The sequence below is a fragment of the Acinetobacter sp. YH12200 genome, from assembly GCF_013418175.1.
GTDB lineage: Bacteria > Pseudomonadota > Gammaproteobacteria > Pseudomonadales > Moraxellaceae > Acinetobacter > Acinetobacter pseudolwoffii.
Window position 1 is genome coordinate 1 of sequence record NZ_VPCO01000023.1, and the last position, 47077, is coordinate 47077.

A 47077-nucleotide genomic window follows, 5' to 3' on the forward strand; every position below is an offset into this window, starting at 1 on the left:
GTACATAGTGCACTAGGTTATGTATCACCTTTTGATTTTGAAGCAATGTACTATGATAAGATTAACCCGTTAGGTCAGGTGGCCTAACTTAAATAAAAAACTCTCCGACAAACCCGGTACGGTTCAAACTGAATAAACACACTGTCACTGTGCCCCTAAAACTGATATTGAATCAGGTCTTTAAAGAGCATCATTACTCCTTTCACTCTTTTCGTCACACGGCAGCGAATCATTTATCGCTTTTACTGAACTGTGAATATGCACCACTTGTGCAAGAGCTGACTGACTATAGTGAAAACGAATATGAAAAAATTCGAGCTGAACTTCTTCAAAATCAACATGGACAAAACCATTGGTTTGTTATTGCACATCTTTTAGGGCATATAGAACCCGTTGAAACTTTCAAAAGTTATATTCACTTTAGTTATCTCATTGCTGGTCAAAAACTACTGAAACATCATCCAGATATGCCAAATGAACTGGCTAAAAAAATCATGGGCTACAATGCAACGTTTAAAAATTTGAAAATAACAACGGATGAAAAAGACTTTAATTTTGAAAAAAATCAGGCAGTTCTAGCAACTATATTATTGAACGATCAAACAAACTGGCTCCAAAGTAATGCTACTGACATTCTTAACGAACTGTCAGTACAAACAAATCAACCCCATGACTTTTTTGCTTTTTTCGCCGGCACAGAGGATTCTAAAATTTCACTTCAACGCTTTTATGAAACACTCAACTTATTAGAGACTACTCACGATCCTAAAAGTGCAGCTCAACGTATATGCTTACCAGAAGAGCTCGTAAATTATTGGTATGAAAATGCCCTAAATTTAGCAGACATTAAATCAAAAAAAGGGAATCCTCGTTTATTTAGTATTGATAGCTCAACCCTTTTAAAGCCAGCGATGCTTGATACCGCTGAAGAGCTTCACGCTGTGACTTATTTTTTTGAACATCTACAGAAAATAACTCGCAAAAATCCAATACAAATTGAATTCATTTTGAATGTATTTTTGAGTCGAGTGACCGCATCACACACAGGTATCCATTATCGCTGGAAGGATATCAATCATCTCGAACATTTTTATTCCCAGGTTAAGGCTTTATTTCCTGCCAAATTTTGGCACTTATTTGGACAAGATTTGCAAACAAAGTTAGATGCTAAACAACAGCCTCAACTTTTCAAATTAGCAAAAGCATCAACAGATAAACATCCATCAACTCAAGAGGAATTTCCTCGTCTACAACTCTACTCAGTAAAAGATGGTCATGCTCTTGCTGCATTTAAATTTTGCTTACATCTAGCCTGTATCGGTAGACCACGATCTCTTGAACTTAAAGCTGAAAGTCTAAAAATAACTACATGCTGTTAAATAATTTAACCGTTGCTTCCTTATCTAAAGCCAAATTTAATATATCTTTAGTAAAAATTGGATGTCTGATCAACGATAATTAAATAGTATAAACTCTATGAATTAGCAGCGTCTGAAACAGGGATCGGTCATGCGTACAACATCAGAAAAAACTGCAAAACAGAAAATGATATTAGCTAAGGCAGTTTTAGCTGCTGCTGAACGACTTGGTCTTGCACACGATCAACTAGCCTTAATACTGAATATAGATTCAGTGAAAAATTTAACCTCTCTTGAATTAGATCCCACTTCAAAACAGGGAGAAATCGCCCTCACTTTAATCCGTATTACCACATCACTAGATGCTCTGACAGGTGGGGATACAGCCTGGATGCAGCATTTTATAAAATCACCCAATAAATTGTTGAGTGGTATTCCAATAGAACAGATTCAGAACCCTCAGGGATTGGCCTCTGTTTTACAATTGGTGGAAGGTCTTCGGGCTAAACTTTAAGATAAGCAAAGTATTACAGAAAAATTTGAAAGTGATAGTCCTCTCCAATAATTCAAATGCGAGGTATAAGAATCCCCTCTTCTTCTCAAGATGTATATGTCTGGCCTAATTCCGTCAATTAATTGCGAACTGCTGCTATATATTGGATTTTATTAACCTGATGCGAGGCAAATCCTCCTTATAAACTCAATAGCTATTCAAGAACCATTATAAAAAGTTTGCTATATAGCGAACATTCACCATAATTAGTTAAAAGTTTGCTATATGGCTAACAAATTTCGGGAGAAAAAAATGGCTACACGAGGTGAAATAGGTAAAGAAATACGTTTGGCAAGAAAAGGGTTAGGCTATACACAGAAAAGCCTTGCAGAAAAAACTCAAGTCAATAAAACAACAATTTCAGAGATGGAAAATGGCCATTTTACAGGTTCATTTGATATATTTGAACGTGTGCTTGATGGTGTTGGTTTACAATTCGAAGTGAATAAAAAAAAGCATAAATTGCCGCAGTGGGATGAAATTGAAGCAATATTTTCGGAAGATGATGAATGAAATTATTTACAGGCTCTATCATTTGGTATTTACGTCCAACAATGCAAAATCAACAACAACTTGAACACCCATTTCTCATACAAGTAGGGCTATTTTACAGATCGAAATGATAAATTCATAAATTGCTTTTCAAAAAAAAAGAAACTAATATGTTTCTTATATGACCTAAAAGCAATAAATGTATCTACAATGAATAAGTCTTTACTTCAGCAAATCAAAAAAAGACGAACCCAATTGGGCTTAAAGCAAGTTGATATGCAATCCCGTACAGGCATTTCAAGACAGCAATACCAAAAGTTGGAAAGTCAGGGTAACCCTCGATTAGAGACCTTAGAAATTATCGCGGCAGGATTAAATGCTCAACTGATGCTCATCCCTGATGATAAGGTTCATTTGATTAGACAATTATTGAATGATGAAATTAAAGTCACTATTGAAGATCAGGATGACTTAATGACTAACCCATGGAAGGGTCTTCTCGGAGGAGAGGAACCATGAATACTGTTGCCGTCCTGAAATTAACATTACATCACGCTGTCGTTGGATACTTGGCAGGATTTCAGAGCGGAAAAAATATTCTGGTTTTTACAGATTCTTTCCGCTTTGATCAGCAACGTCCGACCTTGAGCCTGCTAACTTCCCCCTTGTATCCTCAAGCGGATAAAATTTTAGAAAAGACCTATGTTACACATCAGCGCTTACACCCCTTGCTATCAAACTTGCTACCAGAAGGGGCATTACGTGAACTGATTGCACAAAGCCTCAAAGTACATATAGACAATGAATTTCAGTTATTGGCAGATTTAGGTCATGATTTACCTGGAGCACTCATTGCGACTCCATTAGATCCAGAAGAAATTCCAGATGAAATAAAATTCAAACTGCAGATCTCGAATCCAGATCAAATTTTAAAGCAAGAGATTCGAACAGATAATAAGTTTTCCTTGGCCGGCGTCCAAATGAAGTTTTCCATGAAAGCCAAAGATGGGCGTTTTACACTAGCACAGGCAACGGAAACGACTCTACTCGGGGACTGGATTATCAAAACTCCTTCTTCCAGACATGCTTTTGTTCCGCTAAATGAATATTCTATGATGACCCTTGCCAAAACGGTCGGAATAGATGTCCCTGAGATTCGCTTGGTGGATATGGCCCTTTTACAAGACCTTCCACCATTAAATTTACCCCAAGAGCAATATGCTTTCGCAATCAAAAGATTTGATAGACAGAGTACTGCTGATACTACAGACCTTATTCACATCGAAGATTTTGCTCAGATCTTCGGCGCATATCCACATCAGAAATACAGCACCACAAATTATGAGCAGATAGGAAAGATCATTTATCAATTTTCAGATAACAAAATTTTTGATATTCAGCAATTTGCTAGCCGTTTACTCATAAATATTTTACTCGCCAATGGAGATGCACACTTAAAGAACTGGAGTATGATTTATCACGATAAAAGAATCCCAAGATTATCTCCCGCATACGATATATTAATGACCAGTGTATATATTGAAAATGAGCGTCATTTCGCATTAAATCTTGCCAAAAATAAAGATTGGTATCTAGCTGAGATGAAGCATTTTAAGCAATGGGCAGAAAAAGTCGGCGTTCCATGGCGTGTTATTGAAAAACAACTTCACGCGATCATGGACAAAGCACGGTCAGTATGGCCAGTGCTATTACTAGACTTACCTATGATTCCTGCTCATAAAGAAAAATTAAGACAACATTGGAAAAAATTGCATCCGCACTTTCAGATACTTACAAATGATTAGGGTAATCTGAAACCAAACTAAAATTTCTCAAACAAGTTCATCACGTCATTTTCCGTCAGTTTCGCTTCGCCCTCATGATCTGTACTTAGAATAGAGTGTGCCAGTTCTGCTTTATTTTGCTGTAAGGCAAGAATTTTTTCTTCTATGCTTTTATTGGTAATCAGCTTATACACAAATACCGGCTTGTCCTGTCCAATCCGCCATGCACGATCTGAAGCTTGATCTTCAGCAGCAGGGTTCCACCATGGATCATAGTGAATGACTGTATCTGCGGCGGTTAAATTCAGACCGACCCCTCCTGCTTTCAGACTGATTAAAAATACCGGCACTTGTCCAGACTGGAATGTAGTAATAGCTTCATCCCGTTTCTTGGTCTTTCCAGTCAGTTTCACATAGCCAATTTCTGCGTGATGGAGCTGCTGCTCAATCAGTTCCAACATTGAGGTAAACTGAGAGAAGATAAGAATTTTTCGCCCCTCTTCCACCATTGGAACGACCATATCCATCAACTGTTCAAGTTTGGCAGAGTGTGCCTGCCCGGTTTTCACTGAATCCAGCTTTAGTAAGCTAGGATGGCAGCACACCTGACGTAGCTTCAGTAAGGCATCTAAAATTTGAATTTGACTACGTTTAAAGCCTTTTTCTGCCACAATTTTCTGAATGCTGGCTTGCATCGTGGCACGAACAGCCTCGTATAGCTTGGATTGCTGTTCATTCATATCAATATTGACTTCAATCGTGGTTTTTTCTGGCAATTCTTTGGCAACGTCAGTTTTCAAGCGACGTAAAATAAAGGGTTTAATGCGGTTTACCAACTTTTGCCTTAACTGCTGATCACCGCGTTTTTCAATCGGATAGCGGTATTTTTTATTAAAGATTTCTTGTGAATATAAAAATCCTGGCATCAGAAAATAAAATAGTGCCCACAGCTCACCCAAATGATTTTCCATAGGTGTACCGGTTAGACATAGGCGATGTCGTGCTTTTAATTGCCGTACCACCTGTGCAGCTTTGGCACGCGGATTTTTGATATTCTGCGCTTCATCCAAAATGAGTTGATGATATTCATATTGCTTCAGTTGCTCTTCATCTCTCGCCAAGAGCGGATAGGTGGTTAACACAATGTCATATTGTGAAATCTGCTCAAAATACTGATGGCGGTCGGGGCCCTGTAGCAGCAGTACCTTGAGCTCAGGTGTAAATTTTTCCGCTTCTTTGAACCAGTTATGCATCAGCGATGTGGGTGCAACAATTAAGGCGGGGCTGTCCTGCAAATGACCAGCCTGCTTTTCCATGAGTAAATGCGCTAAAGTTTGTGCTGTTTTGCCCAAGCCCATATCATCTGCCAGAACCCCGCCATGCTGGGTTTCCCTTAAAAACTGTAACCAGCCTAAGCCCTGCTGCTGATATGGGCGCAATTCCCCCTGAAAACCTTGTGGTGTCGGCAGTTGTTGCTGATAGCCTTGTTTGAATTTCTGTACAAATTGCTGCAGCTGGTCACTGACCTGCCATGTCATCCCAAGATTATGCTGTAATTCTAATAGTTGACTCGCATCATAGCGATCGATACTGCGCTCTTCTTGCTGTAAAATGCTCTGCAGATGCAACAATACCGGCTTAATGTCCCTGGCGGATAGAGCCAAATCAGGTTGATCCACTGCAGTTTTCAGGGTGAAAATTTGGCTGTCATTCAGATAACTAAAAGTCCGTGGATCAAGTAAATCAGGATTTTTTTGCACCAAAGCTACGATTGCATCGAGCAAATCATAACAATTGCCTGCACTGTCCTGAACCGTCGCCCCGATATCGAACCAGTCCTGCTGGCTTTCAGATTCAGTGATGGAAATATTTAAATTTTCAACATATTGCAGCTTAAATGGGCTGTGTTCCAGATGCTCTATCTGCCATCCCATCAATTCAATTTGATTGATGGGCATCAGCTGCTTGATCCAGTCTCCATAGAAAGCAAAAACCATAGAATCGAGACGTTGTTTATCCAGTTTTAATTGCTGGTAATAGCTAAGATCTTTCACCCACTCCAGTGATTCGACCAACAATTGTAAACGCTGGATTGCCTGTTGTTCCTGAACAAAATCCCGAAGCTGTCGCACCATTTTGCCATGCTGCTCACCAATAAAACTGTCACCTGATGTACCTGCTTTTATTCGCCCACCTGCATAGGAGAATTCAATTTCAGCACAAACAGACTCCTCTAATTTCCAATCAAATTTATCTAAAACACCAAAGCGTAAAATTGGCTGGGGGCTACCCTCAAGGACCTCAACATGCTGAATAGACTCGGGCTGAGGCAGATTTTTCACGTCTGAATATTGATGAGTCAGTTGCTCAAACTCTGGCAAGAGCGTAGCTGGAAGATCAGGCATCTGTAAAAAATGGTAGAGCAGATTTGCCGTATATTCACCATATAACTGGCCCACCGTGTTCTGTTGAATATCCACATAACATGGTGGCTGGCTCGCGAGAATCTGGATATGTGGATTTGATTTTAAATCGAGTCGAATATCGCCATTGACCAATTCAATGTTTAAATGCTCCGTCTGTTTGTTGACACCTTGTTCCCAGATCAATTCGATGTGATAGCCTTGTTCTGACCATTGAAGTGCAGCATAGCTCTTTTTTTGCCAGTACACATCGCCACTTTGAATAAAAGATTTAAAGTGCTCCAATGAAATTCCGGAGATATCAAGATTGCTTTGATAAAAACGCTCGTCGCTGTTTATTTTGGCGTAATAATAAATCTGGTTAAATAATTGTCGTTTTTGTTCCGGTAAAGTCAGATGCTTTCTGGTGATATTTTCATAGTGCGTATAATCACTTTCACCGGCAATCGAGCCATTTTTATTGCGTCTGGCCTTCTGCACCACAAGGGTCAATTTCTTTGAGCTGACAGACTGATTTAACAGGTAAATTAAACATGTGTTTGTTTTGGCAGGCTGCTCAGGTTCAGTCTGTTGTAAATACCGTTTAAAATCATTCAACCAGCGTTGCGCCTGATCATACCCCTGTTTGCGTTTTGCGATTCCCTGTGGGGATTGAGAGTCAGCATAACGCTGCTGAAATTCCTGGCGATATTCCTGAAAGAATAACCGCGCTAAAGCCGCAGCATGTTTACAGTTATATCCAACCGGACAAGTGCAGTCGTCATCAATTAAACGGTCTTTTTGGGGATTATAGGTAATCGCAGTATCATAATAATCTGTCCCTTCAATTTGGGCATACATCGTGACACCGTCTTTTTCCTCAAAGAACTCAATCGTTTCCCTATCAATGTGTTTAGCATAGCTAAGGCTGCGCTGAATAGTTGCAGTACTAAAGCGAGATAGAAAATTGATCAATGAGGACATAATTACCAGACACTAAAAATGTTTATACAATTATAACGGACAAAGCTGTCATTTCAGAACAGTAGCCGAACTGCTCAACCTGAGCACAGATTCGACTCACTCAATAGGAATATTGTGAATAAAGACAATCAAATTCGAGAAGTTAAACAGTTCATTGAGATCGAAAATATCCTGATAGAAAGTGATCATTTCTTCACAACAGTTAATTTTAAACCAAATGGGGTCAAAAGTTTTAGCATTGTTTCTATGTGTGATTCATAGAGATCATTTCAATTTAGCGATCTCTAGATCCGTCTTGTAATTGGCATGTTGAATCCGTTCATTTGAGGGGTTGTATTGCTTCTGGACTTCATCTGAGAAAGGAGTTTCTTCACATAATTCAAAGTACCTCTCCATCGGTGTTTTACCTTTCAACGCTGAATGTGGTCTCATCCAGTTATAGTAATGCTGCCATTCGGCTAGCTTGTCTTGGATATCCTCAGAATCGATATCTACAGTAGCGTAGAACTCAGATTTATCAGTTTTTTGCGAATGCTCTACCTTGCCATTCAGATGAGGTGAACCTGGTTTATTTGGCCTAAATTTGATTCCATGCTGCATCATTTTTTTCTGTACTTTTTCAGCAAAGAATTCCCACCCACGATCGGTCTGTATTCGCTGTATGGGAAAAGGCATTTCTTCAATTACGCAGTCTAAAAAGTCGAGAGTATTCGCTGCTGTTCGGCGTTTATATATCCTTAAAACGCGATATCGTGTGCAGTCATCGATAGATGTGTACTGATATAGTCCTGGACCCAGTTTACAGGTATCCATTTGAATTCTATCGCCTGATAATGGGCGTTCATAACGAATGAAATCTGCTTTACGACGGAATTTTTTAATCGGTTTGACTTGATGGGTGGATAGTACTTTATGGATAGTCGCTAAGGACAACGAGACTCCGTGCAGCCTCATCAATTCTGTTTGCAAACGTCGAGCACCAAAATTTCTAGCTGAGCGCATTTCTAATATTAAGGCTTCTAGCTCAGCATTGATTTTAGTATTTGGCGATTTTAAGGGACGTCTACTCTGGCTACTTAATCCATCAATACCTTGCTCAGAATATCGTTTCCACCACTTGCGTAACGTTGGTCTAGAAATGCCACATCTCCGACAAACCCGGTACGGTTCAGAAATAAATCCATGCTCAAAAAACTTAATGTTTACTACAATGAATGGGGTGAATATTGGCTTTAGGGTACACTGGTCTCCTCAACAGCAATCACAGGTCGACCATTAATTGCCTTTGAATACAGTGCTGAAGCGATCCGTAAAGGTTTAGAGCTTTCCTCTTACCTACTTCCATTAAAAGGTGACCCATTAAGAAAAAACTTTCCTACACAGCAAATGGGATTACCAAGTCATATATATGATGCATCACCCGATGGCTGGGTGTGCTCCAGAATTTTGGTGGCTATTCAGTCCATCATTACTTACATTCCAACTCTCTAGTTTTCCAACTAGCCCAGGTTATAATAATGGCCACCCAAAATACGATTGATCTATTATGAACACCTCCAATGACCCTTTACACGGCAAAAAACTTGCTGACATTTTGGATGAATTATTGGATTACTACGGTGGCTTTGAAGGTTTAAGTCGTAAAATTGAAATTAGATGTTTTTGCATAGACCCAAGTGTTAAATCATCATTGCGATTCTTGCGTACCACACCATGGGCACGTGAAAAAGTAGAAAGCTTATATTTGTACGTCTTACGCCAAAAGGCAAAACAGAAACCGTAGCCCCAGGCAACACCCCTCTCATTATAAAATTATACCAGTCAGTAAAACACCTTTAGATTAAGCATGTGTATGTTGGTTATTATTGTTGATTATCACAATAAATTAGTGACCAAAAATCAAAGTACCCCACCCTACCTTAAATTACACCACACAAAATAAAAACTCTATACAACTGTTATATATAGAGTTTATTAAAATACCAATTATGTTATTTAGTGTATTTTATGTCGGTGACTCTTGCCAAGGTTGGGGTCATTACCATTTTAGGGGTAGGTCTGGCAGCACTTCCTGCGGGTATTCTGGCCAATGGCCTGGCCAATGAGCTGAGACAACGCAAACACAAGCTGGAATTAAGATTTCGTGAACTGCTTGATGACGCAGAAATTGACTTGATTGAAGATCAAGAAAAAATTGAAACTTTACGTAAAGAAGTCGGGCTGAGCACAGAGCAAATGCAGGATATCCTGTTAGAGCTTATTCATGAGCGCAAGAAAGAACAACTCGAGCAGGAAAAAAACAAGTATTTCTTCTGCCCGCATTGTGGGCATAAGTTACCTGATTAAAAGGTAGCCAGATCATCGCGAGCATCAGACCATAGGATATGATACTTGTTGCAGGCAGATGCTATTCACTCAATTTTTTCGTTTGAAGCAGGATCAAGTCATTTCAATCTAAAAACGCAGCGATTTCATCGGCCACTGCCCTGGATGTCCGGGAAACTCCGACCAGCGTCGCCGAAGCAGCACCGGTCCATTCCCCATAACCGACCAGCCATAAATTCGGCAGCTGAACCGAGCGGCCATCCTTCACTGCGATGGTCTGGTCCTGCTGGATAATCCCGAGGCTGCTAAGATGATTCAGCGCCGCCTTAAATCCGGTACACCAGATCACTGCATCCACTTGCGCGGTGCTGCCATCTTCCCACATCACGCCATGTTCGGTAAAAGCCGAAAATGGACGCTTGCTCTGTAAAACGCCTCGCTCACGTGCCTCTTTGACTGAATCAATCATGACAATATCGCCCAGACCACCAATGGGCTGCTCGATCTTTCTACCTTGCTGCTGGGCTTTCAAACGCTCGGTCGCCCTTAAGAACAGGACACGGCCATCGACATCATCTGCCAGAAATTGCGGCGGTGTCTGGGTGATCCAAAGCGTTTCAGCTACCTGGGAAACCTCGGCCAGGATTTGCGCACCGGAGTTGCCACTACCCACGATCATGACTTTCTTGTTTTTAAATAACTCAGCATTTTTATAATCTGCTGAATGAAGTTGTATACCCTGAAAATGCTCACGACCTGCATACTCGGGAATAAATGGTTGGCTCCATGTCCCTGTAGCGCTTACCACCGCTTTGGCTTTCCAGGATTGTTCCCCGGCATAGACCTCTAAATATGTCCCTTTGTTTTCCACGCGCTCCACATGCACCGGACGAACTACAGGAAAGTGATAGCGCTGCTCATAGGCGGTCAAATAATCGATCACCTCATTGCGGGTCGGATAGGTCTGTTCGGTCGCCGGCATCATCCAGCCCGACAGCGAACTCCAGCTATTGGGGGAGAAAAGACGCAAGGACTCCCAGGCATGCTGCCAGGCACCTCCAGGCTGAGGCTGATCATCCAGGATGATAAACGGAATATTCTTGCGCTTTAAGAAATAAGCCGTGGACAAACCGGCCTGTCCAGCACCGATGATGATCACATCTGTTTCGATCTGTTTTATGTCCAAAGCCTTTTCCCCTTGCATTTTTCTGTCGTTCTTGATGCAGCATCCCGCTTTTTCAGCGGGTTTCTGCTGATTTCTCTGATTGACCGGACAGCCTGATCAAGCAAATTCAGTCTTACAAACTGCGCTGATTTACCCGTTTGGAAAGCTCTTCAGCCGATTCCTTGCGTTCTGAATAACGATCTGTCAGGTATTTGCTTTGACCACGAGTCAGCAAGGTAAATTTATACAGTTCTTCCATCACATCCACAATCCGGTCATAGAATGCTGATGGCTTCATTCGTCCATCTTCTTCAAATTCCAGGAATGCTTTTGGAATTGAAGACTGATTTGGAATCGTGATCATCCGCATCCAACGCCCCAAAACACGCATCTGGTTCAGACTGTTAAAGGACTGTGATCCCCCACTGACTTGCATCAAGGCAAGGGTTTTTCCTTGAGTGGCACGAATTGCGCCCCCTGCCAGTGGAATCCAGTCAATCTGGGATTTAAAGATGGAACTCATAGAACCATGTCGTTCCGGTGAACACCACACCATGCCTTCTGACCATGCTAAAAGTTCATGCAACTCTTTTACTTTTGGATGCTCAGTATCCGCATCTTCAGGTAAAGGAAGCCCTTTAGGATGAAAGATTTTTACTTCTGCCCCAAAATATTCAAGGATTCGACCAGCTTCAAGAACTGCAAGGCGACTGTAAGAACGTTCCCGATTAGACCCATAGAGCAGTAAAATCCGAGGAGGATGAGCTAGTTCTTTGGCTTGGACTTTTTCAAAGGTGGGTTGTTCAATAAGATTTGGATCTACGTTAGGCAGGTTCATCATATCAAGCCTCTTTAAAATATTTCTTTCTTAGCCACAGTGAAACACTCACTAAAGCAATTAACACAGGTACTTCAACCAATGGCCCAATAATCGTGGTAAAAGCAACCGGCGAAGCAATACCAAAAGTTGCAATGGCGACTGCAAGTGATAATTCAAAATTATTTCCAGCCGCAGTAAATGAGATTGCAGCAGTTTTTGGATAATCATTGCCCATCCATTTACTCATAAAGAAGCTAATAAAGAACATGGCCACAAAGTAAATGATTAAAGGAATCGCGATGCGTAAAACTTCCAGTGGAAGACTCACAACATCACCCCCTTTTAAGCTAAACATGGCCAAAATCGTAAACAGCAAAGCCATTAAACTCAGCGGGCTGATTTTTGGAATGAACCTGGTTTGATACCATTCCACGCCTTTTTGTTTCACCAAAATTAAGCGCGTTAAGAAACCCAATAAGAACGGAATTCCAAGATAAATCAGAACAGCATGGGTAATGGTCCAGAAGCTAACATTGATCACTTGAGCTTCAATACCAAAATATGGCGGAAGGAAGGTCAGGAATAACCAGGCGTAGGTACTGAAGAATAAAATCTGGAAAATACTGTTAAACGCCACCAATGCTGCAACATATTGGTTATCACCACAGGCCAGACCATTCCACACCAGTACCATGGCGATACATCGAGCTAAACCAATCAGGATCACGCCTGTCATATACTCTGGATAGCTATGCAAAAAAATCACAGCCAACGCAAACATCAGTACCGGAGCAATCAACCAGTTTTGAATTAAAGATAGCGTCAGGGTTTTTTTATCCTTAAACACTTGTGGCAAGGTCGCATAATCCACTTTTGCCAGGGGTGGATACATCATCAGAATCAGACCAATCGCGATTGGAATATTGACTGAATTAATACTGAATTGATCCAGAGCAACCGATGCTTGAGGAAAAAAGTTTCCTATTGCGATGCCTAACGCCATGGCAATAAAAATCCACAGCGTCAGGTTGCGATCTAAAAAGGACATGCGTTTTTCAGACATGTGACTTACTCAACATTCGAAATTTGATTAATCGCTGCAATCAATTGTGAGCGAGAAAGTTCATCTACGTTAAGTTTAAACAAAGTATCCAGGCGACGATTGATATGTTCAACAGTGTTCATAAAGGCTTGCATTTTTTCTTCTTTATCCACCTCTAAATGTGACGGATCAGACAGGCCCCAGTGCGCCTTGATCGCTCCGCCAAGATAAAGAGGACACGCTTCCTGTGCAGCCGCATCACAGACGGTAATCACCACGTCTGGCTGATACTGTTCACAGGCATCAATCGTCTTGCTGGATAAGCCTTTAGTCGACAAGCCCAGATTGTGCAGGGTTTCAAGCGTCAAGGGATGCACCTGACCGGAAGGTTTGCTGCCAGCACTGTAAGCGACCCAGCCTTCTGGCGCACGGCTATTGAACAACACTTCAGATAGAATGCTGCGGCAACTGTTCCCCGTGCATAAAAACAAAAATTTCATGAAAACTTACTCGCAATGGCTCTGAATCGATAGAGCGGAAGAATCAAATAAAACCGGAACGTCACTACGTTTCAGTACGTCCAGAATTTCAAAGCACCAGGCCGGTAATTGCGGATTGAGGCTGTAGTACACCCACTGGCTTTGCCGACGATCGTTGAGCAGACCGCAAGACCGCAACAAGGCCAAATGCCGTGAAATTTTTGGTTGGCTTAACTGCAGTTTATCGGTCAGATCACAGACGCATTGCTCTTTATTTTCCGCAATCAGCAGGACAATACTGAGACGTGTTTCATCAGATAAACATTTAAAAAACTGAACGTGGTCCATAGCTGCTCCCCTTCTATTATGCAAATATATACATATCCATATATATAGTAAATAGTACAAGTGAAAAATTATATCTGGATCAGGATATCACAGCCAGAAAGCGCTGGATTTAACAGTTTCCCTCTTCTTCCAATATAGAAAAACCAGCGACTTGAACCACTGGTTTTCTTCGCTACAACTTTAATTTTGAAGTTATTTATTTTTCTCGATCAGTTCCGCGATAGCCTGAGCTTCCAGAATTTTACCACTCGATACGATTTTACTGTCAATCATCAGACCCGGTGTGCTTAACAGTCCGGTTTCGGCAATCTGCATCATATCCGTGACATACTCAATGTCCGCTTTGACACCGGTGCTTTTCACTGCTTCTTCAGTTGCAGCCAACAGGGCCTTACATTTACGGCAGCCTGTACCCAAAACTTTAATTTTCATCTTTTATTCTCCATACATTTTATAAAAACCAGTCACCCAAAGTATTCAGGCTATAGCCAATAATCAAGATTCCCACAAAAACGATCCCTATAAACAGGCTCAATAAGCGGGTTTTCACCACCTGTTTTAACAGGATCAGGGATGGCAGGGAAAGTGCTGTTACCGCCATCATAAAGGCCAATACCGTCCCCAACCCCACACCTTTCACCACCAAAGCTTCTGCAATCGGCAAAGTGCCAAAAATATCTGCATACATCGGTATGCCTATGATTGTAGCAATCAGTACGGAATACCAGTGATCCTGACCAAGCAAGGCGGTAATCCACTGTTCAGGAATCCAGTTATGAATTGCCGCGCCAATCCCTACGCCAATCAACACATACATCCAGACCTTGCTAAAGATTTCCACCACCTGTTCCCAGGCAAATTCCCGGCACTCTTTCGCAGACATTTTAAAATCTTCATCACCCTGAGCTGTACTATTTTGCGTAACAAATTTAGCGACATACTTTTCCATTTTGAAAAAGCTGATGAGTGATCCACCAATAACTGCCAAAATCAGACCAAGAACCACATAGATCATGGCAATTTTCCAGTTAAAAATACTGGCCAATAAAATAATCGAAGCCAGATCGACTAAGGGAGATGAAATCAGAAAGGAAAAGGTCACCCCCACAGGCAGTCCGGCACGGGTAAAACCGATAAACAGCGGAATGGAAGAACAGGAACAAAATGGGGTAATGGTGCCGAGCAAGGCCCCCATGATATTGGCTTTGATCCCGGTCATGCGTCCCAGAATCTGCCGGGTGCGTTCAGGCGGAAAATAACTCTGGATATACGACAGGCTATAGATCAGGACTGAGAGCAGAATAAAGATCTTAAAAACATCATAAATAAAGAAGTGAATACTGCCACCGAGCCGGGTCACCACCGATAAACCGAAGACATTTTCGACCAGCCAGCGCACGCCTTCCGAGAGCCAGGTCATTTTAAGCAGCACATCATTCAGCCAGGCAAAAATCGCGATTATGCTTTCCATTTAAAGCTCCTGGTTTTAGGGGGATGAGATCAGGTCGATGCACTCATCGGCAGATTTTTGAACCATTGACCTGCGCAACAGTTTCCAGTCGGTAGCCTGTGTAAGATTTGAAAAATGGTACTCTCTGTCAAAACCTGATACGGGGAAACTGCCTGCTGATGATCCAATTCCTTTATCCTTCAAGAACCTATTTCATTCAGTATGTAAATGATATGGATCATCGTCCATGTGTTTTTCAGATAAAAAAGCTCCAATCAAGTTGAAGCTTTTTCGTAGGGGGGACACTTTATTTTACCCGATTGCCCTGTTGATCCACGATGATTTCACCGTCTTCTTTGGCAAAGGCTTTTAATTGTGGCGAAGGCAGAATATCCAGTACCACTTCCGATGGGCGGCATAATCGGGTTCCAAGCTCGGTAACCACCAACGGGCGGTTGATCAGGATCGGATGTTGCAGCATGGCATCAAGCAGTTTCTCATCGCTCCAGCCGGCATCATCTAGATTCAGCTCGGTATAGGGATCGACATTTTTACGGAGCGCATCTCTTACCGATAAACCTGCATCAGAAATCAGTTGAATCAGCTCATCACGAGAAGGAGGCGTAACTAGATATTCGATCACTTCAGGCTCAATTCCCGCATTGCGAATTAAAGCCAGCGTATTGCGTGAGGTACCACAGGCTGGATTATGATAAATTTGGACTTTTGGCATTTGATCCATGAGCTTTACTCTTATCAATGAATCATAGCTTTGTATATGAATATACGCATATTCGCAATATAAAATATATGTGTTTTTCAGATGTAACCTGATATGAGAAGTCCAAAATCATTTGAAGCAGTTTCAAAATGAATAGTCTCTTCTAGCTCTAGATTATTGGATCACTTCACGGGCTGCTGTTAAAACCCCACATAAAACTTTTCAATCAGCTTTCGGGTCTTGACCAGCAGATTACTCAACACATTTTCCCGTTCAAACAGCTTCACTTTAAAGTTCAGCAAGTCTTTCAATTCTTCCTTACGTGGTAAACGTTTGGTGAACTCGTAATGTTCCAGAACTTGCTTCATTGCTTCTGGTTTCAGGTTTTCTTCTGTACAGAGGTACTGATAGGCCTGTTCTTTTTCAGCATCCCAGAACTGAGCAAAGGCCGTTTGTACGCTCTGGCCATTGATCATCTTGGGCAGGTTTTCTTCAATAAACTTCTGGATCAGCGCCTGCTTGTCATACAGGGTGATTTCATTGCCAATCAGGTCATAGACCTGAGCTTCATACTTCTTACGTTTGTCTTCATCATCACTATTCACAGCCAGTTGTAGCAGGTTGATGATATAACCAACATTGATCCGGTCACTGTGCAGTAAGTCCAGCTGAAAATCGACATCGTCCAGTACCGATACTTTTTCTTTTTTAGTGGTCTTGCGTACATCACGACATAGATCGGCATACTTGGACGCAAAGTTGGCAAAATGCTGTTTATCCAGTGCAGTCTGGTCCTGATCATATTCAATAAAGGTTTGCAGCTGGGCGTTGTAACGCATCACTTCTCGAAAGGCTTTAATGAACGCCAGCTGCTGATCTTCAGTGATGAGTTCGTCGACACTTTGATAATCAGGGGTAATATTTAGTAGCTTCTGTACTGCCACTTCATAGTCCTGCTGAATTTCTTCATAACTTGGCACCAGTACCACTTTTTGCGCTTCTTTATTGGAAAATAATGCCAGTGCTTCATCAGTGGCGCGTTTCAGGTTACGGAAACAGATGATGTTGCCGAAAGGTTTTTTGTCGTTAAAGACGCGGTTGGTTCGCGAGAAGGCCTGAATCAGGCCATGGTATTTCAGGTTCTTGTCGACATACAGGGTATTTAAGGGCTTGGAATCAAAACCGGTCAGAAACATATTCACCACAAGCAGGATATCAATCTGTTTCTTTTTGACCCGATCGGCAATGTCGCGGTAATAGGCATAGAACTGGTCGCCAGAATTGTAGTTGGTCTTAAACTGCTGGTTGTACTTGGCGATATAACGGTCCAGCTTGTCGCGACTGGACGGATTGATCTGGCTGGGAATATCGGCTGCTTCTTCATGGATCAGCCCGTTTTGCTCATCTACTGGGACTGCTTCATTGGCGGCATAGGAGAAAATCGTCGCAATCGTCAGCGGTTTGAACAGTCGGCCCTGCTCTTCATCCTGTTGCTGTTTCTCGGCCTGAACCTTTTCAAACACTTCATAGTACTGGGTCAGGGTATCGACCGAACTGACACAGAACATCGCGGTAAATTCACCATTGCGAGTTTTGGTCGGATGCGTATCGACAATATAGCGCGCAATCATTTCCAGGCGCTGTGGATTGTCGTAGAGCTCCCGGGTATCAATGCCTTCGACATCATCGTCATAGTCGAGGTTGTGCTGCATGCCCTTGGCCGTGTATTTACCCCGGTAATCAATCTGGAACTGCAACACGTTACGATCCCGGATCGCATCGACAATCACATACTGGTGCAGACACTGATTAAACAGATAATCCGTGGTGAGTTTGAGGCCGGCTTTAGACTGACTGTTTTCCTCAAAAATCGGCGTTCCGGTAAAACCAAACATCTGCGCATTGCTGAAGAACTTCTTGATATTCTGATGGGTCTCACCAAACTGGCTGCGGTGACATTCATCAAAGATAAACACCACTTTCTGGTCTTTGAGATAATCAATGTATTCCAGATAGCGATCCGTGCTGATGGCCCGGTTTAGCTTCTGGATGGTGGTGACAATCAGTTTGTCATGGCGTTGATCCAGCTGCTTGACCAAAGTATGCGTGCTATCGGTGCTGTCGACACTTTCGGCTTTAAAGGCATTAAATTCGCGTGAGGTTTGCGTGTCCAGGTCGTTCCTGTCCACCACAAACAGGACTTTTTCCACGTCCGGCATTTGCATGATGATCTGGCTGGCTTTAAACGAGGTCAGGGTTTTGCCTGAACCGGTGGTATGCCAGATATAGCCGTTCTGATCGGAGTTTTGCACATGCTGCACGATTTTCTGCACTGCATAAATCTGATAGGGACGTAGCACCATCAGGCTTTTCGTGGTTTCTAGCAGCACCATGTATTGGGTCAGCATTTGGGTCAGATGCTGCTGATTGAGAAAAGCTTCGGCAAAGTCGACAATTTCATTGATGTGTTTGTTATTGACATCCGCCCATGGAAAGGCAAACTCGATGCCTGTGGTGCCGTTAGAATAATAACGGGTATTGGCACCATTACTGATCACAAACAGCTGGATAAAGCCAAATAGCCCTTGCCCAGCCCAATACGCTTCACGAATATAGCGTTGCGTTTGATTAAAGGCTTCGGCGATTTCCATGCCGCGTTTTTTCAGCTCGATCTGTACCAAAGGCAAACCATTGACCAGTAAGGTCACATCAAAACGGCTGGTACGGCCATTATAGTCGCGGTGGTCGATGGTGATTTGATTGGTGACCTGATAAATATTTTTGCTTGGTTCATCAGACAGGAAAAAAAGGTGTTTGCTGCTGCCGTCATCAAATTTGACTGGAAACAGATCACGCAGATTCTTGGCCCGTTCAAATACCGTGCCTGTATTTAGAAAACTAATGACCTGCTTCCACTCTGTATCAGATAGTGGCGCAAGTCCATTGGCACGTTCAATCTGGGTTTTCAGGTTAGACAGTAGTTGGCTTTCGTCCTTGAGCGTCACCGCAGCATATCCCAATTGCTTGAGCTGGCTAATCAGTTCATTTTCAAGTTGATATTCGCTTTGTACTGTCATTTCCTTCCCCTCTAAAATCTTAAATTATTCACTTCAATGTCTGTTTAATTAAACTCAAGATATATTCTAAATTTTCTGTATCTGACACGATCACCTCACAATCGCCATTGCCCCAATGTCCAATATTGGTCACATCTTTCGCGAGCTGTTTCGGGTCATCCAGTTGATTAAAAGGCATATTCAGCCAGATGCGAATTTGCTTTGTCCCAATACTCATATAGACATAGTTACGCTTACCCTTACGGAAGGCGATATACATTTTCTTGGGATGAATATCTAAATCGGTGGTTAAGCCCAGAATTGAGTCCCTGAATTGCTCATATAGCTCTTTGATGTCATCGGACTTCTCCGCCAAGTGATAGGCTTCATCATATTGCTGGATTTCTTTGGCAATCTTTTGAATATCTTCAGACTCAACCTTTTGCACTTGCTTGATTGAAGGCGCTGATTTGGCTTTCTGCAATGGATTGACTGAAACAATTCCGCCTTGATAACGTTTGATTTCCCACAGCTCAATGCCTAAATCTTTAAAGTTGGTAGACTGCTTTTGAAAGTCGGTAAAGCTCGGTGAAACAAAGATGATTCGGCTCTGTGACCAATCTACATCCTGACGTTTAAGCTGTTTGCTCTGGCTCTCATTGTACTCAACGATAAAATCTGCCTTATAGTCGAGCATTAGATTCAGATAAGAAACGCCTTGATCAATCACGCTATAATTGCGTTCACGCTTGTATTCGATAATTACGAAGGCCTGACTTTCGGGATCGAAAGCCAGTGTATCAATACGGTTGTTTTTAATGGTGAATTCAGACTTGATGAATTCCAAACCTGTAAAACTGTAAAGATTGCTTTCAAACAGGCTTTGAATCTCTCTTTCCAGACGAAAAGGATCTTCTATAAGTTCTACTAATGACTGTGCTTGGGTTTGATAAAGCTGCATTAAAAATCTCGAATTATTTATTCTTCAAATGTTTGTCTAAGCGGATTACTCAAAGAAACGCTATATAAAAGTTTTAATCTCTGAATTGTCATTGGAATACCATTTTCGGTTTTATGGAGCATGGCGTGACAGTTAGGACAGACTGGTCTTAGATCCTCTTTAGGATCTACTTCATACTCTTCGCCAATCGTGTGCAAAGGCTTAAGATGATGTACGTGGATGAAATCTTTAGCAAATGAGCCATACATATGTTCAAAGCTTAAGCCACAGACATAACAACGTGTTCCATGAATTTCTATACATTTAGCCCTTGCTTCAGGGTTACGCTCATATTTATTCACTAAAACCGTTTGCTTAGCTCCTTCAGGAAAGGTTTCATTTTCTAAACCTGCTTCATCTGGATAATCGTATTCAATACGATCTGTCTGAAATTGATCAGCAATAAAATCCAATATTAATTTAATCGGGTGATTGAGCGCTTTGTTGCGGTCTGTTCTTCTTGCTTGGAGTGTATCCGTTTTAGGCAATAACCCACTTTGAATAAAATAATCACGAGTCAATGACGTTTTATCCAATTTACAGACTTTCTGAAAAACTGAAAAATTCCCTGTATATGAGTCAATTTCCTCTTTCATTTTCCAATATTTGCGCTGTTCAATTGGATAGTTATTACCTGATTGATCAAGCACTTTAAATTGATACATCACCTTTGAAACAGGTTGAGTGACATAGATATAAACATGATCCCCTAATTGAAAACCTGCATTTTGATTTTCTGCGTGATTACTCCAATAAATGACGGGTAATTCTTCATACGCACTTTCTAAATCAAATTCTTCGTATTTAACGCTTATTAACCAATTTGCCATTCTATTTTTCAACCTTACCCCTTACGAAACGATGTTTCTCATCTCCTAAAAGGAGATGGGAAAATCCTTTAAACAAACATCTGCTGCAACAAGCCTTTTTTCCAAGTTTTAGCCTGTTCAATTTGCTGTGCCATGACTTCAATTTTTTGGTCAATGGCAGATAAGAAATTGGCGATTTTGGTTTGTTCTTCTAAAGAAGGTAAACCAATCTGCATAGCTAAAAACACACTCTGATTAATTCGCTTTGCTTTTCTGCTTCCATCGGCTTCCTCACCATTTTTTTGATAGAAGTCCTTCTGTAAAAATCTATTTATCAAAAAATAAGGATGAACTATTTTATTATCAATATCAAAAGCTGGGGCATCAATGGTCGATTCGAATCCATCTAAATACTCAGGAATGAGCCCAAAATCGCAATTAAGAAAGTCTAACTTTCCGTAGATTAATTGCCCTGCTGAACGCTTATAATATTGTGTATTTTCACTGCCTTGAAAAGCTTCATTTTTAGGGATAACACCTTTACCCCACAATTTAACCGTTAACTTCTTAGCTTTATTACCTTTACTTCCTTTTATCAAACTTTCACAAAGGAAGGTATGCAAAGATGTTTCCTCCCACTCCCCAAACTCACTTCCATCATCAGCTTTAAAACGAATCTGCTGGCTAAACAACTTCTGCATCATGCCTTGTTTGTATTGGCTCAGTAGCTGATGTTTTTGCGTGAGTTGGCTAATCTTTTCATCCACGTTCGATAGAAAAGAGGCGATTTTGATTTGTTCTTCTGTGCTTGGTAAATAGATACTATATGGTTCAATATGCTTATTGTTGATTTGGGGAATAGTTGAAGTGTCAGCGATCTTATAAAGTTCGATTTTATTGATTAAATAATATAAAAATTCGGCATCTAAACTATGTTGTGGGATCAGTGCCATAAGGTTGCTATCTAATAAAGCATCTACTCGCAGTATACGAACTTTATTATTTAGGATAGCTGCTCCTCTTTTGGGAAAAACGACACTTTTACTAGGAACCGCATCGGAATTTCTTTCAGTATAAAATCTTGAATATTCTTGATATTTATCACAATTGTTTAGTTCTTCGACTTTTAAAAATGGCATTTCCCCACTTTTATCCAGTTCATATTTACTTGGTGAGTAACCACTTTTGATCTGAACGAGATTACCTAAAAGATCGAGTTCCCAGACGGACGAAAACATCCCCCTACCCTATTGTTTTTACTAAATTAATTAGTTCTTAGAAAATTTAGGATACACATCGGGATACACGGTTTAAGTGTTGCTTTTTTAACCACTTAAATGATTTTCCTCCACTTAACTCCCCCACTACTCTCACTGAACTACTGAACTACTGAACTACTGAACTACTGAACTACTGAACTACTGAACTACTGAACTACTGAACTACTGAACTACTGAACTACTGAACTACTGAACTACTGAACTACTGAACTTTAATAAGACAGAGTTTTTTAGTGAAGGATGAGCCGACATCAATGTAGTGACAATTGTCGATTTGTGTATGCTCTTTGACAATTGTATGACCAATATAAATTTCGTCAATATTTTCGACAATATCATATTTATCTGAGTAATTACGTATTCTCCCCCGACCCCATAATGCATTTTCATAAGATGATTTGATACCAGAAATTTTATAATCACCTTGGGAAATGTCATCCTTAAAAATATTCCAATCGTGAATATCAATGTCGGCATGAATGATACCTATCTTTTTATTTTTCAGCTCAACTTCAATCACCAATGGTAACTTTGCTAAACGATCAATAATTCTCTGTCGTGTCTTTTGAAATTGTCTATAAAACCATGCTCCGCCATTCCTTGCATGCATGTCTTTCATTTTAGGATCATGTTGCCCTCGAATACACATTTCTTCATGATTACCGCGCACAGTTAAAAACCATGTTTGATCGAGTAATGAAATACATTCTAAATTTTCATTACCTCTATCGATGAGATCTCCTGTGCATATGAGCAAGTCATTGTCAAAATCAAAATTCTGATTTGGTATTAGATTATATTAAGTAATACAAAAAAATTTAATGCTGACTCTTATGAAAAAATTTAACTTTACTATTTCTATTCTTGATTTAAGTACCTCAGCTATTTGTATTGAAGATAGATTGTTCGAAGTGGGCTGTAATGATGCTCTAGTATGTTCAACAAATGGTGATATTTATTTAGATTTTATAAGAGAAGCTGAAACTCTCGCTAAGGCTATTAAAAGTGCAATAAAAGATATTGAAATGGCGAGTGCTAAAGGCATTCAAATTAATGTTAACAATAGGCATTTAATACTCTAGGTATTAGTCGAGCAAAGCTGGATTATTGAATTCGGTGACCGCTTAAGCAATCACCTTTAAATTTATGAAAAGCAATTACACAAAATTATTTACAGGCTCTAAAATGACAATGGTCATTGCTTCAGACAAGCTTAAGGCTGACTTTTTCAGCCTGTATTTTTGATCAAAAATCAAAGCTTTCTCTAAAGATTCATTAAATGTTTTGCAGAAATCATCCAAAATACGAAATAATTCGGTAATATGATCCATTGAAAAGCCTTGCTTTATAACATTTTGTCTTGAGAACCAATATGTTATAAATTCAGGGCTTTTTTTCTACTCTTTTTTATATCGAACTCAGGTTATTTTCTTTTACTGAGCTGTATCTGATGCCACTGCAGAATTTCATGATAGTCATAATAAACTGCAGCCTGCTTTGTAATTCCATTTTTTATAGGCTTTGGAAATTCTTTATCTTCAATTGTGTACATCCGTAGTTCATTTAAAGATAATCGCAACAGCACACAAACATCTTTTTTAGTTAGACGAACTGGTAAAAGATTTAAGCTGCTTTCATAGTCAGAGTTTACAGTAAATGGAGGCATCATACTTTCCTCTAGTTTCTAGATTTACCTAAAGCTAGCACTAGTTGAGAAAAATCTCTGTCGCAGGTTAAAAAACTATAAAAATAATCAACATACGTTTAAATATTAATCAAATTTTATTTTTCATCTCTCATTTGCATGCTCTTATATAAATATACCCTTCATTTTTATTCATACGACTAACATAGTGTTAATCAACTGGATGGGGAGAAGTACCTTACTGGCTGCTTATATCACTACTCAAATTTTTTCTTTTTATCGTGGCGATAAGTTTTTACGGAAAAGTTTGAAGTCATAATATTTGATACTGAAGATTCAATAGACTCACGTAGTCCCTCAAACAGTTGTATTTCATTTGAATGTTTAAGATAGTCAATGATGTTGTCACTTAGAAATTCTATTATTTCTTTAGCTCTTCTAATTTTAAAATGACTACTTTCAGCCAGCTTCAGCAAGTGTTGCAAATTAGGAAATTCTTTACTATTAGCAAGTTTCAATGCCATTTTATTGTCGATAGTTGGATAAATTAACGTATGTGTAATATCAAATGGTGGTGAAACAAAGATATTCGACATATCTGGTAAATACTGTAATGCGAAGTTTTTTAGATGCGCATCACCATTGCCTATTAAACAGTTAAATACGATATATTTATACATTTTTTCAACTTCGGCTTGACTGTTTGTATATAAATACGTTGCTTTTAATAGGGCTTCATAACTTCCTGTGTATTTAGCATCTGGATCATTGGACTTTTTCATCAAAGTGGTGAAATCTTCATAGCCTAGTCTTAGACCATCAGCCCTTTTATCAAAGCGTTCAACCACATAAGTTTCTAAATTTTCAGACAAATAAGTTGCTGGTGGCTCAAGCCCACAATGCCGCGCTGCTTCCATACAAACAAATTCATTGACTGTCAGCAATGGAAACTCTGAATCAAAAGACTTTACGATAATATCTTTTTGCTGAACTGTTCTATCTGTTCTGATCGTGCTAGCGCTTGGTATGCTTACTTTAGGTTGCATGCCTGCCAATGAATTTCTTAAATAATACTTTTCCAAAAGCTGCGGAAAAAGGGGGCGATTGCTGTTATAAGACAATATTTCATTAAGAGTTAAAGATTCGACTTCGGGTAGAGTCAGCTCACTTTTGTAAGAAAGCATTCCAATCCCAAGTTCTCCCTGGAGAGCTAATAAGTACATATCATTGACTTTGGCATATCTTGCCAATTTTTCTGCAATAAATCTTCGATTAAAACCTTCGGGTAAATTTTGTGAAAATATAGGGTGTAGAGACCCGGAAGAATAACCATCCATGCCTTTTTTAGTCATTGTAAGTGACACATACTGTTTGTCTTGTGTTGGCTGGTAGTGATGTACTGAACCATAAGTTAGTACACCTAATTCTTCTTGATTAGCACAAACAGTAATATTAGTAATTTTAGCAGGTAGATATAGCTCTGAATTCATTCGTTATCCTCAGAAAACATAGCTTCAATATCATCCCAGTCAGGTAGTGAATGCTGTTTTTGAATCACCTCAAACTGTAAGCCAACGGCATCAAGTACACGTTCAAATATATCAAAAGACCCAGTAAAACGGCCGTTTTCAATCTCAGAAATTGTAGTTTTATTTATATTAGTCCGCTCAGAGAGCACTTGTTGTGTATAGCCAAGTGATTTTCTAGCCATTCGTGCTTTTTCACCAATTTCTACTCTATTTGCCATAGCTTTCTGCCCACCCACAATATTAGCCATATAGCTAATATAACATAATAAAAACCAAATATTAGCTATATAGCTAATTAAATTTTAATGTACTATTTCTTCGATCCTCTGATCGAATGTATTTATTCTGGACTGCCACCATCCTCCAAAGCTGCCCAAGCGTTGTTTATTTAGCAACTTAAGCTACCTTTGTACTGAACTACTACCCTTCTTTTTCGTGGATTGCATAAATATTTTAAAAATTAATTCTTTAGTTCAGATTGTTTTCATCTGAAAATGATCAGTTATCCAATAATTACAACTCCATTTAAAAGATTTCTGATGATTTTATTACAAAAAAAATAGGTCCCCTCAGGAACCTAATTCATTTCAATGACCTACTGTAAATGTGTTTCTTTCCAAAGCATTATTTCATTAAAGTCATAATAAACACCAGATTGTCTGGTTTTTCCAGCCTTCAACGCTTTCGGAAATTTTTCATCAACTGATGAAATTTTACGTAACTCGCTTTCTGAAAATCCTAAGAATAAACATACTTCTTTCTTCTTTAAGCGAAGCGGTTTGAGTATGCAATTGTTTAATATCACATCAAACATATTGTCTGCAGACATCTACAAAATCCACAATTATTAAGATGATTTCAAACTAGCATGCTTCAAAAAAAACCTCTGTGTCAGGTTAAAAAAATGCAAAAATAGTAAAAAACCGACTAAAAACTAGCCTACTTAGACCTTAAAGACCTCTCTAGCACCGCAAATTTGCTCAATATGATCAGCCCAGAATTGCATAATTCCATACCGCTCCCTTAGATGCGCACCTTTGTCGTAAGCCCCCTTCACGCCAGACTTTAGATGAGCTAATGCAGCCTCTATCACTTGCTCTCTATCACTATAATGATCATTCAATTTTGTAGACGCAATATGGCGAAAACCGTGCGGGTTTTGTCTCCCAAAGTAGCCCATTCTATTTAGTGCAGCATTAAATGTTAAATTCGAGATTGGCTTATTAACACTGTCTCGTGCTGGAAATAGATATTCACTCTCACGTTTTGAAATTGATTTTAAAGTATTTAATAAAGTTAAAACTTGAGAAGATAAGGGTATTCCATGCTCAATCCCTCTCTTCATCATTGAACCTGGTCTAATCCAAACTCGTTCTTCAAAATCAAATTGCTCCCATTTTGCATTTCTCAACTCGCCTGGGCGTGGGAACATCAATATGAGTAACTCAAGCCCTATACTGATTTCTGGTGATCGATATTCTCTAATTTTCTGAAGCATCTCTGGAAGTTCATTGATTCCTACATGCTTCATATTATCGCCTTCACCTTTATCAAGAAATTTAGTAATACCGATAAGCGGGTTATAATTTGCTTTGTCTTTAAATACAGCAAGATCATAGGCATTTCTACAATATGATACGAGTTTTTCGATGCGATTAAATATTTTGTCTTCACGTTGCTTTGTTTGAAAAAATTCAAGCCATTCTGCTGATCTAATGTCTTTGAACTGTCTTTTACCAAAAACTGGTAAAAGGTGCTTTTCAATCGATTGAACTTCCTTTTTGAAGGTAGCTGGCTCCCAAGTATTTTTTTTGGTATCAATCCAATCCCTCATTAATTGTTCAAAAAGTTCACTTTGATCTTGCTGAGCTTTTAGCAAACGATCTTGACGAGTAACAACTTGAAGTTCTCCAGACTGATACTTTAAAGTCTGTGAGCGGGCAATTTTTACTGAAACATCCGGATAAGCCCCTAACCCAACCCATGCCCATTTACCTTCATTATTTTTCAAACGAAGTTGCCACGACTTCTTGCCAGAGGTTTGAACTTTCATATAAAGACCAGGAATATCCGAAATACGATACTCTTTATCTTTTGCTTTTATAGCTGCATATGCCACATCTGATAAAAGTTTATTTCTACTCATAATCTCTTGATTACTCAGCTGTTATTAACGATTGTGTATCCTCAGTTATAATTATGTTTAGGGATACAAGCAAGGATACAAACTAGCTGTTCCTGTATGAGTGTATATGAGTTTATAGTAGGTATAAAAAAACCCTTAATCCGTTACGAATTAAGGGTTTAGATGTTATATGAGTGCATATGATTTAAGAATTTGGTGGGTCCCAGACAGACCAATATGCCAAATTTTACCAGTGCATGCTCGGGCACAGACTGAAGCTGATCTCGATTAAAGCTCATGTAACTCCGCAAGGTCACTGTGCTGAACATGCTTGAGCAGAAAAAGATTTAAAAAAATCAAGCCTGTTTGTGCCGACATTTTACTTGGCTAGTTTTTGCGTCATACGAACACAGTTCCGCCCATTATTTTTCGCTTCATACAGCTTATTATCTGCCATTTTAAAAACCTGTTTGACGCTTACTGAATCTCTCGGCCAGAATGCGATACCCACGGAAATGGTAACTTCTTTGATTCCTTCAATTTGACTCACTTGCATACTCGTTCTGAGACGTGCTGCTGCATTGAAAGCAACACGAATATCGGAGGTCATCATCAATACGATAAACTCTTCCCCACCAGTGCGACAGCAGAGATCATGACTTCTGAAATTTTTCTGCATTAAAAAAGCCAATCGCTTTAAAACCTCATCTCCGCGGTCATGTCCATAGCTATCGTTGATCTTTTTAAAGAAATCAATATCGATAGCGAGTACCGCAAAATGAGTACCCGTACTGATTAATTCATCCAGAAGATATTGCATGCCACGACGGTTATAAAGGCCAGTCAAGGGGTCAATATTGATATGTTGGCGTAATTCTGAGATCTTGTTATTAAATGTTTTGGAGCTCAAAAGTAGCGAGGCCCTAAACTTGAATACCTCAAAATACCAGGGATCAACCTGACTGATTTTATCCTGAATATCATTTCGATTTAACATACTGGCCATTTTCGCCAAACGATTCAGTGGCGAAGAAATAAATAGCGACATCCGCCAGACGATAAAGAAAATAAACAGATAAAAGATAAATATGCCAATAGAAACTTTTAAAATTAATTCATTGGCCTGTTTAAGAAGTTCATCCGTAGGTTGCTGTGAAACCACAATCCAGTTCACACTGGGAACATATGCAAAACCGGCCAGGTTATCAATCCCCAAGCTATTCGTTAGACGGACGGATCCTTTCTTGTTTTCATTGATATAGTCAAGACCAGTATTATTTACAATTTTTTCGCCAATCCGACTCGAATCTGGATGGAAGATAATACGGTTCTGCTGATCAATCACATACATATAACTTTTTTTGAAATCAAATTGATTGAACAGCATTTCACTGATTAAATTATTCTTCTGCAGATAAATCGTACCGCTGATAAAGCCCTTATAATTTTGATTCACATCGTAAATAGGCTGTGATATCAACACAACCAGATTTTTTTTGCTTGACCAATAGGGTGCCGAAATATACGCCTTTTTGCTTTTAAGTGATCCAACAATACCCGCTGTATTATAGGGCGTGTGGAATTTTAGGTCTAATGATACTGGTGCATAAGCAAGTATCTGATTTTGCTGGCCCACCATAAAAACACTGTTAAAGTTATTCGACTGGTTTTTGAGCCGTTTGACTTCAGCCTGTCGCAGTGGCGTATTGTAAAAGTTTTGCCCTAATTGCTGAGCACTATACTGCAACTCCTGCAACATATTACTGACATCACGATTCACCCCCATCGCAATCTTGGCTGCGTATTTTTCATTTATAGAGAGTGAATTCTGAATTAGTTGCTGTTTAACCACATAATTCAGAATAAACAGGCTAATCACAAATAAAAAGGAAACGCTGAGGATCGTTGAAATCAGAATCAGCTTGCGTAAATTCAGATTCAAAGATAGAAGTATTTTATATAACAACTGAGACCCCAGGTACCTTGGGTTGTATTACTCTGTTTAATTTAACATAAATACGCAAACCCAATGCTACAAAATCACTTTCTAAAACTTAGAAAAACATTCTAAATTTACTGCCTAAACCCTCTCCAAAATGTTGAGCTGAATAGGGCAATAAAGCTAAATCCAAATCGGACATCAGTCATAATAACAGGGCTTTGCATCTTTCTAAATACCCTACTGTGACTTTCAGTATATTCGGTTGATGAATAGAACAAATGATTGGGCAGAATAGGCATCGAGTATTTAGAATAAATGAAACCAGCCCTATCAGCTAAGCTGTATGCTGTTATGCTCCAACTAATCAAAGTTATGATTCAGTGCTCGATCCAGCAATCATACAAATACGGTCAGAAATTTATTTAAGTGCTTTTTTGATTTTATTGATCAATGTACGGGCTGCATCATAATCCTCAAAATCAATATTGATCGTCCCTTTATTTCCCTGATTTGTCGAGGAGCTTTTAATCACGACTGAAAAAGCATTCGATTCAAGTGGGATAATTTCTGCCGAAACAATATGATCAGCGTTAAGGAAAAAATCTTTTTTTAATTGAATTAACATTTTTTATTCTCGAGTAAAAAACAAGCAATATTTATAGCATATAAATTCAAAAAGTATAAAAATCGGCGAAATTTCAATTGAACAAAGCACTGTAGCAAGTTGCTACAGTGCCTTCATTTTATTTTTTCAGCATTTTTTTCAGCAAATTTTCCAGCTCTTGTAAATTTTGCTCATCAAATTCACTCATTTTTAATGACACTTTTAAAATGTTGTGATCAAACTTAATATTCCCTGCGACTTTTCCATCATATTCAATTTTATGCACGATTGACGTTTTAATTGGCTCTTTGTTTTCTTTCGACTTTAAAATTTTTTCTGCCAATAAGGCCAGTTTTGTTTGCTCAACTTCTTTTTTCAGTAATTTCGCCCAAGCTTCTAGCAGTGCTTTTTTAGCATTACTGTAATTCTCTTCATAATCTGAAAGAAACTTTTTCACAGCTGTGGCGGCAGTGCGTGCCAACAATGTCGGTTGTTGTTCTAAATCGGCAATCAGTTCTTTCGGTAATTTTTCGAAAGATAGATATTTATACATATCCTCTCGATTCATGCCTAATGATTTTGCCAGCTTTTGCTTGTTCTTTTTTAATTTCTCATCCAGAGAACTCAGACCGACATAAATTTCATAATCTGTTAAGTCTTCCCGTTTTAAATTCTCAGCCAAGGTTAACAGTGCAACTTCTTCATCTGATGCATCGATGACAATCACTTCAATGGTGTTTTTATTGAGAATTTGATGCGCTTTCAAGCGTCGTTCACCTGCAATTAACTCATATTTGTCCTGTACTCGCCGAACTGCAATCGGCTGCAATAATCCAATCTCCTCAATCGAGGCTGCTAAATCTTCAATATCTTGCTGATTGAATATTTTTCGTGGCTGATTGGGACTAGGTTGAATGTCTGTAATTTGGACATTACGACGTAATTCTTTCACATCGTTGACATGCTCTTGCTGAGCTTGTTGATGCTTTTGAGTATTTTGCTGAAGACGTTGTGCCAACAATTCTTTTGTACTTACCATAGGATTCTCAGAGTGCCTTTATTCAACACGATTGATGATTTCTTTCGCTAAATCTTGGAACGCTTTACGAACTTTAGAATTTTTATCTACGCGCAACAATGGCTGTTGTAAAATTGCTGCTTGATTGACTTTCGTACTCATTGGAATGGTCGTTTTTAACAATTCGCCGACCTGGCTTAAAGCTTCATCTCGTATCAGTTTACAGACGTTTTGACGTTCATCATGTTTAATCAGCAAAGCACCTAACAGTTTCAATTCGGGATTGACCCGTCTTATTTTACTTAAATGGTTAATTAAGTCAGTGACACCATATAGGCCATATTGTGAACCGGATTCAATCGGCACCATAACATGGGTAGATGCAGCCAAGGCATTACTGGTCAGAAGTTTTAGGCTTGGAGGACAGTCAATCAGGATGAAATCATATAATCCGTTTAATAATTCCAACTTGTTAGAGAGCTCTTCAGAGGGTCTTGGGGCATCATCTTTAAGTTGGTCTTCTGTTTTACCTAAAGTAAGTGAACCATAAATTAAAGAAACATTTTTAAAATTGGTTTCTTCTTGTAAGGCATCAGACAATAGGTTCAAATCACCTACCAGTAATTCAGCAGAAGTGGTTTCAACCTCACTCGGATGTCTTAATCCGATATGTAAACTTGCATTGGCTTGTGGATCTAAATCAATCACCAATACTTTATGCCCCAAGTCTGCTAGCTCTGCAGCCAGATGAACAACCGTGGTGGTCTTCCCGCAACCACCTTTATGGTTTGCTACAGCAATAATTTTAGTCGATTTATTTGTCATATCAGACCCCATTCGAATGATCCTAATATAGTGGAACTTGTAGCAACTTGCTACACTTTATTTGAATGATATTAAAGTACGAATCAATATCGGCTAACAAAGAAAACAAATTAAAGTTTTATATAAAATATAGCTAGCTAATTATAATTAGTATTAATTAATATAATTAAGTAATTATAATTAGGACAATTTTTCCCTTTTTAAAACAATATCTTACGTCTTTAAAGGTGGAAGGTTTGTCACCGAAAAGTGGAAGGTTTGTCACTGAAAGGTGGAAGACTTGTCACTGAAAGGTGGAAGACTTGTCACTGAAAGGTGGAAGAGCTGTCACTGAAAGGTGGAAGACTTGTCACTATGGTGGAAGACTTGTCACTGGTTTAAAAAAAAACATGAAATTAAGTTATAAAAATATTTAAATTCAAAACTTTAATCTGTTGATAAGTATCATGATCTGACTTTAAAGGTGGAAGACTTGTCACGCTTATTTTTATACTTGTGGATAAGTTATGTTTTCCCTTTAAAAATTGCAAAAAAAAGTCCGATTTAGTACTTGATTCTCTCTAAAGGTGGAAGCTTTGTCACTGAAAAGTGCTAAACCAAATGATTTTTTCACTTATAACGGTATTTTTGGCCACAAAAAAATGCAAAGAAAACGATTTAAGCTCTTCTCAGTTGATAAAAGTGGAAAGCTTGTCACTAATAAGTGGAAATTTTTTCAAAGTTTCCACCTTTGGGTTAAGGATTAGGCTAAATCTAAAAAAATGATGACATGCTTTCCACTCTTGATCTTTAGCACATCCTTTTAAAGGGATAAGCACTTAAAGTGAATCTGTAAGGTGAAGATGTTGAATGTTATTCCACTTTTATGTATAAATAGGGGGAATAACTTTTAATTTTTCACTTATGAGCGATTTTAACGAAAAACAAGAAATAGAATATTTACCTTATTGTATCGGCAATATTCGACAGAATGGAGTGGTGAGTACCAGTAACCGCTTAATTCGCCCTATTGAATTGTCTTCTAATGAATATAAGGCACTGCTTTATGCAATGGCGGTTGCAAACTATGGTGAAAAAAATAACCAAGATCGTGAAATTACCGAGAAAACCTATATCTATCTGCATAAAGAAGATTTGGGGGAATTGTTAGGACTCAATAAGAAGAATTCCATTAATGTGGCTATTGACCGGATTTATAGGGAACTTTCATCTCGGGTTGCTCATTTTGTAATTGAAGAGCCTGTAGATGACGTCAAGCGTAAAGTAAAAAAAGTCCATTCTGTGGTACCGATTATCCGGGAACTGCGCTGGGAAGATGATGCCAAAAATGCCTTGCAGATTCGCTTTACCAGTGAAGTGCTGCCTTACTTCACCCGTCTGGCCAGTGGGAATTTTACCACTTACCAGTTGAAAGATTTATTTGCTTTAGACTCTGTCACAAGTATGAGTCTATATTCTTATATTGTTAAAAATGAATTTAAGTATGCGAATCTCGACACCTATGAAGTTGAACTCACCTTAGAGAATTTAAAAGCGTTGATTGACATCGGTGAAAAAAAATATGACCGCTGGGTAGATTTTAGGCGTTATATTCTGGATAAAATTGTTGAAGAAATTAATACTAAAACCAGTCTGCAACTAGAATATGACACCATTAAGAAAGGCCGTCCTATTGTGGGTGTGCGGTTTAAAATTATGAGTGGAGATACTGAAGCGGCTCTCCCGCAATTTAACGAAAAGACTCAAATCTATTTGGATGTAGATTTTGATGATAATGCCATCGTGAAAGAGTTGGGGGCAAAGTTTGATATGACCGTACGTTCCTGGTATATCTATGCCAATGATCCGAATTATACGCAGTTCAGCAAGTGGTTTAAGATCGAAGGCTGTTTAACCGATTCTCAGGCGAATGTTATTGTGAACGATATTATGTTTCAAATGGATTTTGCTGTGGCCGGTGCATCCATGAATGATTTCAAGAAAGAGATGAAATATAAGCTCAAAAATGATCCGACTTTTGTTCAGGAAAATCGCGAGCGTTTGAATGAGATTTTTGGTAAAGAAATTATTTAAAAAGTGTAGCAAATTGCTACAGCGCATTGAAAAACATTCCGAGTGAATGATTTTTTTTTGCATGTCTGACATTTTTCGCAAATAACTAGAATATTTCTGGTACATCTTTTTAGTGAGATTAGCGGGCGCTCATTGGGAAAATGTCGCAGTTCGGACTTGCTACATCTTGTCTAAAATACAAGTGAAAATACCTAAATTCTGAATATCTAAAAAGTGTAGTAAGTTGCTACACTTTTTTCTTGGGGTCAAAAACTTACTATTATTCACGCCATAATCCCACGAAAAACTATGTCTTTTGCCACCTTCTTACGATGGCATGATTGAAAATTTTAGGCGAAATCACTGGATTAATGAGTTCGTGATTTGGACTGTCATAATCATGCCCAGGTGCAACAGCTACAAAAAATCTGGAATATTGCCAATACCTTGACTGGCATCATAGAGGGAGAATTTGAAGCCAGAGACGATAAAAAATGTACTGGAATATTACGAGTTCTCCAAGCATTTGTTGCGCAAGGAAGAACTTAAAGACTCGCCAAATTATAAGGTGAAGCTATTTGAACGGGATAATGTGTTTAAACATCTGCTGATTAGAACACAGCAGTTGATTGAAAAGTTTTATGTGGAGTTTTAAAAACAGCCCGTGATGTGATCCGGGACAGGATGGGATCATGTTACAGCAGTGAATGATTATCTGGAGGCATCTCAGTTCATGGATTTAACTGAAGGTATCAGCGCTTATGTCAGTTGAAAGACTCCTTCGATTTACAGGAATTTTGCCAGCCATATAGTGTCTAAAAGCAATCGATTGACTTATGCCAACGGAAAAAGAAAGTAAATAGTAACAGCTCAAAGAGGCATGATGCCTCCTTATTTATTTTGTATGCTAAATAGCCTAAGTATGGCAGGCCATTACTCAAATAGAAGAAAAGATTTTAGCAGTGATTCAGTGCAATGACCGGGATTTATCATATAGAACGGAGCAAAAAGGGACTTGTGAAAGCGTACCAGTAATCACTTCTATTTTTTTGAGCTTATTTAACAACATCCTCAATTATTTTTTAAATTAAGTTGCACTCAGGTGGCAAGCTGACCATGCCAGAAATCTTTAGCTATCCGGCCTCACCGCATCTGGCATCTGAACTGGATCGGCGTTCAATCGATTTCGAAAAAATTCAGCAGGCAGCCACTATACTGGCCGAGCGTTATGACCGGGTTCTGCTTGAAGGAGCGGGTGGATTAATGGTGCCGCTGACCCGGGACATGCTGACGATCAATTATATTGCAGCGCATCACTACCCTGTCATTCTGGTGACTTCAGGCCGTCTGGGCAGTATTAATCATACTCTACTGAGTCTGGAGCTACTCAAACAACGTGAAGTCACGCTTTATGCTGTGGCATTTAACCATGCTGATGACCACCAGGATCAAACGATTGCGATGGATACCATTCAATATTTAAAGGAGTATCTGACCCGGTATTTTCCAACAGCCGTATGGCTGGATATCCCTAAGCTTGCATGTCACGCTTAGACACGCCGTACTTTATTTCAATGCTGAGCCCACCATAGGGTCGACGGGCATTGAAAGAGAGCTGATAGCCATATTGTTTTAACAGGTTAGCAGTTAATGCCAGTCCTAAACCATGGCCATGCTGCTGAGCAGATTTGCGCCAGAAGCGTTGTCCTAAATGTTGAATATCTTCTGCTGTAAGTTGCTGGCCATTATCTTCAATCACCAGGCAACCAGACTGCATGGAAATCCAAATCTGTTCAGCCTGTGCATGCAGCAGTGCATTCTCAAGCAGATTTTTCAGTACGGTATACAGCACAAATTCAGGTAGCTGAATTTCGCCTAGACTTTCCCATTTCACCTGTATTTTTTTGTTCATTTCTGGATAGCGTGTACCTAAGTCTGCAAGAACTTTCTCAAGTGTGGGGCGAAGCCAGATGGCCTCAGTCATTTCCTGGAGACTGTTTTCTGATTGGGTCAGCAATAAAAGCTGCTCGAGTAATAGTGTATAACGCCGGATACTCTCATTGGCCTGCTGCAAATTGTGCTGAATGGATTCAGGCAGGTTCTGCTGCTGACCGATCAGCTGTGCCAGTTGTACATGGGTTTTAATTGCGGTCAGGGGACTGCGTAATTCATGTGCAGCATAGGCACTAAAGGCTTTCTCCTGTTGCAGACTGTCATTGAGTTTCTGAATCAACTGCGTGGAATTGTTGACAAAAGGCTGTACTTCTTGGGGAATGCTTGCAGGCTTGAGCTGCATTAAAAAATCTGCCGCCTCTGAATAGCTAAGGTTTTTCTGGTTCAGGTATTGACTGAGCTGATCCAAAGACCGGAACTGTCTGCGGATAATAAAGATGATCAGGGCAATACAGATTAGCAGTGAGAAGACCAAGGGAACCAGTACGGACTGTAGAATCTGCTGTAGTAAGGTATCCCTCAAGAACATACGTTCTGCCGCCACCACCTGAATATCACCACGACGCAGGACATAACTGCGCCATTCCGTATCACCCTGCTGCCAGGTGCTGAATCCTTCTGGTCGCTGGCTTAAATTTGGGGGGGCACCGCGTGTTTTGGCAATGACCTGATTATCTAACGAGATGTCAGAGCTAAAAAGAGAGACTTCACAGGCAATTAACTGGTTTGCATCATCATTCTTGGCTAATTTGGATAAGGTTGCATCCCCCAGACTATCCAGCGGTAGCTGCTGAATCAGCCGGGCAACCATTTGCGCAGATGCCGATAGGCGTTGATCCAGCGTGTCTTGTAAACGTTGTTTCAGGTCAATATACAGCCATGAAAATACCGCACTCCACAGCACAATAAACACGGCCAAAAGACTCATGGCCAAACGCCATTTCAAGCTGTGCTTAAACATGACGATGCTCAAACGGTTTGAAAATATAGCCCACACCACGAACGGTCTGAATCAAGTCTGGATGTAGTTTTTGTCTCAGGTGATAAATGTGTACATTCAGGGCATTGCTCTCGATAGCGTCCTGAAAACCATAGAGCTTGTCAATAAGCTGTTCATTTTTCAGGATCTGGTTGGGGTGGCTCATCAGGGTTTCCAGCAGGCTGAATTCACGGCGAGATAAACTCACGGCCTGGTCTTGGTAGGTCACAGTCTGGGTATCCCGATTCAGAACCAGGTCATCAAATTGCAGTGTATTCGAGGCAAAGCCGCGGTGGCGACGGGTGAGGGCATGAATCCGGGCAATCAGTTCCTCCAGCTCAAAGGGTTTGGTCAGGTAGTCATCGGCACCGGCATTCAGGGCCTGAACACACTGATCGGTCCGCAGCCGTGCCGTCAATACCAGTACCGGGAGATCAATCTGGTCGCGTCGCCAGCTGTGCAGCAAGTCCAGGCCATCCTGATCCGGCAGGCCTAAATCCAGTAAACACAAATCGACAGCACTATGCCGGATAAAATAATCTGCAGCACGTGCGTGACTGACATGCTCCACTGAAATATTCAGATAGTTCAGAGCAGCACAAATGCTCTGTGCGATATAGGGATCATCCTCAACCAATACAATAAACATAGAACATCCTGATCAAACTGCCATTATTTTATAAATGATTTGGGCTGTTAATGTTGTCTTAATTTTAGTTTTTCAATAATGCAGTCCTAACAGGAGGAGATCAGCTGGATGTTGAAGTGGATATTGGGTGCCGTGATCGGCGGTGGAATCATGACGGGAACTGCACATGCAGACTTTTTACCACCGGATCAGGCTTTTCAGTTTCAGGTGGTTTCTACAAGTCAGGATCAGGCAGAGCTTAGCTGGAAAATCGCAGAGGGTTATTATCTGTATCATGACCAGCTTAAAGTGTCTCATCAGCAGACCCCAGTCAAGTTGGCATTGCCCAAACCTGAAGACAAAGATGATCCCAATTTCGGTTTGACTCAGGTGCATTATGGGCAAGTCAAAACCAATATGAATGTCCAGCCCAACCAGCAGTTTGCGGTGCAGTGGCAGGGCTGTGCAGAAAGCGGTTTATGTTATCCGGTGCAACGCACCACAGTAAAAACTGATGCAGATGGTTTATTTCCAGCGCAAAACTTGAGCAAGCCTCAAAAGCTGCTGGCCAGCACTACACAGCCAGAAGCAAACGAAAAGATTTTGACTACTCAGAAAGATGAGCTCCAAGCTATAGGGCAAACTCAAAGTACAGATCAAGCACTGGCTGAAGAAAAGGTGGAGAAAGTGCAAGTCGCTGCAGTTTCCGACCCTGTCGTGCAGCCTGAGGTGGAATTAACAGAGAAAAACGACCAGCTTATTACAGACCCTAAAAATCAAACTTCATCAGCAGGCATGAATGACCAGTGGAACAATGACCAGTATTTTTTAAGTTTGCTGTCGAAACAAGGTCTGTTGATTAATGCTCTGATTTTTCTCGGGCTTGGCATTCTGCTGGCATTTTTACCGTGTTCTTTACCTTTAATTCCAATTTTAACGGGAATTCTGGTTCAGCAGCACCGGGGCTACCGTGCTGCACTGATTGCGCTGGTCTTTGTTTTGGGTATGGCACTGGTCTATGCGGTCATAGGACTTGCTGTGGCACAGCTCGGTTACAGTTTTCAGCGCTGGTTTCAAAGTCCGATATTCATCAGTATTTTCAGCATTCTGTTTGTTTTGTTCGCGCTTAATCTGTTCGGAGTATTTCAGCTGTCCTTACCTCAAGGCATGTTACAGCGGCTGGATCAATGGCAGCAAAAGCAGAAGGGTGGCACGCTGATTGGTGCTGGTCTCATGGGCATGATCGCGGCACTGATTGTCGGGCCATGTATGAGTGCACCGTTGGCCGGTGCCTTAATCTATGTGTCTCAGCTTAATCAACCGATTTTGGGTGCCAGCTATCTGTTTGTCTTAGGCCTTGGGCTGGGCTTGCCACTATTTATCGCAGCTGTATTTGGGTCCCATCTTTTACCCAAACCTGGCATCTGGATGGATCGCCTGAAGTTTAGTTTTGGCTTTGTCATGCTGGCCCTGGCCTTGTATTTTGCCCGCCCCCTATTGCCCGGCATTTTATACCTGAGCCTTTTGGGTGTAGTACTGATCACCTGTTCAGGCTACTTCTTGTTCAAGATGCTGCCCCATGTGCATCGGTCTGTATCGAAAATAGTCCTGATGCTGCTCAGTGGTTTACTGGTCTTTGCAGGAGGCATGCAGCTCTATCATGTCTGGAGTCAGGTACAGGTCGCCCATGTGGAATCACGGCTTGAATGGCAGAAGGTCAGTACAGCCGCAGAATTGCAACAGGTTTTAGCCAAACATCCTGCACAGCCAGTGGTAATTGATGTGTATGCGGACTGGTGTGTGGCCTGTCAACCGATTGAAAAGGAAGTGATTCCACGTAGTGATGTCCAGACGGCTTTACAAAATGTGGTTCGTATCAAATTAGACCTGACCCACTATCATCCAAGTCAGGATGAGCTGCTAAAAGAATGGCAAATCCTCGGTCCACCCACCTTTATATTTTTAAATGCAGCGCATCAGGAGCAGCGTGAGTTGCGCTTGACCGGAAGCTTTAGTGCGGCACATTTACTAGGCACATTGCAGCAACTACAAGGGGAGCAACTATGATGATTTCCAGTGATGCGCTGCATCTGGGACCTTTGATGTTGCCCTGGACACTCATGATTGTTGCCACTGGCTTGATGCTGTTATCTGCCGTCCTGTTTGGATTAGCCAGAAAGTATTCATGGTCTAAACAGCTGCTTGGACAAAGTCAGGATTTGCTCTGGAGCAGTTTTCTGCTAGGGATGCTGGGTGCACGTCTTGTTTTCGTTCTACTCAATGCCGAGCTGTATTTTGTAGCCCCCATCGACATACTGAAAATCCAGGACAAAGGTTTTCATTTATGGGGCGGGGTGCTGATAGGTACTTTATGGTATGTCATTCGCAACAGACAGTTGCAGACCCGATTCAAAGCCATCTTGCTGATCATCTTTGTACTCTGGGTCGGGCTTGGGCTCGCGTTCAAATCCAGTCTAAAAACTGAAGCAGCGTTTCCTGATCTAGCCTTTGCTGGACTAGAACAGGAACGTCTGGGTACAGATAAGATTCCACTCAGCCAATTCATTGGCCAGCCCACGGTAATTAATTTGTGGGCGAGCTGGTGTCCGCCGTGTCATCGCGAAATGCCGGTATTGGCCAAAGCAGCCAAGCAGCATCCTCAAGTGAATTTTGTCATGCTGAATCAGGGTGAGGAGGTAGCCACCGTAAATGCCTATTTAAGAAAACATCAGTTTCAATTTAAACATGTCCTGCTGGACCCATATGGTGAACTGCCACAGCAGCTGAATAGTTTTGGCCTGCCAACGACGCTGTTTTTTAATGCTCAAGGCCAGCTGGTCGAGCGGCATATGGGGGAACTCAGTCCGGCCATGTTGCAGCAATATTTAAACAGAATTTCAGATCAACCTTAAAAAAACGGAAGGACTTAGTATGAACAGAATTTACCGGGTACTGGGTGCAGGCATGTTCCTGATCATGAGCATGCACACGCAGGCGAATATTAAACAGAATATTGAAAAACAGGGTTTTGTGTTTGTAAAACAGATTCCGGCACCGCAAGGAATGACCGGTTGGGTGGGGCATGAAGACCAGTACTCCAATACAGTATTTATCTCCAACGATGACAAATATTATATCAAGGGCGAACTGTTTGATGCGCAAGGGAAAAGCCTGTCCAATGAGCAGATTGAAAAGCATATGAAAAAAGCGGTATTGGATGATGTCTGGAAAACCCTGGAAAAATCGACCTGGATTCAGGATGGCAAGCCGGATGCACCACGAGTGGTTTATGTCTTTTCCGATCCGAATTGTCCATATTGCTATAAATTCTGGCAGGCGGCTCGGCCTTGGGTCGAATCAGGCAAGGTACAGCTGCGTCATATTCAGGTCGGTGTGATCCGTGAAGAAAGCCGTGGTCAGGTGGCAACATTGTTAATGTCGAAAAATCCAGCAGCAGTTTTTAATGATATAAACAAGAATAAAGGCAAAAAGCAGCTCAAGAAAATGGCAAAGATTCCTGCAGAAATTGCTGCAAAAATTGATGCCAACCAGGCCCTAATGGGGAAATACGGCTTTTTCTCCACACCGTCGATGGCCTGGAAAAATAACCAGGGTGAATTTAAATCTACTCAAGGCCTGGCGATGGACGTCAAAGAAATTTTTGAACAATAAGATCGGATGAGATATGTCCACTTTGGATCATCCACGGGTATTGTTTGCTTTGGAATGAACCGCTCTGGCAGGGAACCGGAATGGTCTGACATTAATTGCATTTGGTTTTGTGATTGAAAAATCCAACCGGCTATTGTAATTAGTCGATCATGAACGTTATGCATAAAAAATAGCCTATGCACAGTGGATGGGGATTGCGGTGATTGTGTTTTGCATGTTGGTGAATATCGCCTCAATCCTGCAATATCGAGGGGGATGGACATCACTGGGACCGCCGGAATTTATTGAAGGTTATTATACCCAGCATCCTGTATGGCTAAACCTGTTTACTGCTTTTAGCGGGCTGCTTCTGATCATTTCTTTTTGGTTGCATTAAGAGGAGGGCTAGGCGCAATACAGCTCGTACAGCTTTTGCATCAGGCTCAAGACCTTGGGATCACTCAGACGATAGAAAATCTGCTTGCCCTCACGTCGGGTGCCAACCATGTTGGCCTTACGCAATACAGTCAGCTGTTGTGAAAGTGTAGGTTGATGAATGTCAGTAGATTCTTCAATTTCCTGAACATTCATTTCCCCATCGACCAGGACACATAAGATTTTCAGACGATCAGGATTGGCCAAAACTTTTAGGCATTGGCTGACGAAATCGACTTGAGAAAAATCAATTTTGGCATTTTCAGCAATCATATCCATAAATGTCCTCACAACTTTTGATGTAGCCCGTGCAGTTTACATAATTTACCATAAAACTGCTTGATTAATATTTTTTATTATATAATATAAAAAAGTATATTGTATAGGGATTAATTCATCATGCATGACTTCCTCATCGCATTTATTGGCGGCTTAATGCTCGGGCTTTCCGTAGTTGGTTATCTTTACGTCAATGGCCGTATTGCAGGAATCAGTGGTTTGATTGGGCAAGTATTAAACTCAAAAACCATGTTTAAAACGCCTGCAATCTGGTTTTTATTAGGCTTGATCCTCACACCGTTTATTTATGGTCTGTTTGTACAACCTGAAATCGAATTGAATGCCAGCCCACTGATGATGATTGTGGCAGGTCTGCTAGTGGGCTTTGGGACACGCTTAGGTTCGGGCTGTACCAGTGGTCACGGAATTTGTGGCATCAGTCGCCTGTCTAAGCGTTCTATCATCGCGACCATGACTTTCATGTTTGCAGGTTTTGTCGCTGTTTATATTATCCGTCATATCACAGGAGCATTCTAAAATGAAAAATGTGTTTGCCTTTTTATTTGGTGCGCTGTTCTCTGTGGGATTGATGGTATCAGGCATGTCCAATCCGGAAAAAGTACTCGATTTCCTGGATCTGTTTGGCGATTGGGATGCCAGTCTGGCCTTTGTCATGATGGGCGCGATTGCGGTGGCCTTTATTCCCTTCCAGAAAGCATTACGTACGGCGCAACCGAAAACAGTATTTAATGACCCTATTGATTTACCTAAAAATAATCAGATAGATAAAAAACTGATCACAGGTGCGGTTTTATTTGGTGCAGGTTGGGGCATTGCCGGCATCTGTCCGGCGCCAAGTTTCACCTTGATCGGTTTGGGCCACTATCAAGTGCTCTATTTTATTGTAGCAATGCTGGTGGGTGTATGGATTCACCGTAAATGGTCAGGAGCTTAACGATGTCAAACTTACCTATAGTAAAAGATTTTTTTCACGAAGATACCAATACCTTCAGTTATGTTGTACGTGATCCTGCAACCAAAGCCTGCGCCATTATTGATAGCGTTCTGGATTACGATCCGGCATCAGCAAGTACCTCAACTATTCATGCCGATAAAATTATTGCCTATATTAAAGAGCAGGGTTTAACGGTCGAGTGGATTCTGGAAACCCATGTCCATGCTGATCATCTGACTGCAGCGCAATACCTCAAAGCTGAGTTAGGTGGCAAGATTGCCATGAGCCAGAAAATTGGTATTGTTCAGCAAACTTTTGGCGCGATTTATCATCTGGATATTAAACAATGGAATGCCCAGCAGCTCTTTGATTATTTATTTGAAGATCATGAGTCGTTCCAAATCGGAACATTGAAAGCCTATAACATTCCAACACCGGGACATACGCCTGCTTGCCTGAGTTATGTGATTGGTGATGCGGTTTTTGTGGGTGATACCCTGTTTATGCCAGATTATGGTACAGCACGTTGTGACTTTCCGCGTGGCAGTGCAGAACAGCTTTATGATTCGGTACAAAGCCTGTTTCAGTTGCCAGAAGATACCCGGGTCTTTTTATGTCATGACTATTTGCCTGAAACACGTGAATCCTATGTGTGTGAATCTGATATACAGACACAAAAGACACAGAATATTCATATTCATCAGGGAATCAGTAAAGCTGAATTTGCTCAGATGCGCAACCAGCGGGATTCAGGACTGAGTATGCCTAAACTGATTCTACCGGCGATTCAGATCAATATGAAAGCAGGGCAGTTTCCTGAGCCAGAGCAAAATGGTGTTTCTTACCTCAAGCTTCCTCTTAACTACTTCAAATAAGCTTGTGTCGTGATTCAACAAAAAGTTCAACCTTTATTGAATCATTTTTGTGGATAAGGGAGAGGGCGATGTGGGCATTAATACTGGAAGGATTGGCGATTGGTGGCTTGCTGGGTCTAACCGGTGCTGGTGGCGGCATTCTGGCTGTACCGGCACTGATGGCGAGTCAGGGTTGGACGGTAGCTCAGGCTGCGCCGGTGGGCTTGCTGGCAGTCACGCTGTCGGCCTTGGTTGGAACGTTCGAAGGTTTATTCAAGCGTATTGTACGTTATCGCGCTGCGCTCTGGATCGCACTGATCAGTATTCCTTCAGCCCGTTATGGCGTGCATCTGGCTGATATCGTTTCTCCAGTCTGGCTGACGCTGGCTTTCAGTCTGGTCATGCTGATTGTTGCTTACCGGATCTTCTTTAATAAAGTCCATGATCATGGTAATGCACCGTGCAAGGTCAATCAAACGACCGGTCGTCTGATCTGGAATGTGAAAACGGCCTCCTTTCTGGCTGGTATTGGTGTAGTGGCAGGTTTATTAACGGGTCTGCTTGGCGTTGGGGGTGGTTTTGTTATTGTTCCAGCCCTGCGTAAATTCACCGATCTCGATATGCGCAGCATCGTGGCGACCTCTCTCATGATTATTTTCCTGATTGGTGGGGTCAGCATTTCTGCACACGTACTGGAGGGCTTTCAATATCCTGTTTCGGTCACACTGGCCTTTGTCCTGGCCTGTATTGTCGGGATGTTCATTGGACGCAGTCTGATGCATCGGATTGACAGTAACAAGGTACAGAAAATATTTGCCACAACCGTGGTTGGGGTAGCTATGTATTTAATCTATTCAGCGCTCATGGGCTAAAACAGACGATTAAGTACCTAAACTAAAGCGCTTTAATCTCCCTGAGCATCGTTTATGCAATGTGAATATCGTTTTAATGGCCGAGGAAGAATGAAAATGATGAAAACTGCAGAGCAATTGATCCGGAATGCAAAAAGCCGGATTCAGGAAGTCAGCGTAAATGAATTGTTTGAGGCGATGCAAAACCATAAAACCATACTGATTGATGTTCGGGAACCAGATGAATTCCAAGCAGCAGCGATAGACCGGGCGGTGAATTATCCACGTGGTATTTTGGAAATGCGAATTCACCAGCATCCCTTAGCCAGTCATCATTGTGATACCCAGCAGGCACTGGAACATCTTAAAGATCAGCCGATTTATTTGATTTGTGGTACGGGTGGACGTTCAGCACTGGCAACCGATACCTTACAGAATATGGGTTTTACCCAGGTCAAGTCGGTTCAGGGTGGTTACCAGGCCTGGCTGGAACAGGGCTATCCGGTAGAAAAATAAGCTATTGAATATATAAATGAATGCTGATTTCTTTATTTGAGGTGAAGCAATGAAATACAAAGAATTAACCCAGAACATTTCGGGCAGTTTAAGAACTTTAAGTCAGGATTCGCCTGATTTAATGAAAAGTTTTAACCAATTGTCACAGACTGCTATGCGTGATGGCGTGATTGATCCGAAAACCAAGGAGTTAATTGCCTTGGCGATTGGTGTGGCGGCACGTTGTGATGGTTGTATCGGTTTTCATGTTCGAACCTTAGTCAAAATGGGCATGACCCTACGGGAACTGGAAGAAGTTTTAGGCGTTGCCGTCTATATGGGTGGAGGACCTTCATTGATGTATGCCGCAAATGCCCTAGAGGCATTTAAAGAGTTTTCCAGCTGATTGAATCGTTTAGTAAATGGAGGCTGAAATGAGTCAGCACTGGAATGAATTGTATGCCCGGACGCAAGATCTGTATGGCACAGCAGCAAATCTTTTCATTCAGCAAATTTCGGACAAAATCCGAATAGAGGGTAAAACACTGGCAATTGCTGAAGGTGAAGGACGGAATATCTTATACCTGGCTGAGCGGGCAAGACAGCAGGGTTACCCTTTTTCAGCGGAAGTCTGGGATTATTCTGATGTTGCTTTGACGCATCTGTCCAGCAAGGCTGAAGCCCAAGGGATAAAAGTTGAACTTAAACATGTTGATTTAACAGTAGCTCAATGGCCATCGGAGTTTTATCAAAATGTGATCTGTGTATTTGGTCATTTCGATATAGAAACACAAAAACAGGTTTTAGAAGGCATAAGAAAATCCTTGCTCAACGGTGGATGGTTTATTGGTGAGCTATATTCAAAGGAACAGATCGACTATAAAACCGGTGGTCCTTCAAATGTCGAATATTTATACGATCCTCGTTGCATTCTAGAAGTCTTCGGACAGGACCACATCCATCACTTTTATGTCGGGGAGCAAGAAAGGCAGGAGGGAAAATTACATTGTGGTAAATGCCATGTTATTCAATTTGCGATACAAGTGAGGAAGTAGAGCATAAGTGAATTTAATACATTTTGCTGACGATAAGGTCCTGCATTCTCATCATCAATATTTTTAGGGGGGATTACCATTACCGTAAAAATTCTCATTAAGACTAGGGAATGTATCTTTTTACTGATCTGTACCTTTTTTAATTTTCCTCTGTTCTTTAATTTAGTACCATCAATATAACTTACGCTGACGAGCTGGATTCACTGAATGAAGTATATGGAAATCAGAGATTTGATTGAGGCTGAATTGAAAAAATACAGTTCTAATCAAATGATTCCATCGGAACGGTACTTGGCATTAAAGTTTGACTGTTCAAGGGAAACAGTGCGTAAGGCCTATGAACAGCTTCGTGCCGAAGATAAAATTTTCAAACGGCAAAATCTCGGCTGGTTTGTGAGTAATAAAAAAATTCAATACTATCCAAACTCAATTGAAAATTTTAGTTCTTATATGAAGGCACAGGGTTTTAATGCCAGAACAGAACTGATCTCGACCAGGCAGCTGGAGCGATTTGATCACAGTGATGTTTTTAGTGAAGCCACTAGAAGACTCGGCTTTATTGAAATTATCCGTTTACGTTATGCTGATGATGTACCGGTACTCCTAGAATATAATTATCTACCTGTTGCGCTGTTTGCAGATGTGCTGAATTATGATGTGATTACTTCGGTCCAAGATGTCATTAAAAATCACTTTGAATACGATTACACGAGTAGCCAGTTAAAAATTAAAAATACCGGTGTGTCTCATTTTGAGAGCCAGCACTTGGGTATTCCTTTAAGTCAAACTGCCACTTATATTGAACGTATTTCAAAATCAGATGATCTAGTGATTGAATATGACATCGAAATCTGGTCACAGGACAAAATTGAAATGACCCTAGATATTCACGCATAAGCTTATATTTATATCCTGCCCATTCAAATCCTAAAAACTTAAGTGTTTTTAGGATTTTTTTATTTTTAAAATAATTTTAATTATTAAGCATTCTATTTTTATATTTAAAAGGGGCTTTGTTGCACAAACCTATCTGTAAAGGCTTTTTCAGCGATATAATTTTCAAATGAAGAAGCCTACACACAAAATCTACCGCACAACCAATTGGCCCGCATATAACCGAGCACTCATGAGTCG

43 protein-coding genes and 10 pseudogenes are annotated in these 47077 nt (G+C 40.6%); 24 read left to right on the plus strand and 29 right to left on the minus strand.

Features of this window, described 5'->3' with window-relative positions:
• Window positions 1-125 precede the first annotated feature (125 nt).
• The 5 genes and pseudogenes from FTU90_RS13095 to FTU90_RS13115 all read left to right on the plus strand — a co-directional run.
• Window positions 126-1379: pseudogene (locus FTU90_RS13095) on the plus strand (site-specific integrase); the annotation flags it as partial.
• Between the two features lie 130 nt (window positions 1380-1509).
• Window positions 1510-1872, plus strand: coding sequence for an MbcA/ParS/Xre antitoxin family protein (locus tag FTU90_RS13100; RefSeq protein ID WP_159138971.1), 363 nt, complete (start codon window positions 1510-1512; stop codon window positions 1870-1872).
• A gap of 291 nt (window positions 1873-2163) precedes the next feature.
• Window positions 2164-2424 (plus strand): helix-turn-helix domain-containing protein, encoded by a 261-nt coding sequence (locus FTU90_RS13105; protein ID WP_159138970.1) that lies wholly within the window; start codon window positions 2164-2166, stop codon window positions 2422-2424.
• Between the two features lie 189 nt (window positions 2425-2613).
• Entirely contained in the window at window positions 2614-2922 is a 309-nt protein-coding gene (locus FTU90_RS13110) for a helix-turn-helix transcriptional regulator (RefSeq protein WP_004282130.1), read from the plus strand.
• On the plus strand, window positions 2919-4208 hold the full coding sequence (locus FTU90_RS13115; RefSeq protein ID WP_180072814.1) for a type II toxin-antitoxin system HipA family toxin: 1290 nt from the start codon (window positions 2919-2921) through the stop codon (window positions 4206-4208). Before FTU90_RS13110 ends, FTU90_RS13115 begins: the two co-directional genes overlap by 4 nt.
• A gap of 17 nt (window positions 4209-4225) precedes the next feature.
• On the opposite strand, the gene FTU90_RS13120 is transcribed toward FTU90_RS13115, so the two are convergent.
• Together FTU90_RS13120 and FTU90_RS13125 are read right to left on the minus strand one after the other, a co-directional pair.
• Window positions 4226-7573 carry a DEAD/DEAH box helicase gene (locus tag FTU90_RS13120; RefSeq protein ID WP_180072816.1) on the minus strand — a complete coding sequence of 1116 codons (3348 nt, stop codon included), beginning with the start codon at window positions 7571-7573 and terminating at the stop codon, window positions 4226-4228.
• A gap of 264 nt (window positions 7574-7837) precedes the next feature.
• Window positions 7838-8785: an IS481 family transposase gene (locus FTU90_RS13125; protein ID WP_373687599.1), complete on the minus strand. Its 948-nt coding sequence runs from the start codon at window positions 8783-8785 to the stop codon at window positions 7838-7840.
• A gap of 30 nt (window positions 8786-8815) precedes the next feature.
• On the opposite strand from FTU90_RS13125, the pseudogene FTU90_RS13130 reads away from it, so the two are divergent.
• The 3 genes and pseudogenes from FTU90_RS13130 to FTU90_RS13140 all read left to right on the plus strand — a co-directional run.
• Window positions 8816-9004: pseudogene (locus FTU90_RS13130) on the plus strand (type II toxin-antitoxin system HipA family toxin); the annotation flags it as partial.
• Window positions 9005-9119: 115 nt separating this feature from the next.
• Window positions 9120-9356, plus strand: a complete 237-nt coding sequence (locus FTU90_RS13135) for a VF530 family DNA-binding protein (protein ID WP_002058193.1) — start codon at window positions 9120-9122, stop codon at window positions 9354-9356.
• A 251-nt stretch (window positions 9357-9607) separates the two neighbouring features.
• A pseudogene (locus FTU90_RS13140) lies at window positions 9608-9919 on the plus strand (ion transporter); the annotation flags it as partial.
• A 103-nt stretch (window positions 9920-10022) separates the two neighbouring features.
• Here the strand turns inward: FTU90_RS13140 and FTU90_RS13145 are convergent.
• From FTU90_RS13145 to FTU90_RS13210, 14 genes and pseudogenes are all read right to left on the minus strand, one after another.
• Entirely contained in the window at window positions 10023-11102 is a 1080-nt protein-coding gene (locus tag FTU90_RS13145) for an ArsO family NAD(P)H-dependent flavin-containing monooxygenase (RefSeq protein ID WP_005093691.1), read from the minus strand.
• Between the two features lie 94 nt (window positions 11103-11196).
• Entirely contained in the window at window positions 11197-11901 is a 705-nt protein-coding gene (gene arsH / locus FTU90_RS13150) for an arsenical resistance protein ArsH (RefSeq protein WP_035337425.1), read from the minus strand.
• Between the two features lie 4 nt (window positions 11902-11905).
• Complete coding sequence (gene arsB, locus FTU90_RS13155; protein WP_005093695.1) at window positions 11906-12946, minus strand: ACR3 family arsenite efflux transporter; 1041 nt, start codon at window positions 12944-12946, stop codon at window positions 11906-11908.
• A gap of 5 nt (window positions 12947-12951) precedes the next feature.
• On the minus strand, window positions 12952-13425 hold the full coding sequence (locus FTU90_RS13160; RefSeq protein WP_074382687.1) for an arsenate reductase ArsC: 474 nt from the start codon (window positions 13423-13425) through the stop codon (window positions 12952-12954).
• Window positions 13426-13431: 6 nt separating this feature from the next.
• Window positions 13432-13752: a metalloregulator ArsR/SmtB family transcription factor gene (locus FTU90_RS13165; protein ID WP_005093699.1), complete on the minus strand. Its 321-nt coding sequence runs from the start codon at window positions 13750-13752 to the stop codon at window positions 13432-13434.
• A 192-nt stretch (window positions 13753-13944) separates the two neighbouring features.
• Window positions 13945-14184, minus strand: coding sequence for a thioredoxin family protein (locus FTU90_RS13170; RefSeq protein ID WP_005093701.1), 240 nt, complete (start codon window positions 14182-14184; stop codon window positions 13945-13947).
• Between the two features lie 19 nt (window positions 14185-14203).
• Window positions 14204-15223 carry a permease gene (locus tag FTU90_RS13175; protein WP_180072818.1) on the minus strand — a complete coding sequence of 340 codons (1020 nt, stop codon included), beginning with the start codon at window positions 15221-15223 and terminating at the stop codon, window positions 14204-14206.
• 286 nt (window positions 15224-15509) lie between these two features.
• Window positions 15510-15944: an arsenate reductase (glutaredoxin) gene (gene arsC, locus FTU90_RS13180; protein ID WP_005093706.1), complete on the minus strand. Its 435-nt coding sequence runs from the start codon at window positions 15942-15944 to the stop codon at window positions 15510-15512.
• Between the two features lie 179 nt (window positions 15945-16123).
• Window positions 16124-19000 (minus strand): type I restriction endonuclease subunit R, encoded by a 2877-nt coding sequence (locus FTU90_RS13185; RefSeq protein ID WP_180072820.1) that lies wholly within the window; start codon window positions 18998-19000, stop codon window positions 16124-16126.
• Between the two features lie 28 nt (window positions 19001-19028).
• Complete coding sequence (locus FTU90_RS13190; protein ID WP_159138849.1) at window positions 19029-19940, minus strand: DUF5655 domain-containing protein; 912 nt, start codon at window positions 19938-19940, stop codon at window positions 19029-19031.
• Window positions 19941-19957: 17 nt separating this feature from the next.
• Window positions 19958-20809, minus strand: coding sequence for an HNH endonuclease (locus FTU90_RS13195; protein WP_180072822.1), 852 nt, complete (start codon window positions 20807-20809; stop codon window positions 19958-19960).
• 68 nt (window positions 20810-20877) lie between these two features.
• Window positions 20878-21501, minus strand: a pseudogene (locus FTU90_RS16330) (restriction endonuclease subunit S); the annotation flags it as partial.
• 78 nt (window positions 21502-21579) lie between these two features.
• Window positions 21580-22026: pseudogene (locus FTU90_RS16335) on the minus strand (restriction endonuclease subunit S); the annotation flags it as partial.
• 244 nt (window positions 22027-22270) lie between these two features.
• A pseudogene (locus FTU90_RS13210) lies at window positions 22271-22846 on the minus strand (metallophosphoesterase); the annotation flags it as partial.
• Between the two features lie 55 nt (window positions 22847-22901).
• On the opposite strand from FTU90_RS13210, the gene FTU90_RS13215 reads away from it, so the two are divergent.
• The gene (locus FTU90_RS13215) at window positions 22902-23150 is read left to right on the plus strand and encodes a hypothetical protein (protein ID WP_180072824.1); all 249 of its coding nucleotides are present in this window, start codon (window positions 22902-22904) and stop codon (window positions 23148-23150) included.
• A gap of 99 nt (window positions 23151-23249) precedes the next feature.
• Here the strand turns inward: FTU90_RS13215 and FTU90_RS13220 are convergent.
• The 10 genes and pseudogenes from FTU90_RS13220 to FTU90_RS13265 form a co-directional block, all read right to left on the minus strand.
• A pseudogene (locus FTU90_RS13220) lies at window positions 23250-23399 on the minus strand (IS982 family transposase); the annotation flags it as partial.
• A 92-nt stretch (window positions 23400-23491) separates the two neighbouring features.
• Window positions 23492-23734, minus strand: a complete 243-nt coding sequence (locus tag FTU90_RS13225; RefSeq protein ID WP_180072826.1) for an AlpA family transcriptional regulator — start codon at window positions 23732-23734, stop codon at window positions 23492-23494.
• 236 nt (window positions 23735-23970) lie between these two features.
• Complete coding sequence (locus FTU90_RS13230; protein ID WP_180072828.1) at window positions 23971-25203, minus strand: type II toxin-antitoxin system HipA family toxin; 1233 nt, start codon at window positions 25201-25203, stop codon at window positions 23971-23973.
• Window positions 25200-25460, minus strand: coding sequence for a helix-turn-helix domain-containing protein (locus FTU90_RS13235; RefSeq protein ID WP_167846452.1), 261 nt, complete (start codon window positions 25458-25460; stop codon window positions 25200-25202). Before FTU90_RS13235 ends, FTU90_RS13230 begins: the two co-directional genes overlap by 4 nt.
• A 377-nt stretch (window positions 25461-25837) precedes the next feature.
• A complete protein-coding gene (locus FTU90_RS13240; protein WP_180072830.1) occupies window positions 25838-26071 on the minus strand; it encodes an AlpA family transcriptional regulator in 234 nt (77 codons plus the stop codon).
• Window positions 26072-26185: 114 nt separating this feature from the next.
• Window positions 26186-27388, minus strand: a complete 1203-nt coding sequence (locus FTU90_RS13245) for a tyrosine-type recombinase/integrase (protein WP_159138851.1) — start codon at window positions 27386-27388, stop codon at window positions 26186-26188.
• A 358-nt stretch (window positions 27389-27746) separates the two neighbouring features.
• Window positions 27747-29333: a sensor domain-containing diguanylate cyclase gene (locus FTU90_RS13250; RefSeq protein ID WP_159138852.1), complete on the minus strand. Its 1587-nt coding sequence runs from the start codon at window positions 29331-29333 to the stop codon at window positions 27747-27749.
• Between the two features lie 394 nt (window positions 29334-29727).
• The gene (locus FTU90_RS13255; RefSeq protein ID WP_074382693.1) at window positions 29728-29934 is read right to left on the minus strand and encodes a hypothetical protein; all 207 of its coding nucleotides are present in this window, start codon (window positions 29932-29934) and stop codon (window positions 29728-29730) included.
• Between the two features lie 118 nt (window positions 29935-30052).
• Entirely contained in the window at window positions 30053-30952 is a 900-nt protein-coding gene (locus FTU90_RS13260) for a ParB/RepB/Spo0J family partition protein (protein WP_005093722.1), read from the minus strand.
• A gap of 18 nt (window positions 30953-30970) precedes the next feature.
• Entirely contained in the window at window positions 30971-31756 is a 786-nt protein-coding gene (locus FTU90_RS13265; protein ID WP_035337428.1) for a ParA family protein, read from the minus strand.
• A gap of 903 nt (window positions 31757-32659) precedes the next feature.
• Between FTU90_RS13265 and FTU90_RS13270 the strand changes: the two genes are divergently transcribed.
• The 3 genes and pseudogenes from FTU90_RS13270 to bioD all read left to right on the plus strand — a co-directional run.
• Entirely contained in the window at window positions 32660-33829 is a 1170-nt protein-coding gene (locus tag FTU90_RS13270) for a replication initiation protein (protein WP_005093725.1), read from the plus strand.
• A 445-nt stretch (window positions 33830-34274) separates the two neighbouring features.
• Window positions 34275-34463: pseudogene (locus FTU90_RS16180) on the plus strand (hypothetical protein); the annotation flags it as partial.
• Window positions 34464-34915: 452 nt separating this feature from the next.
• Window positions 34916-35362: pseudogene (bioD, locus tag FTU90_RS13275) on the plus strand (dethiobiotin synthase); the annotation flags it as partial.
• On the opposite strand, the gene FTU90_RS13280 reads toward bioD, so the two are convergent.
• Together FTU90_RS13280 and FTU90_RS13285 are read right to left on the minus strand one after the other, a co-directional pair.
• Complete coding sequence (locus FTU90_RS13280) at window positions 35340-36722, minus strand: ATP-binding protein (protein ID WP_180072832.1); 1383 nt, start codon at window positions 36720-36722, stop codon at window positions 35340-35342. The pseudogene bioD and the gene FTU90_RS13280 overlap by 23 nt on opposite strands.
• Complete coding sequence (locus FTU90_RS13285) at window positions 36715-37389, minus strand: response regulator transcription factor (RefSeq protein ID WP_005093734.1); 675 nt, start codon at window positions 37387-37389, stop codon at window positions 36715-36717. The genes FTU90_RS13280 and FTU90_RS13285 overlap by 8 nt, the downstream gene beginning before the upstream one ends.
• Window positions 37390-37497: 108 nt before the next feature.
• On the opposite strand from FTU90_RS13285, the gene dsbD reads away from it, so the two are divergent.
• From dsbD to FTU90_RS16245, 4 genes and pseudogenes are all read left to right on the plus strand, one after another.
• Window positions 37498-39435 (plus strand): protein-disulfide reductase DsbD, encoded by a 1938-nt coding sequence (gene dsbD / locus FTU90_RS13290; RefSeq protein WP_074382695.1) that lies wholly within the window; start codon window positions 37498-37500, stop codon window positions 39433-39435.
• Window positions 39432-40280: a TlpA disulfide reductase family protein gene (locus FTU90_RS13295; RefSeq protein ID WP_016659405.1), complete on the plus strand. Its 849-nt coding sequence runs from the start codon at window positions 39432-39434 to the stop codon at window positions 40278-40280. Before dsbD ends, FTU90_RS13295 begins: the two co-directional genes overlap by 4 nt.
• Window positions 40281-40299: 19 nt before the next feature.
• Window positions 40300-41040, plus strand: a complete 741-nt coding sequence (gene dsbG, locus FTU90_RS13300) for a thiol:disulfide interchange protein DsbG (protein WP_016659404.1) — start codon at window positions 40300-40302, stop codon at window positions 41038-41040.
• A gap of 64 nt (window positions 41041-41104) precedes the next feature.
• A pseudogene (locus tag FTU90_RS16245) lies at window positions 41105-41416 on the plus strand (DUF202 domain-containing protein).
• A gap of 8 nt (window positions 41417-41424) precedes the next feature.
• On the opposite strand, the gene FTU90_RS13310 reads toward FTU90_RS16245, so the two are convergent.
• Entirely contained in the window at window positions 41425-41733 is a 309-nt protein-coding gene (locus FTU90_RS13310) for a metalloregulator ArsR/SmtB family transcription factor (protein ID WP_005247061.1), read from the minus strand.
• A 120-nt stretch (window positions 41734-41853) separates the two neighbouring features.
• Here FTU90_RS13310 and FTU90_RS13315 point away from each other — a divergent pair, with 120 nt between their 5' ends.
• The 8 genes from FTU90_RS13315 to FTU90_RS13350 all read left to right on the plus strand — a co-directional run bounded on the left by FTU90_RS13315 (window position 41854) and on the right by FTU90_RS13350 (window position 46840).
• Window positions 41854-42270 carry a YeeE/YedE family protein gene (locus FTU90_RS13315; protein ID WP_016659403.1) on the plus strand — a complete coding sequence of 139 codons (417 nt, stop codon included), beginning with the start codon at window positions 41854-41856 and terminating at the stop codon, window positions 42268-42270.
• 1 nt (window position 42271) lies between these two features.
• Window positions 42272-42688 carry a DUF6691 family protein gene (locus tag FTU90_RS13320; protein WP_053579073.1) on the plus strand — a complete coding sequence of 139 codons (417 nt, stop codon included), beginning with the start codon at window positions 42272-42274 and terminating at the stop codon, window positions 42686-42688.
• Between the two features lie 2 nt (window positions 42689-42690).
• Complete coding sequence (locus FTU90_RS13325; RefSeq protein ID WP_053579072.1) at window positions 42691-43563, plus strand: MBL fold metallo-hydrolase; 873 nt, start codon at window positions 42691-42693, stop codon at window positions 43561-43563.
• 68 nt (window positions 43564-43631) lie between these two features.
• Window positions 43632-44414 (plus strand): sulfite exporter TauE/SafE family protein, encoded by a 783-nt coding sequence (locus tag FTU90_RS13330; RefSeq protein ID WP_074382697.1) that lies wholly within the window; start codon window positions 43632-43634, stop codon window positions 44412-44414.
• A 99-nt stretch (window positions 44415-44513) separates the two neighbouring features.
• The gene (locus FTU90_RS13335) at window positions 44514-44909 is read left to right on the plus strand and encodes a rhodanese-like domain-containing protein (RefSeq protein WP_035337430.1); all 396 of its coding nucleotides are present in this window, start codon (window positions 44514-44516) and stop codon (window positions 44907-44909) included.
• Window positions 44910-44958: 49 nt separating this feature from the next.
• Window positions 44959-45294, plus strand: coding sequence for a carboxymuconolactone decarboxylase family protein (locus FTU90_RS13340; protein ID WP_005093752.1), 336 nt, complete (start codon window positions 44959-44961; stop codon window positions 45292-45294).
• Between the two features lie 28 nt (window positions 45295-45322).
• Window positions 45323-45943 (plus strand): class I SAM-dependent methyltransferase, encoded by a 621-nt coding sequence (locus tag FTU90_RS13345; protein ID WP_005093755.1) that lies wholly within the window; start codon window positions 45323-45325, stop codon window positions 45941-45943.
• 207 nt (window positions 45944-46150) lie between these two features.
• Window positions 46151-46840, plus strand: coding sequence for a GntR family transcriptional regulator (locus tag FTU90_RS13350; protein ID WP_180072834.1), 690 nt, complete (start codon window positions 46151-46153; stop codon window positions 46838-46840).
• Window positions 46841-47077 lie beyond the last annotated feature (237 nt).

What these genes read in the sequence shown, in the direction of transcription:
- FTU90_RS13165 (WP_005093699.1), bottom strand. Translation starts at nt 13,752, where the DNA reads ATGGACCACGTTCAGTTTTTTAAATGTTTATCTGATGAAACACGTCTC.
- FTU90_RS13175 (WP_180072818.1), bottom strand. Translation starts at nt 15,223, where the DNA reads ATGGAAAGCATAATCGCGATTTTTGCCTGGCTGAATGATGTGCTGCTT.
- FTU90_RS13350 (WP_180072834.1), top strand. Translation starts at nt 46,151, where the DNA reads ATGAAGTATATGGAAATCAGAGATTTGATTGAGGCTGAATTGAAAAAA.
- FTU90_RS13325 (WP_053579072.1), top strand. Translation starts at nt 42,691, where the DNA reads ATGTCAAACTTACCTATAGTAAAAGATTTTTTTCACGAAGATACCAAT.
- FTU90_RS13345 (WP_005093755.1), top strand. Translation starts at nt 45,323, where the DNA reads ATGAGTCAGCACTGGAATGAATTGTATGCCCGGACGCAAGATCTGTAT.
- FTU90_RS13135 (WP_002058193.1), top strand. Translation starts at nt 9,120, where the DNA reads ATGAACACCTCCAATGACCCTTTACACGGCAAAAAACTTGCTGACATT.
- FTU90_RS13270 (WP_005093725.1), top strand. Translation starts at nt 32,660, where the DNA reads ATGAGCGATTTTAACGAAAAACAAGAAATAGAATATTTACCTTATTGT.
- FTU90_RS13185 (WP_180072820.1), bottom strand. Translation starts at nt 19,000, where the DNA reads ATGACAGTACAAAGCGAATATCAACTTGAAAATGAACTGATTAGCCAG.
- FTU90_RS13145 (WP_005093691.1), bottom strand. Translation starts at nt 11,102, where the DNA reads ATGCAAGGGGAAAAGGCTTTGGACATAAAACAGATCGAAACAGATGTG.
- arsB (WP_005093695.1), bottom strand. Translation starts at nt 12,946, where the DNA reads ATGTCTGAAAAACGCATGTCCTTTTTAGATCGCAACCTGACGCTGTGG.
- FTU90_RS13295 (WP_016659405.1), top strand. Translation starts at nt 39,432, where the DNA reads ATGATGATTTCCAGTGATGCGCTGCATCTGGGACCTTTGATGTTGCCC.
- FTU90_RS13230 (WP_180072828.1), bottom strand. Translation starts at nt 25,203, where the DNA reads ATGAATTCAGAGCTATATCTACCTGCTAAAATTACTAATATTACTGTT.
- FTU90_RS13320 (WP_053579073.1), top strand. Translation starts at nt 42,272, where the DNA reads ATGAAAAATGTGTTTGCCTTTTTATTTGGTGCGCTGTTCTCTGTGGGA.
- FTU90_RS13105 (WP_159138970.1), top strand. Translation starts at nt 2,164, where the DNA reads ATGGCTACACGAGGTGAAATAGGTAAAGAAATACGTTTGGCAAGAAAA.
- FTU90_RS13225 (WP_180072826.1), bottom strand. Translation starts at nt 23,734, where the DNA reads ATGCCTCCATTTACTGTAAACTCTGACTATGAAAGCAGCTTAAATCTT.
- FTU90_RS13245 (WP_159138851.1), bottom strand. Translation starts at nt 27,388, where the DNA reads ATGAGTAGAAATAAACTTTTATCAGATGTGGCATATGCAGCTATAAAA.
- arsC (WP_005093706.1), bottom strand. Translation starts at nt 15,944, where the DNA reads ATGGATCAAATGCCAAAAGTCCAAATTTATCATAATCCAGCCTGTGGT.
- FTU90_RS13115 (WP_180072814.1), top strand. Translation starts at nt 2,919, where the DNA reads ATGAATACTGTTGCCGTCCTGAAATTAACATTACATCACGCTGTCGTT.
- FTU90_RS13340 (WP_005093752.1), top strand. Translation starts at nt 44,959, where the DNA reads ATGAAATACAAAGAATTAACCCAGAACATTTCGGGCAGTTTAAGAACT.
- FTU90_RS13285 (WP_005093734.1), bottom strand. Translation starts at nt 37,389, where the DNA reads ATGTTTATTGTATTGGTTGAGGATGATCCCTATATCGCACAGAGCATT.
- FTU90_RS13170 (WP_005093701.1), bottom strand. Translation starts at nt 14,184, where the DNA reads ATGAAAATTAAAGTTTTGGGTACAGGCTGCCGTAAATGTAAGGCCCTG.
- FTU90_RS13280 (WP_180072832.1), bottom strand. Translation starts at nt 36,722, where the DNA reads ATGTTTAAGCACAGCTTGAAATGGCGTTTGGCCATGAGTCTTTTGGCC.
- FTU90_RS13215 (WP_180072824.1), top strand. Translation starts at nt 22,902, where the DNA reads ATGAAAAAATTTAACTTTACTATTTCTATTCTTGATTTAAGTACCTCA.
- FTU90_RS13120 (WP_180072816.1), bottom strand. Translation starts at nt 7,573, where the DNA reads ATGTCCTCATTGATCAATTTTCTATCTCGCTTTAGTACTGCAACTATT.
- FTU90_RS13190 (WP_159138849.1), bottom strand. Translation starts at nt 19,940, where the DNA reads ATGCAGCTTTATCAAACCCAAGCACAGTCATTAGTAGAACTTATAGAA.
- dsbG (WP_016659404.1), top strand. Translation starts at nt 40,300, where the DNA reads ATGAACAGAATTTACCGGGTACTGGGTGCAGGCATGTTCCTGATCATG.
- FTU90_RS13160 (WP_074382687.1), bottom strand. Translation starts at nt 13,425, where the DNA reads ATGAAATTTTTGTTTTTATGCACGGGGAACAGTTGCCGCAGCATTCTA.
- FTU90_RS13100 (WP_159138971.1), top strand. Translation starts at nt 1,510, where the DNA reads ATGCGTACAACATCAGAAAAAACTGCAAAACAGAAAATGATATTAGCT.
- FTU90_RS13110 (WP_004282130.1), top strand. Translation starts at nt 2,614, where the DNA reads ATGAATAAGTCTTTACTTCAGCAAATCAAAAAAAGACGAACCCAATTG.
- FTU90_RS13315 (WP_016659403.1), top strand. Translation starts at nt 41,854, where the DNA reads ATGCATGACTTCCTCATCGCATTTATTGGCGGCTTAATGCTCGGGCTT.
- FTU90_RS13310 (WP_005247061.1), bottom strand. Translation starts at nt 41,733, where the DNA reads ATGGATATGATTGCTGAAAATGCCAAAATTGATTTTTCTCAAGTCGAT.
- FTU90_RS13240 (WP_180072830.1), bottom strand. Translation starts at nt 26,071, where the DNA reads ATGTCTGCAGACAATATGTTTGATGTGATATTAAACAATTGCATACTC.
- FTU90_RS13195 (WP_180072822.1), bottom strand. Translation starts at nt 20,809, where the DNA reads ATGGCAAATTGGTTAATAAGCGTTAAATACGAAGAATTTGATTTAGAA.
- FTU90_RS13255 (WP_074382693.1), bottom strand. Translation starts at nt 29,934, where the DNA reads ATGTTAATTCAATTAAAAAAAGATTTTTTCCTTAACGCTGATCATATT.
- FTU90_RS13335 (WP_035337430.1), top strand. Translation starts at nt 44,514, where the DNA reads ATGAAAACTGCAGAGCAATTGATCCGGAATGCAAAAAGCCGGATTCAG.
- dsbD (WP_074382695.1), top strand. Translation starts at nt 37,498, where the DNA reads ATGTTGAAGTGGATATTGGGTGCCGTGATCGGCGGTGGAATCATGACG.
- FTU90_RS13235 (WP_167846452.1), bottom strand. Translation starts at nt 25,460, where the DNA reads ATGGCAAATAGAGTAGAAATTGGTGAAAAAGCACGAATGGCTAGAAAA.
- FTU90_RS13330 (WP_074382697.1), top strand. Translation starts at nt 43,632, where the DNA reads ATGTGGGCATTAATACTGGAAGGATTGGCGATTGGTGGCTTGCTGGGT.
- arsH (WP_035337425.1), bottom strand. Translation starts at nt 11,901, where the DNA reads ATGAACCTGCCTAACGTAGATCCAAATCTTATTGAACAACCCACCTTT.
- FTU90_RS13265 (WP_035337428.1), bottom strand. Translation starts at nt 31,756, where the DNA reads ATGACAAATAAATCGACTAAAATTATTGCTGTAGCAAACCATAAAGGT.
- FTU90_RS13260 (WP_005093722.1), bottom strand. Translation starts at nt 30,952, where the DNA reads ATGGTAAGTACAAAAGAATTGTTGGCACAACGTCTTCAGCAAAATACT.